Source organism: Candidatus Dormiibacterota bacterium (genome assembly GCA_035532035.1).
Taxonomy (GTDB): Bacteria; Vulcanimicrobiota; Vulcanimicrobiia; order Vulcanimicrobiales; family Vulcanimicrobiaceae; genus Tyrphobacter.
The window spans coordinates 1-57,481 of the sequence record DATKRS010000010.1 but is presented as its reverse complement, the minus strand read 5'-3'; the positions used below and the strand labels follow the sequence as shown (position 1 = coordinate 57,481).

Genomic DNA, 57,481 nt, shown 5'->3' with positions numbered 1-57,481 from the left:
GCTCGCGGAGATCCGCGCGCTGGCCGACGTCATTCCCGACGATCGCTTACGCATTCAGGCCTTGAGCTCGATCGACGCAAAAGCGTACCACGTCGCGGGAGGCTGCATCCTCGCAACGTTCTTGACGCCGTCGGCAGCCGATCGCTACGTCGAGATCGTCGCGCCGCTCGAAACGATCTACGACTACCTCGATAACCTGTGCGACCGTCATCCCGACGTCGGCATCGCAGCGTATCCGATCCTGCACCGCGCGATCGCCGATGCACTCCATCCCGACGCGGTCGCCGGCGGCTATTACGATCTCGGGCCTTCGGGTGACGACGGCGATTATCTCGTGACGCTCGTCCGCCGCGTTCAGCGCGGGCTTGCGCGCCTAGCCGGTCACGAGCAGTTGCTGCCGCTCTTTCGCGAGGCCGCGAGCCTCTACGCCGACATGCAGACCTTCGTGCATTTCCCTCCGGCCGAGCGCGAAGAGGCGTGCCGGCTCTGGTACGAGCGGCATGCCGAGCGCTACGGCGAGCTCGAATGGTTCGAGTTCGCATGCGCGGCGGGCTCGCAGCTTCACGTCTACGCGCCGCTGTTCATGCTCTTCGACACGCGCTACGGCTCCATTGCCGATGCGTACCATGCGTATTTCCCTGCGGTGAGCGCGCTGCACGTGCTGCTCGACTCGTTCATCGATCAAGAGGAAGACCGCGAGCACGACGATGTGAACTTCGTCGCGCTCTACGGAGGGAGCGAGCGCTTCTTCGAGCGCGTGGCATACCTCGCACGTCGAGCCGTCCGCGCCTTCTCGCGCCTTCCCGAGCCCCGGCGTCACCGCTTCGTGCTACGTACCATGTCGCTCTTCTATCTGACGCACCCGAAGGTCTACGCACAGCGGCTCGACGAACCGGCGCTGGAGTTGTTGAAGATCATCGATACGGCACTCGACGAGGGATCACGATGAGCCGGCGCATCGCCGTCGCCGTCCTATTGCTCTTCACGACGCAGACGCTGCCCGCGCGACCGGCCTCGCAGAGCCCGCAAGACGTCTTGCTCGCCACGCCGACCGCCGCCGGCGCGCTCGAGAGCTCGCGCCGCATCGATCGCGAGATGCATTACGCGGGCACGCCGGGAGACGAGCGGCTGGCGCAATGGATGGCCGGCCGTCTACGCGCCTACGGATTTCGCACGACGATCGAATCCTTCGCCGCGCTCGTTCCACAGCCGCGCCTGCTCGCACTCGTCATCATGACGCGTCATCCGGTCGCCCTTAATCTCCGCGAGTCCGGCGTCCCTGGCGACCGCGAAGGCACGCGGCCAGACGCAGGCATTCCGTTCAATGCGGGGAGCGCTTCGGGAACGGTTACTGCTGCGTTGGTCGACGCCGGGCAGGGGCGCGAAACGGATTATGCGGCGCTCGCAGCCGCAAATGTGCGCGTGCGCGGCAAGATCGTGCTCGTGCAATACGGTGCCGAGTTTCGCGGGTTGCTCGCGCTGCGCGCGCAGCAGCACGGCGCGGCCGCCATCATCTTTCACAACGGTCCCCATTCTCCGAGCGGCGTGGTCCAGCGTGGCAGCCTTGGCAACGCAATCAAAATCCCCGTCCTTCCGGTGAGCGCTGCGGTGGCACGCCGCCTGCTCGGCGCGAACGCCAGGATCCGCGTGACGGTACGCGAGATTTTGGTACGCCGGCGGCTCTGGAATACGATCGGGGTTCTCGCCGGAAGATCGAGCAAGGAGGTCGTGTTGGGGGGGCATCGCGACGCGTGGGTGTATGGCGTCACCGACAACGGGGACGGCATCTCCACGCTGCTCGAAACGGCAAAGGCGCTCGGCGCGCTCGCGCGTACCGGGTGGAAGCCAAGGAGATCGATCGTGATCGCCGGTTGGGACGGCGAAGAGCTGGGCGAGCTCGGCTCGATCGCATACGAGCGCGCGCACGCCGATCGCCTGCGCGCGCAGTGCGTCGCGTACGTCAACATGGACGAGGGCGAGAGCGGCCAGATATTCGGCGCCTCGGCCGCGGCAGCGTTGGCGCAGTTCGTCACGAGCGCGACCGCACGCATTATGGACCCCGCGCAGCGTACACGCTCGCTTCTCGCGCGTTGGCAGGCTCAATCGGACGGCGCGCAAGTAGGCGCTCCGGGCGGCGGCTCCGACTTCGAAGCCTTCCTCTACGATACGGGTATTCCGACGATCGATTCGGGGTTCGGCGGGCCATTCGGCGTCTACCACTCCGCGTTCGACGATCTCCATTACGCGCGGACTCAAGCCGACCCCGGATTCGTGAACCACCGTGCGATGGCGCAACTGCTCGCGGTGATGGCCTACCGGCTCGCAGACGAGCCGCTGCGCGCACTCTACCGCCTCTCGCCGTACGCAAGGGCGTTGCGCCAGGACGTCGCAACGATCGTGCCGTCAGCGCATGCCGGCGACGTCGCGCCGTTCGCCGCCGCGGTAGCGCGCTTCGCCTCCCGGGCACAAGCGGCCGACGGTCATGTCAGCGACGGTATCCTTCTCGATGCGGTGCACCGCTTGAATCTCATCTGCTACGGGCGTAACGGCTATGCCGCCGTACCGTTACCGGAGCTGAGTGCTGCTGTAGCCACCGGAGATACGAGCACGATTCGAGAGGCTGCCGTTCGGGCGGCAGCCGCACTCGATGCGATCACCGCGGAGCTGTCCGTCTAGCATGCGCGTCGCACTGCTCGGCGGCAGCGGGTTCATCGGCGACGCGCTCGCGGCAGCTCTGCGAGCGCGCGGCGATGACGTGACGGTTCTGTCGCTGCGCGACCCCGAGCATGCTGCGGACGGCGCGACCGATTGCGAGGCGATCGTGAATCTTGCCGGCGAGCCGATCGCTCAGCGCTGGACGGCTGCGGTAAAGCAGCGTCTTCACGACAGCCGCACGGTGCTTCCGCGCGCTTTTTTGCAGCATCTTGCTCGATTGCAACGACGCGCGACCGTCTACGTAAGCGCCTCGGCGATCGACTATTACGGTCCGAGCGCAACCGCGACGTTCGACGAGAGCAGCCCCGCGGGAAAGACGTTTCTGGCGGGCATATGCGCTGCGTGGGAGCGCGAAGCGCAAGGCGCTTCCGCTTTAGGGATGCGCGTCGCCTGCATCCGCACGGGCCTCGCGCTTGGCAAAGGCGGAATGCTCGCGAAGCTCGTCCCGCTCTTTCGCGCCGGGATGGGCGGGCGCATCGGCGACGGCACGTCGTGGTACTCATGGATTCACGCCGACGATCTCGCCGGAATCTACCTCAGCGCCATCGACGACCCGGACGGAGCACTCAATGCCGTCGCGCCGAACCCCGTTACCAACGCCGAGTTCGTGCGCGAGCTGGGCCGCGCGCTTCACAGGCCGGCGTTCCTTCCGGCTCCGACGTTTGCGTTGCGGGCGGCACTCGGGGAGGGGGCAAACGTGTTGCTCGAGCGTCAACGCGTGCTTCCCCGCCGCGCGCTCGAGCGCGGCTATCGCTTTAAATTCCCAGAGTTGGCCGGCGCCCTCGAAGACGTCGTGCGATGACGCAACGGCACGCGCTCTCGACGGCTCGCCTCGATCTCGTACCGGCGCAACCCGCGCACGCCGAACTGACGTGGAAGTATCTCGACGACGAGCGCATGTGGAACTTCTTTCCCGCCCTGCGACCGCCGACGATCGAGGCGCTGCGGCAGCGATACGAGCGCTGGATGCACGAGGTTCCGTACCTGGGCGCAATCGAACGGTGGGAGAACTGGATCAGCTTGCGCCGAGAAGACGGAGCTGCGATCGGTGAGGCGCAGGCGACGTATGCGGGAACGAGCGTCTACATCGCGTACGGCGTCTTTCCGCCGTTTCGCCGGCTCGGATTCGCGCGCGAAGCGATGGAAGCGGTGCTCGAGCACGCGCGCGGCGCACACGGCGCGCGTACAGGCATTGCCGAGATGGCGGCGGGCAATGCCGCGTCGGCGGGCGTCGCGCGCAGCCTGGGCTTCACGCAGGTCGCGACGCGGCGCGATCTCGATCCCGGCCTCGGTTACCGGGGCGAGACCTACGTCTACCGGCGCTCGCTCGAAGCGCCGACCGATCGCGTGAGCGGAGGCGGTGCGAACTCGAGCGCCTCGAGATAGCGCTCCGCGTCCATCGCCGCTCGGCAGCCCGATCCCGCCGCGGTGATCGCTTGCCGATACCGGTGATCGTACACGTCGCCGGCCACGAAGACGCCCTCGGCGCTCGTCATGGTGCCGTCGGGTGAGAGAATGTATCCCGCGCTGTCGAGATCGAGCTGCCCCCGGAAGATTTCGGTATTCGGCGTGTGACCGATCGCGACGAAGATCGCGTCGCAATCGAAATCGAAGAGGCTCTCGTCGAGCAGGTTGCGCAGCCGCAGACCAGTGACTCTCTCTTCTCCGAGCACCCCTTCGACGACGGTGTTCCACATGAAGTCGATCTTGCGATTGGCGTGCGCTCGCTCAGCCATGATCTTGCTCGCCCGCAGACCGTCGCGGCGATGTATGACCGTCACCCGGCGGCCGAATCGCGTCAAGAAGAGCGCCTCTTCCATGGCGGAGTCTCCTCCGCCGACGACGACGATGTGCCTCTCCTTGAAGAAGGCCCCGTCGCACGTCGCGCAGGTCGACACGCCGCGACCCCGCAAGAGATCCTCGCCGGGAACGCCGAGCCAGCGCGCGCTCGCGCCCGTTGCGACGATGACGGTCTCTGCTCGATAGGCTTCGTCGGAGGTGCTGACGACGAGCCGTCTTGTCGTGAAATCGACGCCCGTCGCATCGATGTCGAGAATGCGCGCGCCGAAGCGCTCAGCCTGCTCGCGAATCTTCGTCATCAGCTCGGGACCGAGAATCCCTTCGGGGAATCCAGGGTAGTTCTCCACGTCCGTCGTCAGCATCAGCTGTCCGCCGTACAGCCCACCGGCGAGGACCAAGGGCGCGAGATTCGCGCGCGCCGCATAGACCGCTGCGGTAAGACCTGCTGGCCCGGATCCAATAACGACGACGCGCTCCATCTTCATGCGCTTCGACCACGGCGGTGTCGCCTCCGGTTGCACCGAAGATGCGTGGATGCACCTGCCTCTCGAGGATGAATTCGGCGACGTACTCCGCAAGGCGATGCTCGGAACCCGCACCGATGCCGAGGATATGGCGCGGGCGACCGGCATCGCAGCTGCTACCATTGCCGCATGGGCCGCAGGCCGGGGAACTGTCGGCGAGGACGAAGCACGCGCCGTAGCGCGGGTCTTGAGGCTCGATCCAGGACACCTCGCCGACTCGGCTGCGGGCCGGTGGTATCCGCAGCCGGTAGAAGCGCCCGACGTGCGCCATCATCCGCAACAGCCACACCCAAGCAACGGATACGTGTTCTTCCTGGCCGGCAGCCGTCGCGCGGCCCTCGTCGATCCGGCTGGCGTGCCCGAGAATCTTCTGCGCATCCTGCGCGACGGCGACTACCATCTGCAGTACGTCCTGATCACGCACAAACACGCAGACCATTGCGACGCGACGGCCGACGTAGCGGCTGCGTTTCCCGCGGCGCAGATCGTCATGCACGAGCTCGACGTTCACGCGATCGGCCCGCTCGCCGACCGGGCGCTTCGCGTGCGCGACGGCGAGGAGCTTCCCTTCGGCGACGAGGTGCGCGTGCGCATGCTCCACACGCCGGGGCACACGGACGGTTCTTCTTCCTACCTCTTCAGGTCAACGGTGTTCACGGGCGATACGCTCTTCGCCGGCAGCGTCGGCGGCGCGTACGGCGACGTCTCTACGTATGACGACATCCTTACCTCGGTGCGCACGAAGCTCTTCACGCTCCCGGACGACACCGTCGTCATGCCCGGGCACGGACCGCCCTCCACGATCGCGCAGGAACGCGCCCACAACCCCTTCTTCAGCGGCTGACGGCTAGGGAAACCCTACGTGCGCAGTTTGACGCCGAGAGCGATCATGCGCCACGCGATGGCCAGAGTGACGACGCAGAGCAGCGCGATCGCGCCGATCGAATAGGCCGGCGCGAGAAAACTCTGGCCCGTATAGCTTCGCCGGAAGGCGTCGATCGTGTAGAAAATCGGATTCGCGAGCTCGAGCGTGCGCAGCGCAGGCGGGAGCATCGTGGCTGCCGTGAAGACGCCGCCGACGAACGTGAGTGGGGTGATGACGAACGTCGTCAGGACGGCCAGATGGTCGAACTTCTCGGCGAGCAACCCGAAGATGATTCCGAGTGCCGAGAAGAGCACCGCGACGAGTACCAGCACCACGAGGTAGGTCGTCCAGTCGCTGGGCAGCGTGTGCACGAGCAGCGCGCCGAGAATCGTGATGAGCCCGGCGATGATGAGCGCGCGGACGAGGCTCCCGAAGACGAATCCGGCGAGCACCTCCGCCGCGGACATCGGCGCGATCAGCAGCTCTTGGATGTGATTCATGAAGCGGCCTTGGAAGACCGAGCTCGAGCATTCGCCGTACGACGAATCGATCGTTTGCAGCATGATGAGCCCCGGGACGAGAAACTGCGCGTAGGTCACTCCTTGCACGTGCGGTATCCGGCTTCCGATTGCCATGCCGAAGACGTACACGTAGAGCAGCGTCGTGATAATCGGCGGCCAGATCACTTGGTTGATGATCTTCACGCTGCGGATCAGCTCGCGCTTCGTGAGCGTCCACAAGCCCACGGCGTTGACCGTCATTGCCTAACGAGCTCCAAGAACACGTCCTGAAGATTCTCGCCTTCCCGCACGAGCTGTTCCGTCGCTTGCTCCGTGATGATGCGTCCGTCGCGAATAATCGCGATGCGCTTGCAGAGCTCTTCAGCCTCTTCCAGATAGTGCGTCGTCAGGAAGATGGTCAACCCATCTGCGTTCAGCTCTCGAAGCAGCGCCCACAACTCGAGCCGCTGCTCGACGTCGACACCGGCGGTGGGCTCGTCGAGAATCAGCAGGCGCGGCTGGTGGATGAGGGCGCGAGCGAGCGTCAGGCGGCGCTTCTGCCCGCCGGAGATCTTCGTGTACTCGACGCGCGCGCGGCGCGTCAGGCCAAAGCGCTCCAGGAGCTCGTCGGCACGCGCCGCGACGGCGCGCCCGCGCAACCCGTAGTACCCCGCTTGGAAGATCAGCACATCGCGAATCGAGAGATAGCGATCGAAGTTGAACTCCTGCGGAGCGAGCCCGACGAAGCGCCGCGCCTGCCGCCATTCGCGCTCGTTGTCGAAGCCGAAGATGCGAATGGAGCCGCTGCTCCTACGGGCAAGCCCCACGATCGCGTTGATCGTCGTGGTCTTCCCCGCGCCGTTACGCCCGAGAAAACCGAAAAAGCTTCCGTCTTCGACCCGCAGAGAAATATCGTCGACCGCGACGATGTCGTCGTAGCGCTTCGTCAGCCCATCGATCTCGATTGCAGCAACGCTCACGCGCTACGGGATCGATCCTTTCAACCGTTTGTAGCGGTGCCTGCGCAGGGTCGCGATGAGCTCGGCGCTCTCCGGGATGCCGCAGTCGGCAAGCTGCGTTGCTACCTTCTTCACGTCGAAGGCTACGCGCCGGTGCTTCACCTCCCAGCCGCCTTCGCGTTCGGTGAACAGCGCATAACTCGCGCGTGGATCGCCGTCCTTCGGCAGGCCGACGGATGCGACGTCAACGAGCATCGTTCCACGCCAGTGGCGCACGTACGGCAGGTGCAAGTGACCGAACGCGATCGTAGCAGCCCGTTCCTCGCCGATCAATCTCTTCAGCGTTTCCTCGTCTGCCTCCGGCCACACGTGCTCTGTATCGTTCGTTGGATTGGCGTGAACGATCAACAACTCGTTGTGCGACTCGCCGACGCGCATCGCAAAAGGAAGCTCGCGCATCCAGGCGATCCACTTCTCACCGAGCTGCTTGCGTGTCCACGCAAGTTGCGCCGCTTCGCCGGGCGAGAACTTCTCTTCGCCGATGCCCGCGATGAACCGTTCGGTATTACCGCGTACGCATTGTGCGCCGACTTCCTCGAGGCGCTGCAGTACTTTCTTCGGGCGCGGCCCGTCCAGACAGAGATCGCCTGCGGCAACGATCGCATCGGCGCCGCCTTGCGCGACGAGATCGGCCAAGCAGGCATCGAGCGCGACGAGGTTTCCATGGATGTCGGAGAGGATCGCGACGCGCTGCACGCTCGGCGCTACTCCCGCCGAAGCGGCAGGACCAACATCGACGGTGTGATGCCGATCTTCTCGAACTCGTAGAGGTCGATGCCTTCCACGGTGATGCCGGCGCGGCGCATGCGCTGGAGCGCGGTGCGGTAGCGCACGTCGGCAATAACGTGGTTTTGACCGAGGCAGAGCACGCCGGCACCAAGCTCTTCGCCGCGCTCCAACTCGATCGTCCGAAAATCCGAGAACGCGGCGGCATCTACGCAACCCGGCGCGAGAACGATGGTCTGCGGGCCCGCCACGCCCACGACGCTCTGCAGAGACGCGACGCCCGCTGCGAGAGGAACTTCGACGACGTTGAAGCCGCTCGCGCGCGCGACCGTGGCGAATCCGTTGCGTCCGATTGCGTTGCCTCGCGTACCCGCGCCGACGAAGGCGGTGTTCTCGATCAGCAGGACGTCGGTACCGTCGAGCAAGCCGGGCGGCGCGATCCTACCCGCGAGCGGGATGTCGATCGCGCAGAGCTCCGCCGCAATGTGATCGATCTCGGCGCGGCGGCTCATCGAAGACGGGCGCATGAGCAACGCGCCGTTTTCGAAGAGCATCGCCGCGTCGGCAACGGCGCACGCATGCGAATCGTCGCCGCTCGCGTCCAGGACGCGCACGTCGACGTCGAAGTAGCGAAGCGTCCGTACGAGCACCGCATGCTGCTCCACGGCTCTTGCCAGGATCGCGCCGGGCTCGCCGTTCAACGGCTTGCCACGCTCGATCGCGAGCGTCGGACGCACGACGAGCGCGGAGCGCATCGTCGCCGTCGGCGCTACGATGAGTCGGGGCCCGTATGCCACGGCGCACTGGGTCATCACCCGGGTGTTCGCACCTCGGACGAGCGAGGCCTAGGGGAGTGCCGTGAACGGTGCCGGGTTCGGGCTCGCCGCGAAGCACGCCGCGAGGTCCGATGCGAGCAGATCGCTCGTCGCCAGAGGCGGTAAGCCCAGGATCTCCTCCTCCGTCTTCACCACGCTCGCAATCGACAGATGCTCACTATCGACGAAGCCGCGACGCGCGTACGGCGATACCACGACCGCGTAGATGCGCGAGCCGTCGACGTGATCGCGACGGGTCTCGAACGACTCCGGCACGACGAATATCGCCGTACTGCTCCATTGCGGCGAATGCGAGATCGCATCGACGACGCGCCCGAGTGCGCGATCGGCGGCTGCTTCGCCGCCGGGTGCCGTGGGCAGCCAGACGAAACTGAAATCGGGAACCTTGCCCTCCTGCGACAACACGCCGTAATCGCGCGCGAACTCGCGCGCCATGGCATCGTCGGTGCCGGGAGCCGACGTGGAATATGCCGTATCGACGCTGCCGTCGAGCGCCGCCAACACCGGTACGTCGAGCGTGTACAGCCCATTGCGATAGCCCGAGACGTCGAGGAGCGCGCCGTAGTCGCGGAAACTTTCATGCGCCCGCTGCAGTGCGTTGAAGAGAAAGCCCGCTCGCGGATAGGACTGCGGATCTGCGGGATTCGCGTCGTCCCGCTCGACGGGCAAGGTGACCGTTCCCGCCGTCGCCAATTGCAGAGCGGCCGCCGGGTCACCTGCGGCGTATACGTTGTCGGCGAGCGCAAAGTCGCGCGCGAGCGCGTGCAGGTTTGGCGTCGCGCTCTGCGGGTAGAGCGCGTACGAGGGCGCGCCATTCCCATGCGGCCTCCCGGAGGCGTCCACCAAGTCGCCGAGCATCGCATCGTAGTCGTCGATCCCTACGGAAACGTACACGACGTGACGGATCGCATTCGAGCGCTGTCCCGAACGCAGCGGCGGCACCAGCGGATTGCTCTTTGCATAAGCGGCGGTCCGGTTGTAGCGGAGCGCGGAGAGCGTCGTCGGTCCGAGCGGAAGATGGGCGAGATCGACGCGCTGCAAAAGGCCCCAGCCGTCGACTCCCTCTGCGTCGGCTATGTAGAGAAACCGGCCGTCATGCGACAGAGCGAGGGCCGACGGGTACCATCCCGTAGGAATCAAGCCGAGCCTGTGCAGCGTTGCCCCATCGTGCGCGTCGAGAACGGCGACGGCGTTGAGGCCGGCGAGCGCAACGTACAGCCGCGAACCGTCCGCGGCGAGAACTTCGGCGCTCGGCTGCGTGCCGTACGGAGCATCGGGAAACAGCCGGAGATCGAGTCCGTCCGTCACGTGCGCGGTGCCGCGCAGATCGACGATCGCGACGCGATCGACGTTCGCCAGCGCGACGTACGCATACGATCCATCCGCTCGCGTGACGAGCGCGCTCGGGACGATTCCTCCTATCTCCTGCGTCCCGTCGGGGATCGGATCCATGCGCAGAAACGCGATCGTGCTCGGGTTGTCGTTCAGCGCGCCGCGCGCGTCGAGCGGAACGATCGCGAGCGATGACGCCCTCAACGGATCGACGTTCGGCTGCGCAAACGTCGCCGCCCGGGATGGATTCGAGCGGCTGCGATAGGCGGAAAGGCCGGCGTTCGCAACGTAGACGCGCCCGTCTACCGCCGCTGCGACGGACGGGTCCAACCCGACCGGTGCACCGTTGAGAACGGTACGCGACGCAACGTCGACTGCAGCAACGACGTCTCCGACGCGTTCGACGACGTAAGCGATGCGCCCGTCGGAAGACATCGCGATGGCCGTCGGTCCGGCTCTGCGATCGCCCGCGTAACCGGGAGATGAAGCCAGGGGAAGTACGATCGGCGGCTCCGGCTTCAGCTTTCCGTCGAACGAAAGATCGAAGACGCGAAGGACGTCGTGTACGCCGTCGCACGCGAGGACGAGCGTTTGGGCCGGATTGCGCGGATCGGAAAGCACGGCAACGCCGGGAGAAAACGTAGCCGCGGCGTCGTGGTAGACGTCGGTCACGTGCATGCTTTGCGTGTCCACCACCGTGAGCGCGTACCCCGCAACGAGTGCGCTCGCAGCGGCAATCGGCCCGGCATCCGGCGCCTCTGCGTCATCGCTCACGACCGCAAAACGCCCGTCCGGCGAAAGCGCAACGCCTTGCGGATTCGTTCCGACGAAGATCGTGTCGCCGATCGGCGCGCTGATGCGACCGTCGGGGAGAACTGCGGCGGTCGGCCGCTGCGCCGACGCGCCCGCAGGCCGCGTTCCCGCTGGGGCGCCGTACACGGTCAGTGGCACGTGACGCGGTGCCGCACCGAAGAAAACGGCGGCTACCGCCGCCGTTGCGAAAGCGCGGGTTCTCATGCGATATTCGTCATCTATCTCTTGTCGAGGCGATATCCGATGCCGCGCACGCTGGAGAGATCGACCGGCGCGTCGACTTCGGCAATCTTTTTTCTGAGCGCCGCAACGTGAACGTCGACGACGCGCGTCGGAACGCCGGACGTGTCGTTCCAAACCTGTTCGAGAATTTGCGCGCGCGTGAGAAGCCTTCCTTCGGCCTCGGCGAGAAACCAAAGCAGGCGAAACTCGAGTGCCGTGAGCGCGACGCTCTTGCCGTTTCGCACCAGCGTGTGAAAGTTTCGATCGAGGTGCGCATCGCCGAACTCCAGGCTCGACTCGCCTTCCTGCTTATTGAGCAGCCGCTCGCGCCGGCGCAAGAACGACGCCACGCGCGCAACGAGCTCGTTTCCGGAGAACGGCTTCGTGATGTAATCGTCGGCGCCGAGCCCGAGCCCGAGCAGGATGTCCTGTTCGCGCGAATGTCCGCTCACCATCAACACGAACGCGCTGTTCGAGTTGGAGAGCGACGTGCACACGTCGAGCCCCGAGATGTCGGGCAGGCCGACGTCGAGGATTACGACGTCGGGCCGGAAGGACTCCGCGAGGTCCAGCCCCTCGGCCCCGGTCGCTGCATGGCGCACGTCGTACCCGGAGCGCTCGAGAACGACCCGCTCGAGCCGTGCGACGTCTTCATCATCCTCGATGACCAGAATCCGTGCTGCTGCCATCTGCCGCAGCCATGTTCAGCGCACGGCGCGCGACGCCTTCCTCGACAGCCGCGCTCGCCACCGCCTTCGCAACCGCATCCACCACGCGATGGTCGAAGACGCTCGGGATGATGTACTCCGCGCTACGCTCCTCATCGCCGACGATCGACGCGATCGCGAAGGCTGCCGCGAGCTTCATCCGGTCGGTGATCCTCGCCGCACGTACGTCGAGCGCGCCGCGAAAGATTCCCGGGAAGGCGAGCAAGTTGTTCACTTGATTCGGGAAGTCGGATCGGCCCGTCGCGACGACGGCGGCGACCGGGGCGGCGACGTCCGGCATGATCTCCGGCGTGGGGTTCGCCATCGCAAAGACGATCGGGGACGGCGCCATCGCCGCAACGTCCGCCGGCTTCAGAATGCCCGGCGCCGAGACGCCGATGAAGACGTCCGCGCCCCGCAGAACCTCCGCGAGGGTCCCGTGACGGTTCTCCCGGTTCGTATGCTCGGCGAGCCAGCGCCAATGCGAATCCTCGTATCGCTCGTCGCGATTGAGCGCGCCGTGCCGATCGACGGCGATCACGTCGCGCACGCCGGCTCCGAGCAGCATCTTGATCGTCGCGGTTCCCGCGGCGCCGCTTCCCGCGACGACGACTTGCATGTCTTCGAGGCGCTTGCCGACGACTTTCCCGGCGTTGATGAGTCCCGCGAGAATGACGACTGCGGTTCCATGCTGGTCGTCGTGCATCACCGGAATGTCCAATGCGTCGATCAGACGCTGCTCGATCTCGAAGCATCTGGGCGCCGAGATGTCCTCCAAGTTAATGCCGCCGAATACCGGCGCGATGTGACGCACGGTTTCGACGATCTCGTCGACATCGGTCGTGTCGAGGCAGATCGGGAAAGCATTGATCCCGGCGAACTGCTTGAAGAGTACCGCCTTGCCTTCCATCACGGGCAACGCTCCTAGCGGTCCGATGTTACCCAGACCGAGAACCGCCGTCCCGTCGCTGACGATCGCCACGGAGTTGCGCTTCATCGTGAGCGCAAACGCCTTGGACGCGTCGGCGGCGATCGCCATCGAAACGCGAGCGACGCCCGGCGTATAAACCGTCGAGAGATCCTGGCGCGTCTTGACGGGGATCTTCGGCTCGACGGTGATCTTCCCACCGAGATGAGCGAGAAACGTGGAGTCGGAGACGCTGATGACGTGCGCGTCAGGCAGCCCCTCCACGACGCGACGCACTTCCGCGGCGATGACGTCGGAGCTGACGTTGATCGTGACGTCTCGAACGACGCGACCTTTCGTCACGCCGTGCATGTCGACCGCGACGATCACACCGCCGGCGTCGCCCACGGCATTGGCAAGCATGCCGAACGCACCGGGTGAGTTCGGTAAATCAACTCTCATGATCAGCGTGAAGCCGATCGCAACTTGAGCCACGCGCGTATGAACCTCTACAACTCCGCTATTCTGTCGACGGCATGAACCATAGCGCCGTCGGGGTCGCCCGGCGAGCCGTCGATCATGAATGCAAATGCCACAACTCCATGATGCCGCGATACGACATATCCCGCAAGCGACGAAACCCCGGTCAGGTGCCCCGTCTTCGCCCGAACTCGGCCGAGCGCCGAGGTGAAGGCATAGCCCTCGAGGGTTCCGCTGCGCCCACCCTGCGGCAACAGGTCGTAGAAGCCGCGCTCCTGCGGCATCGCGAGAGCCCGGACGAGAATCGTCGCAATGGTCAGGGATGAGAGGCGGTCCGCCTCAGAGAGGCCGCTTCCGTCGACGAGCCGCGCTCCGGAGAGCGGCACGCCTCGCCGCGCCAGGTCCTCTCGTTCGACGGAGAGGCCGTGGGCGTCGTCACCAGTTCCGTCAGCCACGAGCCCCAGCGTGCGCAGCAGTTGCTCCGCGTAATGGTTGTCGGAGAGATAGAGCATGTGCCGCTCGAGATGGCGCAACGGAGCCGATGCATGGTCCCAAAGAACGATGCGTGACGCCGGCGCGGTCCCCACTCCCGGTGCGGCCGCCGTTGTGACGTCCTGCTCGTGCAGAAGCTGCGTGAGGACGGCGCCGGCGTAGTGCGCCATGCCGTGCACCGGAACCCATTCTCTGTCGGTTTCCCCCGCCGGCACGTCACCCGAAAGAGCGAAATGGTTCGGTGAGGCGAGCGCGGCAACGATGACGCTCGGATCGTCGGCTGCGGCGACGGTCGTGATGCCTCCCATTGCGTGCAGCGCCCCGCTCCACGGGTTCTCCCGCACCGCCGCGGGCGCGCCCGGCGTGGTGCCGCGAACGTCGAACTCGATGGTGTCGCCGTCGAGAGAGATCGCGCTTACCGGCGCCTGATAGTCTTCGTTCGCGTCTTGCGGATTCCAGAAAGGATTAATCTCCGGCCCCGTAAACGCATCGGCGTCCACGACGACGCCGCCCGCGATGTGTCGCACGTCCTGGCGTCTGAGCTGCCGTACCCCTGCAGCGAGATCGGTGCTGCGCAGCGACGGATCGCCGGAGCCGACGAGCCAGAGATCGCCCGCAAGCGTGCCGGACGCATCGGGCGACCCGCTCGAAACGAGGAACGTGTGATAGCGATACGAGCCGCCGAGCACGTCGAGAGCCGTCGTCGCGACGACGAGCTTCGTGACGGAAGCCGGCTTAACGCCGGTGCGAGCGTGCACCGCAAAGAGCACGCTACCCTGCGCGCTCATCACGCATAGCGACCAATGCGTCGCACCGGCAATCGCCGGTGCAAACGCTGCCGCGAGCGTGCCGCGCAGACGATGAACTTGCTCGAAGGTCCACGGTTTGGCCGGCGGCGTCGGCGCGGGCAACCGTGCCGGCGCGACGATCGGAGCTACGGGCGGTGCCGGAGAACGACGCTCGACGAAGACGACGAACGCGACGAGGAGCGCCGCCACGACGACGGCCAGGCGCAGCGCGCCCTTCGCCCTACGTGCGCGGCGCGAGCGCCTCGAACGATTCCCGAAGCCGTTGTTGTTGTTCACGAAGTTCGTCGAGATCTGCGCGAAGCGTGGTGACGGCGGCCGGAACGCTCCTGCTTTCGCGAATGCGCATCGCAGCCTCGCTGGCGTGCCGGCGCGCCCGCCCGTCGGAGGCGGCGTGCGCCAAACGATCGAGCGCGGGAAGGAATCGCATCTCGCCGGTGCTCGCCGCGGCATCGATGGCGACGACGGCAACCAGCAACATCGGGTCGTCGAGCATGCGATCGAGAGCGTCGAAGAGCGGAGCGCGCTCGTGCTCGAGCAGCTCGGCAGCGCGCGCCATCGCCGACGCCGCCGCGCAACGCAACGTATCGTCGCCGCTCGATGCCGAAGCTGCAACAATCAGCGGCACGGCGCGCGGGTCGGCGAGCTCAGCCAACCCGGCGACCGCACCAGCTTCCACCGTGCCGTTCCAACTCGTGCGGCGCACGGTGGCGGCGAGCACGTCGAACGCGCGTGGATCGCGCGTCCTGCCGAGCGACGCGCACGCCGCGGCGCGAACGAAATACGACGGATCCTTCTCGACGCGTTTCAACAGCGCGGCGGCCGTATCGGCGTCGCGGAAGTTTCCGAGCGCAGCCGCGCACGCGGCGCGCACTTTCGGGTGATCGTGCTCGATCGCGTGCAGTAGGATATCCCGCGCCCAGGGCGCTCGCGTTCGGCCAAGCGCCTCCGCCGCGGCTTCGAGAACGCCCCAAAATGGATCGCGCTCGAATGCGCCTGCCAACGCCTCGCGGGCGACGCGCGAGCCATCCTCTGCCAGCTCCCGTGCCGCACGGATGCGAGCGACTACGTCGGGATCGCCGTGCAACGTTGCCGCAGCCAGAGTCGTACCGAGGCGATACCGCACGTTCCCGACCAAAAACGCTCCCGGATCGACGCGCACGAGCTTCGGTTCCCATTCGAGCGCAACCGCGACGGTCTCGTGGGCACGCTCGACGTGCACGCGCACCCGTCGCTCGCCGGGAAGGCAACCGCGCAGATCGCGCGACGGCCCCTCTGGCTCATCCGGAACGAATCCGACCTCCACATCGAAGACGGCCGCCGGATGCTCGTCGTCGATCTGCTGCCGCTGATCGATCGTCACGGTCGCGAGTTTTCGCCGCTCGTCCCACGCGACGCGGTACTCGAGCTCCGGATGCCCCGATCCGAACACCCACCGGTCGAAGAACGCGCGCAGGTTACGGCCCGTCGCCTCTTCGACCGCACGAATTAGATCGATGGTCTCGACGTTGCGCTGCGCGTTCTGCGCTACGTAACGCGCGATGGAACGGAAGAATCGCGAGTCGCCGAGCTCGCCGCGCAGCATGTGAAGAACCGCCGCACCTTTTTGGTACAGGTGACGATCGAAGAGCTCGATGGGGTCGCGATAGCGGTTGTACACGATCGGGCGCCGGTAGCGCCGGCGATCTTCATCGAGGTAGCGCTCCAAGCTAACGAAGACGTCGTACAGGTACTCGTCGTATCCGAGGTCTTCCTCGCGCCAAAGACATTCGAAGTACGTCGCAAAGCCTTCGTTCAACCATGCCTGCGACCAGTCGCGACACGTCAGGAGATCGCCAAACCACTGATGCGCGAGCTCGTGCGAGACGAGCGGATCGCTCGAGAAGTCGAGATGCGCCGTCTCGTCGTGAAGCGTGCGGTCGGTTTGCGTCGTCGCCGACGTATTCTCCATTCCGCCAAAGATGAAGTCGCTCACGGCAATCTGCGAATAGCGTGCGTAGGGGTACGCCGTGCCGATCGCCCGTTCGAAGAACTCGATCATGCGCGGCGTGTTCCCGAATGCGCGCTGCCCGTCGGCTTCGCGGCCCGGAAGCACGTAGGCAAAGACGGGAACCTTGCGCGCTCCCGCCGTCCCCTGCGCGATCTCCACGAAGGGTCCCGCAACGATAGTCACGAGGTACGTGCTGTGCGGAACGTCCTGCCGGTAGCGGAAGATCGTCGCATCGCCCTCGTCTTTGCGCTCGACGAGCGCGCCGTTGGAGAGCGCGAACTCACCTTTTCGCACGACGATCGTTGCCGACGTCGTCTGCTTCTCGTGCGGATAATCGAAACACGGGAACCAGTAGCGCGCGTAGGTGTCTTGGCATTGCGTCCACACGTGCGCAACCCGCCGTCGCTGCTCCGTCGAGCGAATGAAAAATACGCCGTGCCGCGGATGGTCAACGCGGTATGTGACGACGAACGAGGCTTTCTCGCCGGGGGAAAGCGGCGGATCGAGCCGCAGCTCCAGGCGCTCGTCGCGGTGCCGCCACTCGAGCGGTCGCCCATCGCGTTCTACCGTGCGAACGTCGAGATCGACGGCGTCGAGCGCGAGCCATTCAACCGCCTCGTCGAGTGCCCGGATCGTCGTGGTACAGCGGACGTCCAACACGGCGCGCTCGATGTTCGGCGTGACGTGCAGGTCGATATGCTCGACGTCGACGACCTTGTCCGGGCCGTACCGAGACTCGGCACCGGGCAATGCAAACGGGCGCCGCCGATCCGCAGGAATCATGGAGAGGAGGCGTTTCGCTCGTCTGCCTCCCACAACCCTCCGGTGACGCCGACGACCGCACCCGTGACGAAATCGCGTTCGGGAGCGATCAGGAAGGCAACGACGTCCGCGACGTCCTCGAACGATCCCGGTCTGCCGCGCGGGTTTCTTCCCTCTCGCGCCCGCGCTTGGTCACGCGTCATCGTCTTGTCGCGAATGTCGCCGGGCTCGACGACGTTGACGGTGATTCCGAAACGCGCCTCTTCTAGTGCGAGCGTTCGCGCAAACGCGGTGACCGCGCTCTTCGCCGCCGCGTACACGGCGTGCCCTCGAGCCGGGCGCGTCTCGCTCGATCCGTTCGCGCCGAAGAACACCACGCGACCGAACCGATGGTTACGCATAGCCGGCATCACGGCGCGCGCGCACAGGATGGCGCTCTCGAGATTCCCGGCGATCATCTCGCGCGCTTCGCGCGCCGAAAGGTTCGCAAAGCGCTTGACGACGATCGGGCCGACGGCATGGATCAGCGTATCGAAGGGCCCGTGCGATGCAACGATCTCGTCAAGAGCTCCCGTCACGCTCTCCTCGTTCTCACAGAAGTCTACGCGATGTGCACTCGCTTCGGCACCGGCCGCACGAATCGCGGCAAGGGTTGCGTCGGGAGCCGTCGAGCGAAACGTAATTGCTACGTGGGCGAAAGCCTCACGCGCAATTACGTGCGCGATTCCGGCAGCCAGACCGGCGGCTGCCCCGGTAACGAGGGCCCTGCGCGAGCGCATGAGCCCAAGTCTTCGCTACGCTACGACCGTGAAACTCCAACTGTCGGAGACGGGTACGCCGTCCTGCGTCCTGGCAAAGATGCGTACGACGTGCTCTCCTGCGCGAAGCGGGAAGGCTGGGGTAAACTCGAAGCCGCGCGGCGTGATCCTGGCAATCCCCGTCACGTTGCGCCCGTCGAGCATGACGCGCACGCTACCAGGAAGCACGGGGGTGCGGAACGACGCGTTGATCAGCGGATAGGGGCGCGACGTCTGTCCCCACGGAGACGGGCGATGCACGAGCGAATGGCCCGCGTCGGCCCACGCCGGACCTGGACGCTGGTAGGAGCTTCCCGGCCGATAGGGCGGTACTTGACCGTTGGGACCCCCGTTCCCATAGCCGTTCCCATAGCCATTTCCAGAGGAACCGCCGTTGCCCATGATATAGGCGGTCAGGCGGCTCTGATCCCACGAAACGCGATCGCCGAGCGCCTGCGAGACGAAACGCAGCGGGACGAGCGTACGAGCTCCGATCTCGAACGGCGGTGAATCGAGCTGTACCTGCTGCCCGCCGACGGTAGCATACGACGATCCGATCTGGAGTTGAATCGTCCGCCCGCCGCCTGTGGCGTTGATCGTCCCGTTATTGTACACGACCATTGCGCCGAGGCGCTCGAAGATCGCGCGCATCGGAACGTAGAGCCGGCCGGCGCGCTCGACCGGCGCCTGATCCGGAAAACTCATCGGGCTCCCGTTCACCATGACGGTGAACTGCTGTTGAGCGCTCGCCAAGCCGAAAGATGCGGCGCCAGCGGCCGCAAGGGCGAGAAAAAGTATCGATAATCGTCTCATCACTCCCTCTTTCTTCCCCGCCGGCCGCACAGCTAATCAACCACCGCCCGCTCGCCTGCGATTATGGTGTCGGCGTTGGGGTAGGGCGCAGCCGCGGCGGAATGGTTCTGTACGGTATCGGACGCGGGCGAACCGTCGGTAGCTGACGCGGTGGACGAAACGTCGGATACGGCCGCGGCGTGTAGATGCGCGTCGGCGTCGGCGTCACGATCGGGTGCGGTGGACGAAACGTCGGATACGGCCGCGGACGCGGACGATACGGCGTGGGCGTCTGGCGCGGATACCGGCCGGACCCTGGATTGCGGTAGCCACCTCCTTCGCCGTGCCAGCCTTGCGGCGGAGGTCCGTAGCGTTGCAACCAGCCGCTGGGAGGCGGCCAGGCTTGCGGATACTCAGGCGGCCTGCTCTGCGGCGCGGGCGCCATCGGTGTCGTCAGGCCGACGTAGACGGTTTGCTGCTCCTGGTTCCAGTCTACGACTGCCCCGAGCGACTCGGAGATGAAGCGCAGCGGGACGAGGGTGCGACTGCCAATGATGAACGGCGCCACGTCGAGCTGCACCTCGTATCCGTTCACGTACCCGACGTTCGAGCCGATGTAAAGGGCGACCGTCGTATCTCCACGGTTCGCGAGAATCGTAGAGGCAGAGTAATCCACGGATGCACCGAGACGCTCGAAGACGCCGCGAAGCGGTACGAAGACGCGGTCCGCTTCTTTCTTTGGTTCCTTGGCCGTTGGTTACGTTCGGACCGGTTCCATCTCCGCGACGAGCGCGTGCCGGTCCGCGCGCCGTTCGAGCGCGCCCATCCAGGTATTGTAGATCATCGGCACGAGGAAGAGCGTGAGGACGAGGCTGCTGAGAAGGCCGCCAATGATCACCGTCCCGATCGCTTGGCGCCACTCGCCGCCCTCGGCGTAACCGAGCGCCAACGGCAGCATGCCGAAGATCATCGCTGCCGTCGTCATGATGATCGGCCGGAAGCGAACGGATGCCGCCTGCAGTACCGCGTCACGCACGCGCAAGCCGCGCCTGCGCATGGTGTTCGAGTAATCGACGAGCAGGATGCCGTTCTTGGCAACCAAGCCGAAGAGCATGATGACCCCGAGCACCGAGATGATGTTCAGCGACTGCCCCTGCTGCGGCTCGAGCCGCGCCATCAGCGCGAGGAGCATGAGCGCGCCGATGATGGCGAGCGGCACGGAGAACATCACGATCAGCGGCTCGAGGAACGAGCCGTAGAGGATCACCATGAGCACGTAGACGAGCGCAAAGGACGCAACCAGCGCGATGAACATGTTGAAGAACGCCTCGTCCATCAGTTGCGAGTTTCCTTGCGATACCAGCCCGACGCCGACGGGAAGGAAGCCAGGCATCTGCAGCTCCTTCTGCAACGGCCCCTCGACTTGGCCAAGCGAATATCCGGGCAGCAAGTCTCCGTAGACGTTGACGACGCGCTGGCGATTCAAACGCTCGATCTTCGTCGGCGCCAGCGTCCACGTGAAGCTCGCGACGTCTCCGATCGGTATCAGCGAGCCGTCGTTCGTGCGCACTTTAACGTTCCTCAGCTCCGCGACGGTCGTGCGATCTGCAAGCGGGAACTGAACGCGCACGTCCACGAGGCCCGTCGCCGTGCGCACGCGCGTCGCGACGGCACCGTCGACGGCGATGCGCGCGACCTGTGCGACGTCGGACGGATTGACGCCGAGAATTTCACACTTCGAGCGATCGACGTCGACGTTCAAGCGCGGCGCCCCCGTCTCGGCGCTCGTCTGCACGTTCACGGTTCCCGGAAGCGAGCGAATGAACGTGGCAATCTTCTCGGCCGCGGGGCCGATCGCCGCGTCGGGGCCGGTGATCGAGTACTGCAGGTCCGATCCGCCGTTACCGCTATCGCCCGCGACGGCCAAAACGCCGCCGGGCACGAGATAGGCCAGCCGGCGGATCTTGGCGATGGTCGCGTTGGTGTCTTTGATGCGATCGTCTTGCATCGCTGCCGAGAGCTGCGCGTAGTTCCCGCCGGTAAAGCTGCTCCACCCTGCCTGTTTGCGTCCGACCGTCGCGCTCACCGACTTGACGCCGTCGAGGCGCATGATCGCCTCTTCGAGCTGCGTCACGTACCGGTTCGTCGTCGCGATCGGGGTGCCGGGAGGGTAGGTGACGGTCATCGCCATCTCGCCGGTCTGCTGCGCCGGGAACGGGCTGAAGCTCACCCGGCCAAGCGGCAACATGATCAATCCGGCGGCAATGGGAATGGCGAACGTGGCGAGCGTGACGCGCTTGCTTGCCGTGCCGAGGCTGCGGACGAAGCGTAGCGGCGCGAGGTACCACGCACCAAGGTGCGGCGTGGGGAACGACCGGCGCAGGTATGCGCCTATGCCGTGCGCGATTGCGCACGCGCCGATCAGGAGCGCGTCGACGGCAACCGTGACGAACCCGCCGCCGGCAAGCAGCGTAAACGCGTTGAGCAAGAGGACGCTGCACACGAAGGCCACCAACGGCCCGTGAAGTAAGGCAAACGGAAGGAATCGCGTGTGATACGCGCTCACGATGCGATCGTAGCGATGCACGAACGCATTGAGCAGGAGCAATGCGAAGACGAATATCCCGATCGCGTTGAGTACGAACCAACCCGTGAACGTTCCGACCGCAAACATTCCGGCGGCCAGCAGGAGCAGAACCAAGTCGATGCGCCGGTCGTCGAGCGCGAGCAGCCAGCGCGGCGTCGCCTCCGAGCGCTTGACGACGCTCCACCTCGCCGCGAGCAGCGGTGTGAGCGTGAACGAGACCAGGAGCGAGAAGAGTGTCGCCGTCACGACCACGATGGCGTACTCGCGCAGATAGGCGCCGACGATGCCCGAGATGAAGGCGATCGGTAGGAAGACGATGACGTCCACCATGGTAATAGCGACTGCCGCGCCACCGATTTCCGTACGCCCGTTGATCGCGGCCGTCGTCGCGTCTTCACCCATGTCTCGATGTCGCGTGATGTTTTCCAGCACGACGATGGAGTCGTCGACGAGTATTCCGATGATGAGCGAAAGCCCCATCATGGACATCGAATCGATGTGGAAGCCGGCGAGCTTCATCAGAATGAACGTCGAGAGAATCGAGGTGGGGATCGCAAGGAACACCACGACCGCATTACGCCATGCATGGAGGAACAGCAGCATGACGATAGCTGTCAGCACGATGCCCTCGATCAGGGACTGGCCGACCCCGGTCAGCATCTTCGCGGTGTAGTCCGCCGGAGCGTCGATCTCGTTGAAGTGCAGCTGCGGGAACTGCGCTTCGATCTTCGTGAGGAGGGCGCGCAGACGCTGGGTCGCCTTGATTTGATCCGCGTCCAGCGTCGGATTGACGCCAACGTAGACGCGCGGCTGACCGTTGAACGAGGAGATGTTGCGCATTTCGACGTGACTATCGTACGCGTTCGCGACATCGCCAAGCTTGAGTGCCTTCACGGGGTAGCGCAACACGGTGGACGGCGAGAGCGGTATGCCGAGCAAGTCGCTTGCTTGATTGATGTACGAATGAATCGCGACCGTGCCCTCGCGCGTCGGCTGCGTCATGATGCCGCCCGGTACGTTCAGGTTGTTGCTCGCGACCGCGTTGAGGATATCTTCGAGCGTCGCGTTCGTGCCGTCCAGCTTCGTCGGGTCGGGTTCGACGTGGAACTCACGACTCGCCGCGCCGTAGACGTCGACCGACTGGACGTCGGGGTCTTGCTCGATGAGGGGCGTTACCTGCGTGTTGATGAGGTCGGCGATTTGCGGCTGCGTCAGAGATTTCGAGCTCACGGCGAGGTCGAGCAGCGGCGGCTCGGACTGCCCCGCCTTCGTGACGGTCGGCGGATTCATGTCGCTGGGCATGTAGACGCGCGCCGTGTCGACGCGGCGCTGCACGTCGACGGAGGCGAGATCCAGGTTCGTTCCCACGGTGAACTGCACGACGACGACCGCAGTGCCTTCCTGTGCCGTGGCGCTCAGCTGGTCGAGGTGCTCGATGCCGTTCATCTGATCCTCGATCGGCTTGATGACCATGCGCTCCATGTCTTGTGGCGACGCACCGGGGTAGCTGGCAACGACGGCGACGACCGGGAACTCCGTGTTCGGTGGGTTCGAGCTGCGGCCGAGCAACATGAAGGACACGACCCCGAAGATCGCCAGCGTGGCGAAAATCACGGTCGTGATGACCCAGCGTGAGATTGCGAATCGGGTTAACCACACGGGGAAACTGTGCTCTCTCTCCTTCCATCGCGACTACGCGGTGGGCCACCCGGTTGTTTCATGCGCAAGACTGGACTCGAACCAGCACGCCCTTGCGGGCGCTAGCCCCTCAAGCTAGTGCGTCTACCAATTCCGCCACTTGCGCGTAGAGGGGGCTCACCATGCTCCCCGTCCCGGGACGAGGCTTGAGTCTACCGTTACTTCATGTTGGGGTCAAGGGCGTCGCGCAGGCCGTCACCGATGAAGTTGATGGCGAGCGTCGTCACGAGGATGCACAGGCCCGGAAAGACCGCCGCCCACCACGCCGACTCGACATTTGCCTGAGCGTTGGCCAGCATGTTGCCCCACGACGCGGTGGGGGGCTGGATGCCGAAGCCGAGAAAATCCAGCGTCGACTCCAAGATGATGATGTTGGCGACGTCGAGCGTTGCCTGGACGACGATGGGTGCGACCGCGTTGGGCAAGAGGTGACGGAAGATGATCCGTGCGTCGCCGTTTCCGACGGCGCGCGCCGCCTCCGCGAACTCTCGCTCGCGCAACGTCAGGAACGACGCGCGAACGAGACGCGCGACCGAGGGCCACGAGAGAGCGCCCACGATCAGGACGATCGTGCCGAAGTTGAGCGCGGCCTTCGACGAGAACTTCTCGGTCACGATTCCGGTGAGCACGAGCAGCAGTGGCAGGATCGGAATCGAGAGAAAGACGTCGGTGATGCGCATCAAGAGGTAGTCGACGATGCCGCCGTAGTACCCGGCGAGCGCGCCGAGCAAAGTGCCGATCGTTATCTCCATGAGGACGGCGGTCACCGCGAGCGTCAGCGAGATGCGCGCGCCGAAGAGCAGCCGCGCGTACAGATCGCGTCCGACCTCGTCGGTCCCGAGGAAATGATGCGCGCAGAGGCTGACGTTTTGGAAGCACGGTGGAAGGGGATTGCCCTGCCAGTTGACTTCGTCGATCGCGTTCGGATCGGCGAAGCCGCCGAGGTGCGAGAGCGCCGGCGCAAGGACCGCACTGAGCACCATGATCGTCAATACCGCGAGCGCGACGACGGCGAGACGGTGTCGCCGGAAGCGTCGCCAAAACGTGACCTTGACGTATGCGACTTCGTCCGGTTCGGCCGAGGCGTTCATCGGAACGGCGTCCATCAGTCGTATTTCACGCGCGGGTCGAGCCAGGCATACGCAACGTCCGCCAAGAGATTACTGAAAACCACGAGCACCGATACCAAGCACAGGTAGCCCATGAGCAACGCGATGTCGCCTTGCTGGAGCGCGTTGATGAAAAGCCGCCCCATGCCGGGCCACGCGAAGATCGTCTCCGTGACGACGGCACCTGCGATCAACGACGGCAAAGAAATCGCGACGATCGTGACCACCGGGATCAGCGCGTTCTTGAGCCCGTGTTTCAAGAGGATCGTGTGGAACGGCAAACCTTTGGCGGCCGCGGTTCGGATGTAATCCGCGCTCAGCACTTCGAGCATTGACGAGCGCGTAAATCGGCTATAGAGCGCGAGCGAGAGAAAGGAGAGCGCGATCGTGGGCAAGACGAGATGATCGAGCCGGTCCCCGAGATTGAACGTATCCAAGCTCGAGATTCCGGCCGAAGGAAGCTGGATCATGTACCCGCCGGGAAGCGGAATGCCGTGCACGGCGAGGCCGAGCTGGAGCATAAGCGCAAACCAGAAGATCGGCATCGACTGTCCGAAGAACGCAAAGCCCGTGATGATGTAATCCCACACGGAGTACGGTAGCACGGCCGAAAAGATGCCGGCGGCAAGTCCGAGCGTAAGCGCGACCAAGAGCGACGCGCCCATGAGCTCGACCGTCGCGCCGAATCGCTGCATAATCGCGTCGAAAACCGGCTCCGCGTTGCTCGTCGACCACCCGAAATCGCCACGTATCGCGTGGCCGACCCAATGGAAGTACTGAACGGGCAGCGGCTGGTCCAGACCCAGATTGTGCTTGAGCCGCGCGATGTCGGCGGGCGTGATGTGCGGGTTCTGCAAATACGGCGCGAGCGCGCCACCCGGCGCGTTGTTCGTAATCCCGAAGAGGATCATCGAGATCAATATCAACAGCGGGATCGCCTGTAGCGTTCGCCGCACGACATACGTTAGCAGAGGCAGGGTCCTCCCGAATTACCGGCTGTTCGTTACGAACCGCGGGCGTCAATGCCTGCCGGGGGCGCGTGAAGCGGCTCGAGTCCGAGGATTCGCCGCGCCTCCTGCGGCTGCGCGATGGGACGTCCCGCCTCTCGCGCGACGCGCGCGACGCGCTCGACCAACTCTTCGTTTCGTGCAAGGCGCCCCTTGCTGTAAAAGATGTTGTCCTCGAGGCCTACGCGCACGTGTCCGCCCATCGCAATCGCCGCCATGGCCATCGGGAGCTGCGCGCGGCCGACGCCGGCGACCGACCATGTGCAGCCCGCGGGAAGGTCGTCGACGAGATCGCAGAGGTTTTGGACGGTGGCCTCGAGGCCGCCGGGAACGCCGAGCACGAAGTCGACGTGCTGCGGAAATGCGAGCAACCCTTCGCGCGCGAGCCGGCGGGCGTTCGCGAGATGCCCCTTGTCGAAGATTTCCAGCTCGGGCCGCACGCCGAGCTCGTTCATGCGCTGCAAGAGCGCGCGCATGAGCGGAAAGGCGTTCTCGAAGATCTCGTCGCCGAAGTTGACCGTGCCGCACGTCAGCGTCGCCATCTCGGGTCGCAGATCCAGTACGCCCGCTCGTTCGCGAGCGCTCATCCCGATCGCTCCGCCGGTCGAGAACTGCACGATGAGATCGCTCCGGGAACGAATGGCGTCGTACGCCTGGGCGAAGCGCTCGACGGCGTGCGTGTTCGTGCCGTCGTCGTTGCGGCAGTGCACGTGGACGATCGATGCTCCGGCGGCGCGAATGGCGGATGCGGTCTCACCCAGCGCCTGCGGCGTCACGGGCAGGTACGGCGTCTGGCTCGGCATGACTTCCGCGCCGACGGGCGCGCACGTGACGATCAGCGAATCCATGTCGCGGGCTTCGCGCACGTGCCCGCATAAACATCGTACGCCGGTAGTCCGGTCGCCTGCGCGACCGCGCCGAGGAAGGTACGCGGATCGAACGTCCTGCGGGCCGCCTCGGGCGCTATGGTGACGGCGATCACGTTCACGGTCTGCTCGCAGCGCAAGCGCAGTTGCGCGAAGGCGCGCTGCGCGAGTCTTCCGGATAAAGCCACCGCCGCCGGCGATCGCACCACCACTTGGCGCTGCTCCGCAGCCGCGAGCAGCGCTGCCGCGACGTCGGGAAGCAGCGCACCGCCGATGCGCAGCGCCGGCTCGCGCTCGTCGACCGGCGGAAGCTGCAAGCGGGTGACGAGCGTGCGCACGTCCTCCACTGCATCCGTCATCGTCGGTGCGGCCGCGGCTCCGCATGCGACGATGACCGCGTCCTCGCCGCCGGATATCGTTGCGAGGCGATCGATCGCTCCGTCGACGAGCACGAGCTCGCATCGCTCGCGCAGCGCCTCCACCGCGAGGCGCAATCCGGAGACCGTCGGCGGACCGACGAGCTCGTAGTAATCCGCCTCGATGACGCGTGCGAGCTGCAGCGGGCCGCACGCGGTCTCGATGACGCCGCCCGGGAGCTCGACGCGCTCGAGGAGACGCGTCGTGCGGACGGCGCTTGCGATCCAGGTTCCCGGCACGAGCCAAAGACGAGGCTTCGGATTGCGATCGATGACGTCGATCGCTTCGCCATCGCGCCCCGCGCTGACGACACCCACGTGCATTCCGCGCGCGACCGCCGCTTCGTACAGCGCGCGCATCGTGACGGTCTTCCCGACGTTCTTGCCGGTACCGACGATCGCGACCGCCGTCGCGCCGGCGGCGCGCACGTCGTCGAGCAAGGCGGCACCAACTACCACCGCGTTCTCTTTCCTATCCGGCGTGCAGTGCCTTGAGTACGGCAAAAAGCACGCCGGTGAACGCCAGGAGGATGCCGCCGACGAGCTCCGCGCGCTCTTCGATGCGACGCCCGAGCCGCTTGCCGAGCGTCAACCCGGCGCTCGTCGACGCAACCGACACGATTGCGATGACGGCAAGCGTCTCGACGAGCGGAACGCCGATGTAGAGAATCGAGAAGCCGATGCCGAGCGAATCCAGGCTGATCGAAAGCGAGGCCAGGAGGAGACCCCAGCCGCGCGACATGTCGATCGGTCGTCGTGCCGCAGCTTCGCGAAAGCTTTCGAAGACCATGTAGCTGCCGAGCGCGAACAGTGCGGCAAAGCCGAAGTAGCCGGCCACGTCGCCGATTGCATGCCCGGCCGCGATGCCGAGGCCGGCGCCGGCGAGGTTCATGCCGACCTCGGCGGCCGCAAAGGCGACACCGATGCGAATCTTGACCGGGAGCGCTACGCCGCGTACGCCGACGCCGACGCTCACGGCGAAGACGTCGAGCCCTAGGGAGACGGCAATGACCAGGACCTTGAGCGCGGCTGCGATCACGTGCCGGCTCGCGCCCTAAGGTGCGGTTCTACGTGGCGGACGAGCGCGGCGCGAGGAGCGCCGCAACTGCACCGCGCAGTTGCGAGAGCGTGAACGGCTTGTTCAGAAAGAGATCGGCGCCGGCGTGGCGAGCGCGGTCCACGGCATGCGTCGTATGCCCGCTGATCATCAAGATCGGCAGCGTGCCGTCTTCGCGTGCGCGTACGCGCTCGATGACGTCGAGGCCCGATATCCCCGGCAGCATGAAGTCGCAGATCAGCATATCGAACGGGCCCTCTCGCTCGAACGTTTGCACGGCGCTCTCGCCGTCCGCGCACGCTCTGATCTCGTACGGGCCCCTGCGCAGGACGGTCTCGATCAGCATGCAGATCGCCGGATCGTCGTCCGCGACCAGTACTCTCCAGCGACGCTCCTGGTCCACTCCGGCGCCATTCGCCGGTCGCGCTTTTCAGCCTCGCACCTCCCCTTCAGCGTGGGTAAACTTTCGGTGATGAAGCGTGAAGGGGCAGCTCTCCTCTTCCCGCTCTTCCTCGTGCTGCTCGTGGCAGCGGTTGCGCTCCCGATTCTTTCCGTGTTGCTCGCCGTTTCGCCCGGCGAGGTGATCGCGGCATTCGGCGCGCCGCACGTGCGCGATGCCGTGCGCACGTCGTTTCTTGCGTCCTTGATGGCGACCGCCGCGGCGAGCGTGCTCGGCGTGCCCGCGGGGTACGCGATCGCGCATGCCCGGGCGCGCGTTCGCATGGCGGCGCTGTTCGCTCTCGCGCTCCCGCTCGCGTTTCCGCCGGTCGCGTCGGGAGTCATGCTCCTCTCCTTCCTTCGCGCGACGCCGGTGCCGGAGACGCTCGTGGGCGTTGCGACCGCGGAGTTCTTCGTTTCGGGCTCGTTCGTCGCCATCGCCGCAGCGGCGGCATTTTCCGTCCTCGACCCGATTTACGCCGACGCGGCGCGTACGTTGGGCGCAAGCGAATGGCGCATCTTCTTGCGCGTCGCCCTTCCCGCTGCGGCCGGCAACGTCGGGGCCGGCATTGCATTCGCGTGGCTGCGCGCGATCGGAGAGTATGGCGCCACGAGCATCGTCGCATACCACCCCTCCTCGCTGCCCGTGCAGGTATACGTCACGCTTTCGGCATCGGGGGTACGCGAAGCGCTCGCGCTATGCTATGGATTCGTGGTGCTCGCGGCGATCGTACTCGTTCTCCAGTGGATTCTTCGCCGCAGCATGGTACAGTAACGACCGTGATCGAACGGCTAGTCGCCCCCGGCTCCTCGTTTCAAAAGCGCTTCTTCTTTCTCGCTCGGCGCTTCGTCGCAGGCGAGACGATCGACTCCGCGATCGCTGCCGTGCGCGGACTCAACGATGCGGGAATGGCCGCCTCGCTCGATTTTCTCGGCGAGGACGTGCTCGACCGGGCGACGGCCACGAGGACGACCTCTACGTATATCGCAATGCTCGATGCGATAGGCTCCTCCGGCGTACGCAGCAACGTCTCGGTGAAGCTCACGGCGATCGGGATACTGATCGACGAGGGATTCGCGCTGGAAAACCTCGTCCGCATCCTCGAACGCGCGAAGAGCAACGCCGACCCGTTCGTGCGGATCGACATGGAAGGCAGCGCGCTCACCGAACGCACCCTCGCGCTCTTCGAGCGTGCCTTCAGGCTGCACGACAACGTCGGCATCGTTCTTCAGGCGATGCTCAAACGCACCGCTGCCGATGTGGAGCGTGCGATCGCGCTCGGCGCGCGCGTGCGCCTGTGCAAAGGAGCGTATCGCGAGTCCTCCGCAGTTGCCTACGCCGCGATGCCGGAGATCCGCGCCGCGTACGCGCGCCTCGCCGAGATCCTTCTCGTGCGTGGGACCTATCCCGGCATCGCAACCCACGACCGCCGCTTGATCGCGGCGGTCACGGACGCCGTGCGCCGCGACGCCATCGCGACCGATCGGTTCGAGTTTCAAATGCTCTACGGCTGTCGCCCGCAGCTCCAGCGCCGGCTCGTCGCCGAGGGGTACCGCATGCGCATCTACGTGCCGTTCGGAACGCACTGGGCTGGATATTTCTATCGCCGCGTCGCCGAACGCCGCGAAAACGCGCTCTTCGCGTTCTCGTCGATCTTCAGCCGGTGATCTCGTGCGCGCGGTAGTGCAGCGCGTCTCCCGCGCCGCCGTGCGCGTCGGCGAGCGGACCGTTGGTGAGATCGCAGGCGGCCTCGCCGTCCTGCTCGGCGTCGGCGACGGCGACACGGAGCACGACGCACGCTGGATGGCGGAGAAGATCGCGAACCTGCGCATCTTTCGCGACGATGCCGGCCTCATGAATCGCTCGCTGCTGGAAACCGGCGGCGACGCGCTGCTCGTCTCGCAGTTCACGCTGTACGGCGACGCTCGCAGAGGCCGGCGGCCGTCCTTCGTTGCCGCGGCGAAGGAGCCGCTCGCGAGCGAGCTCTACCGTCGCACGGGTGCCGAGCTCGAGCGCCTGGGGGTGCGCGTGGCCTACGGCGAGTTCGGTGCCGACATGGATGTCGAGCTCGTCAACCAGGGCCCGGTGACGATCCTCCTCGATTCGAAGCCGTCCCGCACGTCACCCGACGACGTGCCGGCGTGACGCCAAGCGGGCGCTGACGTCGCCGCCGACGATCGTGAGAACGTGAATGCGCTTGCGCGTCGACGCGTCACCGGCCGATGTTTCACGGGAGCCGCTCGTCCCTGACGCGCTCGACGCGCAGGACGCGATCGGACTCCACGAGGCGGCCGAGCACGTTGAACCCGCTCGTCACCCGTCCGAAGACCGTGAAATCCCGGTCCAGGTGCAGCTGCGGTGAGAGCGTGATGTAGTACTGCGTCCCGGCCGAATCGCGAATGGCGTGCGCGTTCGGGCCGGTCGTATAGTTCATCCCCATCGAGATCACGTAGCTGCCCTGTGCGATCGGGTTCTCTTCCGCGCCGATGGCATAGCCGGCGTCGCCGTTGCCGTTGTCGTTCGGGTCGCCGGTCTGCACGACGAAATCGGGAACGATGCGAAACCAGCGATTGCGGTCGTAGTAGCCGCGGTTCGCGAGGTTCAAGAAGTTCTCGACCGTCATCGGCGCCCATTCGGGGAAGAGCGTGACGTACACGTTCCCCTTGGTCGTGACGATGCGTACGCGCGGATGCGGCCCCGGAGCCGGCCCGCCCATCGCCGCAGCGGTCGTAGGATCGAGCGCGGGCTGCAGGATCGCGCCGGACGGCTGCGGCCGCCGCGGACGGCCGCGTGCGGGCGTGCGCGCGCGAGCGGGCAAGGCCGCCAACGAATCCGGACGCGGCGCGGGAACGTGTACGTAGGCGGGGATCTCGGTCCAGTGCTGGGTCGGCGGCAGCCCGTGGAGCGCGCGAAGCGTTTCACCGGCTTGCTCTTGAACGCGCCACGACGGATCGTGCAGCAACGGCAGCACGAGCGCGAGATCGCTCGCCTCGCCGCGCTTGCCGATCGCACGCACCGCCTCGATGCGCACGACCTCGTCGCGGTCATGCAACGCGCGCGCGAGAAAAGCGTGCGGCACGAGCCGCGCATATCCGCGAAAGACCGACCACATCGCAAAGCGGCGTACCCGCCGCGAGCGATCGCCGTTGACCGCCTCTACCAGCGCCGGCGCGGCGAGCGGCGCGTAGAAGGTCGTGGTGAAAGATTCGAGCGTCGCCGCGGCCCGTGCGCGCACGGTGGCATCGCGGTCGTAGCGAAGCCGGCGGGCGACGGCTTCGAACGCGCCGAGCACGTCGGCTTTCGGAAGACGCCCGGCCGCGGCATAGCGGTCCAAGGCATCTAGCGCGGCGAAACGCACCGCTCCGTTTGCGTCGTTCATGCCGGCGAGGATCGCCGCGCTCCGGCGTCCGCTCGCGATCAATCCGATCCCGTAGAGGCTCATCGCGCGCACGGCGGCTCGCGCATCGTGGAGGTGAGCTGCCAGCAGCGGCTCCCCGGCAGCACGCTTGGTCCTGCCGATGGCCAGCGCCGCCCGGACCGCGACGATCTCGTTGGGCGAGGCGAGGGCAGCTGCCAAAACTCCTCCGCCGAGCGAGCGTGCTTGCTCGGCTTGGACGACCGGGACCAGGCTGGCGTTCCCTACTGTGGCTGCGAGCGCCGGCAAGGCCGCCAAAAGCACCAGTGGAGCGGCCTTCCCGAGTAAAGCGAGCGCGCGAACCATCAATATCTCCTCCAAAGCAAACAAACCGGCCCGAACTAGCGTTCTACATAGTGGAGCTTTCACCGACCCCCCTCCCTGGGGCGCTACGGCTTACTCATTCGCAGGTATTGGAACCCATGACACCAGAGACAACGAGCCCCAAGAACGGAGCGAGCCTTTCCGTCCGGGAAGCCGGACAGAAAGGCGGCGAGACCGTTAAGAGAAAGTACGGTCCGGAATTCTACGAGCAGATCGGCCGCAAAGGCGGTCTAGCGACGAAGAAAGCCCACGGGCATACCTTTTACGAGCAGATCGGCAAGAAAGGTGGAAAGAAGGGCGGCGAAGCGACGCGCGATCGCTACGGCCCGGATTTCTATGAACGGATCGGACAAAAAGGCGGTCAGCGCGTCAAACAGCTCATCGAAGAGGGGAAGCGCGCTGCTTTGGCCGCAGAGGCCGAGGAGAAGGCGAGCTAGAGAGCTCGCGCTTGCGGCGCTCGCCGCAGCGTCTTTTTCGCTGCCGTTGATCGGCGGATCGGCGGCAGCGCTTCCCGTTCCAAGGCCGACGCACTCGCCCGCCGTGCGCGCGAGCGCGTCTCCGGCTGGGTCGCCCGTCACGGGTCTCGCGTTCGGCTCCGAGGCGATCTTCGTTCTCGACGATCGGATCTCGTCGTCGGCCAACAAGGCCGGCGACGTCATTCGCATGCATCTGAAAAGCGACTTACGCGTCGGCGGGCGTGTCGTCGCACCGGCGGGCACGCCAGACCTCGTGCACGTCGTCGACACGTCGGCGGCCCAAATGCTCGATCGCTACGGTTTCGTCGACATCTACGTCGATCCGCTGCATCTCTCCGACGGGCGAGAGATTCCGCTCGGGGTCGCGACGACGCGCCTGTCGCCGCGCGATACGGCGGGCCATGAATCGACCGTTGCGATTGAAAACACGCTCGAAGACATCGTCGTCCCGTACGCCGTGCTCTTTCAGATCGCTCGCCACGGACGAAACTTCGTCATCGGTGCCGGCGCCGAGTTGAAAACGCGCCTCTTGGCGACGTTGAGGCAAACGCGTGCGGGAATCGCCATCGAAACGCCGCAACCCTTCGCTGCGACCGTCGAGACGCCCGGCGCGGCGTTTCAGGCGCTTCCGATCGCGCGGCCGATGCCGCACGCACCGCCCCCGCCCACGCCAGCACCACCGCCGCCCACCGCGACACCTTCGCCGACCCCGACCCCCTCGGTTTCCCCAACACCTACGTAAGGAGGACCCTCGTGCTCACCCGCATCATCGGAGCAACGCTTGCGTTCAGCATCACGGCTGCAGCCGCGCTGGCCGCGCCCACCCCAAAACCGGCCACGCTCTCTCCCAAACCACAAGCCAGCGAAGTCGCCTTCGTCACGCACATCACGCAGACGCTGACGGCAACCTATCCGACCGTCGCCGATGCCGAACGCGCCGGCTATTTCCGGTACACGAATGAAGACAACACCGGCGCGATCAGTTACGCCAATCTCCACTGGACCTCGAACGACTGGAACCATCCGAGCCAACTCTGGTACGACGTTCACGGCAATCTTCTCGGCGCGGACTTCTCCGAGCCGTACGTTGCCGGCAAGCCTCCCTCGCTCTGGGGCGTCCTCCCGGGCCGGTGGATCCACATTCCCGAGCACGTGCACTACGTGCTCGTGGGCGCGCATGGACCTCAGGGCTTCGAGCACGGCGTCGAAGCCTCGGCGTTCACTGCAGCCGGCGGAAGCCTCGCCGACCCTCAGGTGGCGACGCTCGTAAAGATGCACAAGGTCAAGTCCGCATCGCAGGTTGCGCGGATCTTCACGTTTGCGAACATTTGGGATCTCATCGTCTGGGTGAAGCGGAACCCGAACGGTGCTTTCGCCGAGAAGAATCCGCTCGTCCACCCGAGCTCCACCCCCGCGCACGACAGCATGTAGTTCTCGAAGGCGAGAGCGCACGGCGACGACAGCCTGGGGCCAAAACGCGGGTATTTGGCTTCAGGCTTAGGAGCCGAGTGGGCGAGGTTTACTACGGTAAATGAGCCCCGAGGCGACAACAGCCTGGAGCCAAAGAACCGCGTTTTTACTCATTTGACCAGTAGTCTTTGAGAGCTTTGCCGCGCGACGGGTGGCGTAGCTTGCGCAGCGCCTTTGCTTCGATCTGCCGTATGCGCTCGCGCGTAACGCCGAACTCTTGGCCGACCTCTTCGAGCGTGCGTTGATGGCCGTCTTCCAGCCCGAAGCGTAAGACGAGGACTTTGCGTTCGCGCTCGGTGAGGTTTTGCAGCACGTCCTGCATCTTCTCTTTGAGGAGCATGACCGACGCCGCTTCGGCCGGCGCGACGGCTTCCTGATCCTCGATGAAGTCGCCGAGGTGGGAGTCCTCTTCTTCGCCGATCGGCGTTTCGAGAGAGATCGGCTCCTGCGATATCTTCATGACCTCGCGCACCTTCTCGGGGCTCAAGCCCATGGCACCGGCGATCTCTTCGACGGCCGGCTCGCGACCGAGCTCCTGGAGCAGCTGGCGCGACACCTTGACGAGACGGTTGATCGTCTCGACCATGTGCACCGGTATGCGGATGGTCCGCGCTTGATCGGCGAGCGCACGCGTGATAGCCTGGCGTATCCACCAGGTCGCGTATGTCGAGAACTTGTACCCTTTGCGATAGTCGAACTTCTCTACCGCGCGGATCAGCCCGAGATTTCCCTCTTGGATGAGGTCGAGAAAGAGCATCCCGCGGCCGACGTACTTCTTTGCGATCGATACCACGAGGCGAAGATTCGCCTCCGTGAGCTGACGCTTCGCTTCATCGCCGTCGAGGATGATCGCATTGTCGGCAGTCCCGTTCTTACTCGTCTCGAGCTCGCCCGCCTCGATACGCATGGCGAAGGACTTCTCTTCTTCCATCGAAAGCAGCGGCACGCGACCGATCTCTTTGAGATACATGCGAACCGGATCGTCGAGCGAGAGACCGTCGGGAACTTGCTCCGGAGCCTCTTCCTCGACCTCGGCCTTCTCTTCTTTTTGCTCGTCGTCGATCTCGATGCCCATGCCCGAGAGCTCCTCGAAGAGCTCGTCGATCTGCTCGGGCGTGACGTCTTCCAACGTCTCGAGCGCCGAGTAGATCTCTTCCTGCGTGAGCGTACCGCGCGTCTTCCCGCGTGCGGTGAGTCGCTTCTTTGCCTCGTCGAGCGTCGCCGGCGGCGCTTCGGTGGGAGGCGCTGCGGCGGTAGCCGTGCCCTTCTTACGCTGCATAGCTCTTTCTCTCACCTCCTTTCTTTCCAATTTTTTCACGCTTTCACTTTCCTTAATTTCGACACGAGCATCTCGGATTCTTTACGAAGCTCGTCTGGAATCGGTTCCCCTGCCGTAAAGGCTTCGTCAATACGGCCTCGCAGCTCGCGGTATCGGCTCTCGGCGGCTCCCCGCTCGATACGCTGCGCGATGCGCTCCAGGTGCGCTCGCCGCTCGCCGCTGTCGCCGAAGCGGACGGTCGGGCTGCGATCGCGGCTGCCTTCCGCGGCGAGCAGGCTGAGCGCGGCGGGATCCTCCGCGAAGAGCGCCATGAGATCGGCGGCTGTCGACGCCTCGCCCGCAGAGAGCACGATCCGCTCGTAGATCCCGCGGTACCGCGGATCGCGAAAGCTCGACGGGTGAATGCGCTCCGCAAACTCTAGAGCGAGCGCCGGCTCCTCGAGAACGATGCTCATGACTTCACGTTCGAATGACAGGGGTTCCACCGCTCCCGGCGCGGAGGAACGAACCGGCGCATACCGGCTTCCCGTCGCGTCGCTTCGCGGTGAGAAGTTCGCCGTGTTCGTGAGGAATCGGCTATTTCGAAGATCGTCGGCGCTGACCTTCAGGCGATCGGCAATGTATTGCCGCCACCGATCCCACTCTTCGCGCGGCGTCATCGCGCGTATCAGCCCTTCGGCTTTGCGCGCGACGACCGCCGGCGAGGAGAACCCGTCGCGCAGCCGATCGATCTCCGGGTCGAGCCGGAACTCGATGGCCGGCTTCGCACGTTCCAGCAGAGCCTGGAAGCCTTGGCTTCCGTGCTCGCGGACGTATGAATCGGGGTCCGCGCCAGGCGGCAGGAGCACGACGCGGACACTCGAGCCCGCATGCTCCAGCACTTTAGACGCAATATCCACTGCTCTGGTTGCAGCCACCTCTCCGGCCGCATCCCCGTCGAAGCAGAGAAAGATGTTCTCGGCGTACTTGCGCAGCTCGTTTACCTGCTCCAGGGTGAACGACGTCCCGAGAGAAGCCACGGCATTCTCGAAGCCGGCTTGGTGAAGGGCGATGCAGTCGAGGTAGCCCTCGACCACGACGAACGCGCCTTCCCGCTGCGCCGCTCGCCTCGCGACGTTCAAAGCAAAGAGATGCCGCCCTTTGGTATAGACGGGCGTCGTCGCCGTGTTCAGGTACTTCGGCTCATCGTCCCCGAGCGCGCGTCCGCCGAAGGCGATCACTTCGCCCGTGGAAGCCAGCGTCGGGATCATGAGGCGGTCGCGGTAGAAATCGTAGAAACCGCCGCTCTCCTTCGGCTTCACCAACCCCGCCTTGGCCGCGATGCGCACGTCGATGGCGTTGCGCTGCAGCTCGCCGACGAGGCCGTCCCACGACGCGGGTGCGTAGCCCAGTCCAAAGCGTGAAACCGTTTCGGCGGAGAAACCCCGGCGCTCGAGATACGCGCGCGCTTTTGCCCCGGCAGCGCTTGCGAGCGTGCGGGCGAAAAACGCGGCCGCGAGTCGGTTTGCCTCGAAGATCGTCTCCCGCTCGCCGCGCATTCGCGCCGCCTGCGGGCTCTCGGGCTCGAGCTCGACACCGGCTTTCTGCGCGAGCATGCGCACGGCGTCGTTGAACGGTACGCCTTCGCGCTTCTGCACGAAGCTGATCACGTCGCCGCCCACGCCGCACCCGAAACACTTGAAGAAGCCGCGATCGGGATGGACGTGAAATGACGGCGTCTTTTCGTTGTGGAACGGGCAGAGGCCGACGAGGTCGTTTCCACGCTTGCGCAACGGCACGTACTGCGCGATGAACGTAGCGATATCGACGCGTGCGTGGATCTCTCGGAGTGCGGACTGATCGAAGCGCATGGATTGCTTTACCGGAGATTCGGTCGCCTGCACGAATCCCCCTCACCATGAAGCGGATCTTCGATCCCGTCCACCGTTTCATCGAGCTGGACGATGGCGAGGCGAATCTGCTCGATCTGTCGCAGTTCCAGCGCCTACGCCGCCTGCGCCAGCTCGGCCTCGCCTACCTTGCCTTTCCCTCGGCGGAGCATTCGCGGTTTACGCACGCGCTCGGCGCTCTCGCCGTCGGCAGCAGAGCCTTCGATTCGATCGTGCGGCACGGCGCGAGCTTCTTCTCCGACAGCCGCCAGGTTGCGTATCAGCGGCGCCTCGTTCGAGCGGCCCTTCTCCTCCACGATATCGGACACGGCCCGTTCAGTCATGCGTGCGAAGCGGTACTCGGCGTGCGCCATGAGGACCGCACGAAGGAGTTGCTCGCGCTCCCCGATCTCCGCACCGCTCTGGAAGCGCTCGACGTCGATCCGGATGACGTCCTCGGCCTCGTGCTCGGCGATCCCAAGACGCGTTACCCCGCGTTGCGCGAGCTGGTAAGCGGGCCGAATCTCGACGCCGATCGCATGGACTACCTGCAGCGGGATGCCTATTTCACCGGCGTCGTGAGCGGGCGTTTCGACGTCGAGCAGATGCTCGAGTCGCTGCGTCTCTACGAGCGAGACGGAGCGCTCGTGCTCGGCATCGATTCGCGCGGCGTCGTCGCGCTCGAATCGTTCGTCACGGCGCGCTACATGATGTTCGCGTCGGTCTACTTTCACCACACGACGCGCGTCTTCGAGCACATCCTGCACGAAGTGCTGCAGGAACTCTGGCCGAACCCGCGCGCGCTCGACGCGATCGACGAGTTCTTGCGCTGGGACGACTTCCGCGTACTCAACGAGCTCGGCAACGCGAAGAGCGAAGCCGCAAAGGCCTTGCGCGAGCGCGTGCGCGTCTACGTGCTCGCCGCCGAGTTCAATGCCGAGAGCGACCTGCGCGCGTTCGAGGCCTGCGAGCGCTCGCTGCGTGAGCGCTACGGCCCGGAGAACGTCTGGGCCGACGAGCAGGCGCAAGTCATGCACCGCCTCCCGCTCGTCGCCGACGCGTCACGGCCGACGGTATGGGTCGGCACGCCGGCGGGTCTCGTCGATGCCCGCGTCGCCTCCGACTTGATCGCGAAACTCAGCGGCAATGCGTATTGGAGAAAGCTCTTCGTACGACGAACCGCGGTCGACGTGGCCGAAGCGCGTAAGCTGTGCGCGCTGATGGTCGCGTCGCTACGCACATGAACGACTCCACCTGACGCTGCGCGTACAGGATGGAGTTTCGTGTTGCTCACGCTGATTGCGCGAGGCACCCGGTCGGTTCCCGGCCGGTGCGGGCGAACGCCCACAAAAGATTCACGCGAGCGGCGTTCCGATCGCGTGACAGAACCAAGCCGCACGAGCAAACGTGCTGGCGCTCCGAGAGCGCTTTCTTGCGCTGCGCTCCGCAGCCGCTGCACGTTTGACTCGGTTTAACTTTGCGCGAGGGAACCTCGACGTACTCGACACCAGCTTCTGCCGCTTTGTATCGGAGCATGGCGAGAAATGCGCTGGGGGCCGTCGCGAGAATCTCGCGATTGAGGCCTTTCGGGCGACGTTGCGTCACTTGCGCCGACTGCGCGTTGAGGCCGGCTACTGCACGTCGACGGCGCGCAGGTCGGTCAGATCGCGCATTTGGTCGTATGCCGACAGGCTTTTGCGTTGCAGCCGCCAGGCCGCGATCCGCTGCTCCAACGCGGCGTTATAAAGCCGCTGGTGCAAGCCGAGCATATCGAGCAGCACAGCCTCTTGCGAATGCGACGGATAGAGGCGATAGACGACCTTGCTCGAGACTGACTCCATCCTAACCGTACTTTACGCTGGTCGTATGACATACGGGTGGTATTGAGCGCCCTGCCGGGCGCTGCGGCGCTTCACCACCAGCCGACGGCGGGAGACGCCGTATGGCTGGAGCACTGCGCCGCCTTTTGGTAGCGATCCCGGCCGCTACTCCAGGATGCCCAATGCCGCTTGGGCGGCGGCGAGGCGTGCGATCGGCACGCGATACGGCGAGCACGAGACGTAGTTGAGCCCGAGCTGATCGCAAAACGCGACCGATGACGGCTCCCCACCGTGCTCGCCGCAGATGCCGATCTTCATCTCTTTGCGCGTATTTCTGCCGAGTTCGACGGCGGTACGCATCAGCGAGCCGACTCCCTTGCGGTCGAGGACCTGGAAGGGATCGTCGCTCAAGATGCGCTGCTCCAGATAGCGCGGAATGAACGAGTTCTCCGCGTCGTCGCGGCTGAAGCCGTACGTCGTTTGCGTGAGGTCGTTCGTTCCGAACGAGAAGAACTCGGCATCGCCGGCGAGTTCGTCCGCGATGATGCACGCGCGCGGAAGCTCGATCATCGTGCCGACGTGATAGGAGATGGCGCAGCCCCGCTCTTTGATGACCTCGTCCGCGATGCGACGTGCGTTTTCGCCGGTGATCTGCATCTCGCGCACGCTGCCGACGCCGGGAATCATCACCTCGGGCCGAGCGTCGACGCCGCGTTGCACGAGGTCGCACGCAGCCTCGAAGATCGCGCGCACCTGCATCGCATAGATCTCGGGGTAGAGAATCCCCAAGCGGCAGACGCGCAGGCCGAGCATCGGGTTCTGCTCGTGCATCTGCTGCACGCGCTTGAGCACGGCGTCGCGCGCTTTATACTCGGCGGAATCGACGCCCTTCGTGAGCCGCAGCTCCGTCGTCTCGACGAGCAGCGTCTCGAGCGACGGCAAAAACTCGTGCAGCGGCGGATCGAGCAGGCGAATCGTCACCGGCAGGCCGGCCATGGCCTCGAGAATGCCGACGAAGTCTTCGCGCTGAAACGGCAGCAGCCGCTCGAGCGCGGAGGCGCGCGCTTCGGGCGTGTTCGCGAGGATCATCTCCTGCACGACCGGCAGGCGGTCTTGCTGCATGAACATGTGCTCGGTGCGGCAGAGGCCGATGCCCTGCGCGCCAAGCTCGCGCGCTTTGCGCGCATCCTCGGGCGTGTCGGCGTTTGCCCAGACGTCGAGCCTCCGCTCCGCGTCCGCCCACGAGAGCAGCGTCGCGAGCCGCTCGGGCAGCTTTGCCGGCGGCGGAATCAAACGCAGTTTTCCGACCGCGACGTTTCCCGTCGACCCGTCGATCGTGATCCAGTCGCCCTCTCCGAAGCCGACGCCGTCGAGCGAGGCACGTTTGTTGCGCCGGTCGATCTGCAGCGCTTCGCATCCCGCGACGCAAGGTTTTCCCATGCCGCGCGCCACGACGGCGGCGTGCGAGGTCGCACCGCCTTTCGCGGTGAGCACGCCCTTCGCAGCGATCATACCGTGCACGTCGTCGGGCGTGGTCTCCACGCGCACGAGGACGACGTCCTCGCCGCGCTGCGCCCACGCAACGGCGTCGTCCGCGCTGAAGACGACGCGCCCCGTGGCCGCACCGGGCGAGGCGTTGAGGCCCTTTGCCGCGACCTCGAAATGCTCGCCGGGATCGATGCGGGCGTGGAAGAGCTGATCGAGCGCTCCTGCGTTGACGCGCGCGATAGCGGTACGGCGATCGATGATCCCTTCGTCGACGAGATCGAGCGCGATGCGGACTGCCGCCTCGGCGCTACGCTTCGCGGAGCGCGTCTGCAGCATGTACAGCTTGCCGCGCTCGACCGTAAACTCGAGATCCTGCACGTCGCGATAGTGGCGCTCCAGACGCTGCGCGATCTCGACGAATTGCTTGTAGATCTGCGGCTGCGTGCGCTCGAGATCCAGGATGCGCTCCGGCGTACGAATGCCGGCCACCACGTCCTCGCCTTGCGCGTTGCGCAAATACTCACCGAAGAGCACGCGCTCGCCGGTATTCGGGTCGCGCGTGAACGCAACGCCCGTTCCCGAATCGTCGCTCATGTTGCCGAAGACCATCTGCACGATATTGACGGCCGTGCCGAGGTCGTCGGAGATGCGATTGAAGCGCCGGTAGTCGATGGCGCGCTTGGAGTTCCACGAGTTGAAGACGGCTTCGACGGCGCCGACGATCTGCGCGCGGATGTCCTGTGGGAATCCCACTTTCGCGTGCCGCGCGACGAGCTGTTTGTATTCGGCAACCACGCGCTTCCACGAAGCGGCGTCCAGCTCCGGATCGCTCTTGACGCCGAGCTCCTGCTTGCGCGAGTCGAGGATCTCCTCGAAGTCGTGCTTCTCCATGCCGAAGACCGTCGTCGAGTACATCGTGATGAGGCGCCGGTACGCATCCCAGGCGAAGCGCTCGTTGTTCGTCAAGCGCGCGAGACCCTCGACCGTTTCGTCGTTGAGCCCCACGTTGAGGATCGTATCCATCATACCGGGCATAGAGAACTTCGCGCCGCTGCGTACCGAGACCAACAGCGGGTCGCGAGCATCGCCGAAGCGCTTTCCGGTTCGGCGCTCCAGCTCGCCGAGCGCGGCATTCAACTCGTCGAGCAACGGCTGGGCAATCGTCTTGCCGTCCTCGTAGTAGCTCAGGGACGCCTGCGTCACGATCGTAAAGCCGAGCGGCACCGGAAGGCCGGCGGCGGTCATGACGGCAAGCCCCGCACCTTTCCCGCCGAGAACGTCCTTCGACGTCTGGCCTTCGTCAAAAAAGTATATCTGCTTAGCCGCCGGTTGCATGCGCACGCTCACGCTCGTTCCTCCACATACTCGCGCAGCTTCTCACTGCCGATGCGCTCCTGGCGCATCGAATCGCGCTCGCGAACCGTGACGCTGCCGTCGTCGAGCGTCTCGTAGTCGACCGTAACGCAGAAGGGCGTCCCGATCTCATCCTGACGCCGGTACAGCTGGCCGATGTTGCCTTCGTCGTATTGCGTACGGAAATGCGGACGTAGGGCGCGTTCGATGCTTCTCGCGCGCTCCACGAGCTCGGGCTTGTTGCGGGCGAGAGAAAAGACCGCGAGCTGTACCGGGGCAATGTATGGATGCAACCGTAACACGGTCCTCTCGGTCTGTTTTCCGTTCGGATCGAGGCTCGTTTCCCGCTCGTACGCGTCGACGAGAAACGTCAGCATCGTCCGGTCGACGCCTGCCGAGCTCTCGATGAGCAACGGCGTCTCGTGCTGCTTCGACGCCTCGTCGAAGAAGCGCATATCCTTGCCCGAGAGACGCATGTGCGCCTCCAGGTCGTACGTACCGCGGTGCGCGATCGATTCCAACTCACCCCAGCCCCACGGAAAATGGTATTCGACGTCGACACCGGCCTTCGCGTAATGGGGCCGCTCTTCCGGTTTGAGCTCGTAGAAGCGCAGGCGGTCAAGAGCGATGCCGTAGTTCGCGTACCAGGCTTTGCGCCGCTCCACCCACTCCCGAAAGACGTCCATGTCCTTCCCATCGTCGGGCACGAAGTACTCGAGTTCGGCCTGCTCGAACTCGCGCACGCGATAGGTGAGGTTACCGGGTGTGATCTCGTTGCGAAACGCCTTGCCGATCTGCGCGATCCCGAAGGGCGGACGCTTGCGCGACGTCTGGTAGACGTTCTTGAAGTTGACGAAGATGCCCTGAGCCGTCTCCGGCCGCAGGTAGGCGAGCGCCGACGTGTCCTCCATGGGGCCGACCGACGTCTTGAGCATCAGGTTGAAGTTTCGCGGCTCGGTGAACGAGTTCGCGCTTCCGCAATCGGGGCAGCGCGTGCGATCCTTCAAGTGGTCGTAGCGAAAGCGATGCTTGCAGACGCGGCAGTCCACCATGACGTCGTGAAACGCCGCGACGTGGCCCGAGGCCTCCCACGTAGCGGGGTGCATGATGATCGACGAGTCGAACGCGACGACGTCGTCGCGAAGCTCGACCGTGTCGCGCCACCACGCGTTCTTCACGTTGCGCTTCATCACCGCGCCGAGCGGACCGTAATCCCAGAAGCCCCCAAGGCCGCCGTAGATCTCGCTCGATTGAAAGATGAAGCCGCGCCGCTTCGCGAGCGCGGTAATCTCTTCCATCGTGACAGGGATCAACTCCCGCGCAACACTCCACGGTAGCGTCGGCCCCGCCAATCGACGCCGACCGAGCCCGTGAGCCGCGCGACGGAGGTCGCGCAGATGGCAAGCAGCACGACGAAACCAGCGGGAAGCCACGCACAGGATCCCGCGGGGAATCGCATGCGCCTCATTCCGAGCTCCGCAACGAACAAGCCGGCAAGAAAGGCGACCGCGAGAACGCCGGCGAGCGCCCAACGATGGAAGAGCAGGAGCACCACTACTGCGAGCGGCGTAATCGGGGAGATGAGCGCGAGGCCGAAGAGCCCCGCAACGGCTTCGGCCGTCCGCTCGCGCATGCCGAGCGCGAAGTTCTTGACGAAACCACTCCAAATCTCCGCAAACGACCGGTACATGCGCGTGCGCACGAGATCGTTCGCGCCGAGAAGCGTGATTCGAAACCGGCCATCACGTTTGAGATGCCGCGCAAACTCGAGATCTTCGGCGATCTCGTTCGCGACGACGGCGTGGCCGTCGGTCGCTTCGTATAATGCGCGCGACAGCAGGAGATACTGGCCGTTGAACATCGCCGCTCTCTTGCGCGGGTCTCCGATGGCGGCGAGGTGCCCCGTCGCGAGCACGATCGTCCACAAGATCGCCGGGAGCAGCGCGCGCTCCGAGAACGACTTCATCTCCTGCGTCGTGAGAAGACTGAGCGCGCCGACATTGCGCTCGCGCGCGGTCTGCACGGCAGAGGATGCCGCAAGGGGATGATGCACCGTATCGGCGTCGGTGCACAACAGCCACTCGCCTCGAGCCGCGCGCTCCCCTTGAACGAGCGCCCACGATTTTCCGACCCAGCCTTGCGGGAGCGGCGCTCCGTGTATCAGGCGCAACTGCGAATGCTCTTTGGCGATGCGCGCAACGATCGATGCGGTTTCGTCGTCGGATTCGTCGTCGACGACGATCACTTCGAACGCCGGATAACGCTGGGCGAGCAGCGAGCGCACGCAACCTTCGATTTGGCGCTCCTCGTTACGTGCGGGCACGACGATGGAGAGAAATGGAAGATCGGCTTCGGGCTCCCGCACGACCATCTCGTCGCGCGAACCGAATACGAAAAGCATGCTGCGGGCGGCCAACACGACGTTGGCGAGAACGAGGAGCGCTATGGCTTCTAACAACGCGCTTGGAGTTCACGGCGCTGCTTGCTTCACCTGCCCCGGTCCCGCCCCCGAGAGCTCCTTGGACCCGCTACGCTGCGCCTTCGGCTGCGTTTCGGAGCGTAATTGCCCGCAAGCAGCGGCAATATCGCGACCCATGTTGTGGCGCACCGTGACCGGGACGCCTGCTTCGTCGAGAATTCCGGCGAAGCTCCAGATGCGTTCCTCGGCGCTGCCGGCGTAGGGCGCGTCCGGCGTCGCATTGTACGGAATGAGGTTCACGTGATAGAGGTGCCCGCGCATCAACGCGGCCAGCTCGCGCGCGCAAACATCGGAATCGTTGATACCCGCGAGCATCACGTACTCGAAGAAAACCTTGCGGTGCGTTCGCTCGACGTAGCGCGCGCACGCCGCCATGAGCTCCGCGACGCCGTGCCGGCGATTCACCGGCATGAACGAGCTGCGAAGCTCGTCGTTGGGTGCGTGCAGCGAGATCGCGAGATTGACCTGGATGCCTTCACGTGAGAACGCGTCGATACGATCGACGAGCCCGACGGTTGAGATCGTGATGTGCCGGTGACCGAGTCCGAATCCCTGCGGGTCGTTGAGCAGCGCGACGGCCTCCATCACCGCGTCGTAGTTGTGAAAGGGCTCGCCCATCCCCATGAAGACGACGTTCGTGACGCGCTTGCCGCGCTCGCGCGCCTCGCGTGCGAAGTAGCGCGCTTGGTCCACGATCTCGACGGCGCTCAGATTACGGGCGAATCCCGCCTGCCCGGTCGAGCAGAACGCACACGCGAAGGCGCAACCTGCCTGCGACGAGATGCAAATCGTCGTGCGACCCTGCCGGTGCTCCATCAGCACGGCCTCGACGTCGTTCCCGTCGCCCAGCCGGAAGAGACCTTTCGACGTATGTCCGTCGCGGGAGCGTTGAATCGTTGCCGGCTCGAGCGACGAGAGCGTGACCCCGCGCTCGGCCATCCGCGCGCGCAGCGTCTTCGGCAGCGTCGTGACTTCGCCGAGCGAGGCGCACAGCTCTTTGGCGGCTGCATGGTAGAGCTGCGTCAGCCGGTACTCGCGCAGATCAAATGCTTGCGCGAAAGCCGGCACGCCGGAGAACCCAGCACGCTTCGCCGTTGCCTCGAGCCAAATCGTCCGCGCCTCGCGATTCACGCTAGGAGCTTGTCGGGCTTGGGCCATTTCCGGATTCCGATGTCGCATTTTTCTCGAAGAGGTTCGCCTGTTCCGGCATGGGCTCGGCCGGCGCCTCGTCGAGCTTGGCGCGAACCTGCTTCAGATCGTTCCACACGAGCCGCTTGACCGCGTCGATCTCTCCGCCGGTCTGGCGCAGGATGTAGGCGGGGTGGAACGTTACCATCAACGGCGTACCTGCCGGCCCCTCGTACCAGCGCCCGCGCATCTTCGTGATCTGGAAGCCGGCGCCGAGAAACGATTTCGCGGCAGGCGCGCCAAGCGCGAGAATCACGGACGGGCGAATTAGGTCGATCTGGCGATCGAGAAACGGGCGGCAGTTCGCGATTTCTTGCGGATCGGGAGGCCGGTTGCGCAACCCACCGGGCGTGCCAAGCGTCGGGCGGCATTTAACGACGTTGCAGATGTAGACATCTTCGCGAGCGAGGTCGATCGCGGCCAGCATCTTGTCGAGCAACGCTCCGGCACGGCCGACGAACGGCCGCCCGAGCCGATCTTCGGTCTCGCCCGGGCCCTCTCCGATCACCATCAGCGCGGCGTACGGGTCGCCTTCGCCGTAGACATTGCGCTGTCGCTGCGCGCCGATCGCGCACTTTCGGCAGGCATCCGCGAGCGCCGCAGCATCGGCAAGATCGCGCGTGCGTCGCTCGCGCTCGCTCGCGTTCACTCGCGCTCGAGATCCAGCGCGCGCCCATACGCCGTGACCGTGCAGGCTCCATCTTCTTCGGCGACGTGGAACTGCACGCCGACAACGGCGTTTGCTCCCATCGCGTCGGCGTTTCGGCTCAACGCCGCAAGCGCTTCGCCACGCAGCTCGTCTGCCTCCGAGAGCGATTCGATGGGCGCGAGACCGATCAGCATGCCAAGGCTGCGAAACGTAGAGCGCAGCACGTTGCGCGGACGCGACGCGTTTGCGCAGACGTATCCCAGGTCTCGGCGTCTCCTATAGCCCGCGACCTCCTCGAAGGTTACGACGTTCTCAATCACGCAAGCCTCGCCCGAGCATGCCGCAGGATTCACCGCCCGTGCTGATCATCCGCCTCGACGGCATCGGCGACGCACTGGCGCTCACGCCGTTGCTCGCCGCGCTCCGTTCCGCGGGCCGGCCCGTCGACCTCGTGCTGCGGGAGGACAACGCGTCCGCCTTCTCCCGCGCGGCCGTGCGGGACGTCGCGATCGCGCCCTTCGAGCTGCGGACGAACAGTGCGGAGAACGCCGCGGCGATCGCGCGTTTCGGCGTCGCGCTCGCGTCGCGCGGTTACGCAGCCGCGCTCGTCGCCACCGAAGATCCCGCCGGCTATCGCCTGGCGGTCGCAACGGCTGCCCCGCGACGCGCGGGCTTTGCGAACGGCTGGGGGAAGCCGCTCAAGACGCTCTGGGTTCGCTCGCTGCTCACGACGACGCTGTATCGCCCGGCGGGGCTCGACCGGCGCCGACGGCACGAATGCGAGGTACTCTTCGAGCTCGGGCGCGGGCTCGTGGAAGAGCGGGTGCCGACGCGCGAGCTCGCGCGTCTGCGCCCGCTCGTCCTCGAGCGCGACGTCGTTCGCCACGCAAGCGTGGCCGTGCAAGTGACGCACAAGTGGGAGCGCTTCGGCGCCGACGCTGGAGCCGTCGCGCAGCTGCTGCGCGAGCTCGCGCACCAACATCCCGTGCGCGCAATCGCTTCCTCGAGCGAGGGCGCCTTTGCGGACGCGGTGGAGCGCGCAGGCGGCGCGGCCGTCGAGCGCTTCGAGGCGCTCGAGCCATGGAAAGAAGCAATCGCTGCCGCAGCGATGCTCGTCGCTCCGGACTCGGGCGCCGTTCACGTGGCGGGCATGGTCGGTACGCCGACGGTTGCGCTCTTTGCGCGCCGGCGCGATCTCGCATACCAAGTCGCGCGGTGGCATCCGTGGGCCGCGCCGTTCTTCGTCGTTCAGATCGCAGACGACTGGATTGCGCGCACCGTTGCGGCCGTAGAAGAGCACGCCGCGGCGCGGTAGAGCGCGATCGCGCCGTCGCGCCGCACCAGCACGTAACGCCGCTCGCGCACGAGGCGCCGAAGCGTGGCGCCATACTCCTCGAGGCGAGGAGAGTCCGGATAGTCAGCGTCGACGAGCGCGAAGCACGCGGCAAGCGGCTGCGACGCACGCTCCGGAAGCACGCCGGCGTGCGGATCTCCGAGCGCAAGATGCGTGTACGCTTCCTCTTGCGTCGCGACGTCGAGACCCGCGGGCAGCGTCGCGAGGAAGAGATCGAGCCGCGCGTCCCGCGCGCGCGGCGCGTGCAGGTTCAGGCCGGGATGCAGCGGATCGGCAACGGCGAACTCGACGACGCAGAGCAGCGCTGCGGCAGCGAGCAGATGCTGCGCGCGCAGCGGCGAGATGCGCCGCACGGCGAAACCGAACGGAACGAGCACGTAGCCGATCCACGCGCCGGCGTAGTGCGTGCCCATCGTGAACGTCGTCGGCATGCGCGAGAGCAACACTTCCGCAAGCGGCGCGGCGGCCAGCCACATCATGCGCGAGCGGAACGGCAAGAAGAGCAGCGGAACGAACGCCAGCAGCAGAAAGCCGGCGCGCGCGAGAATGCCGCCGGGGAAGAGCTCCCGAACGTCTGCGGCGCTCCACGCGTAGAATCGCTCCGGCGACCAATGCGTTGCGGCGACGCTCGCCGCAGGCTGAATGCCGTGGTAGAACCATACGAGCGTGACGACGCTCGCGCCACAGATCAGCAACGCCGCGCGCCCGATGGTGGTTCCACGAAGGCGCCACCAGCCGAGCAGCCCCGCGACGGCGAGGAATATCGCTTGGTCTTCCTTGACCGCGAGCGCGAGCGCCGCAAAGGCAAGCATGAGACGCCATCGGCCGGCATCGGAGGCCCAGATCGCCCACGCCACGGCGGCCGGTGCAAAGACGTTTTCGTGAAAATCCCCGAACGCGAGCCCGGCGAGCGGCGGATAGAGCCAGACCACCAGCGCCGCGAGCCGTGCGATACGGACGGGGGCGCGCGCTCCGACGAGCGCGGCAATCGGCGGAGCGACGAGCGCGCACGCAGCCGATTGCAGCGCGACGAGAGCGATCGGCGAGTGCACGACGGCAACGACGGCGCCCGCGAGATAGAGAACCGGCGAAAAGTGAAACGCCCAATGGCTGCCTTCGACCGTGTTGCAAAAGCAGCCGAACGCGCTTGCGGCAGTCTGCGCAAATATGCCGAAGTCGACGAGGTTACGGTGCGCCGCATACTTCGCCGCGCCGAGCGCGGTAAAGATTGCCGCATAGAGCAGCGCACCGAGCCAGATCAGGCGGTCACGAAGCACGTCTGCGCTGCTGCAAGTAGGACCAAACGAAGAGGTCGATCTCGCCGTCGAGCACCGCCTGTGCGTTGCCGGTCTCGATGCCGGTGCGATGGTCTTTGACGAGCTGATACGGATGTAAGACGTACGAGCGGATCTGCGAGCCCCATTCGTTCGCTTGTCGCTCCCCGCGCAAGTCGGAGAGCTGCCGGTCGCGCTCCTGGGCGGCGCGCTGGACGAGCCGCGCCCGCAGGATGCCGAGCGCGACCTCGCGGTTCTGCGCCTGCGAGCGCTCCTGCTGCGACGCGACGACGATGCCCGTCGGCAGATGCACGATGCGCACCGCGGACTCCGTCTTGTTCACGTACTGGCCGCCGGCGCCACCCGACTTGAAGGTTTCGACCCGCAGGTCGTCCGGCTTGATATCGACGTCACTTTCGCTCGCCTCGATCTCCGGCACGACGTCGACCGCGGCAAACGACGTATGGCGGCGATGCGCGGCGTCGAACGGCGAGATGCGAACGAGACGGTGCACGCCGCGCTCGCTCTCGAGCATGCCGTACGCGTTCTTTCCGCGAACGAAGAACGTGATCGATTTCAGCCCCGCCTCTTCCGCCGGCGACTCGTCGACGACGCGCGTCTCGAAGCTCTTGCTCTCGGCCCACCGCAGATACATACGCGCGAGCATCTGCGTCCAGTCCGCTGCGTCGACGCCGCCGGCGCCCGCGTTGATGCTGAGGATTGCCCCGTGCGCGTCGAACTCGCCGCTGAAGCTCGCCGCCATCTGCATCTCCTCCAGCCGTTGTCGCGCCGTCGCGAGCATCGCGTCGGCCTCCCCTTCCGCTACAGCGTCACCCGAGAAGAGGTCGAGCATCTCGCGCGCTTCCGAAAGGAGCTTGGCGATTGCGTCGAGAGCGCCGAGCTCCTCGCGCAACTCGGCGGAGTCCTTCATGACGCGCTGCGCGCCTTCGGGGTCGTTCCAGAAGCCGGACGTGCCCGCGCGGGCCTCGAGCTCGCTTAACCGGCGCTTTCTACCGGCATAGTCAAAGCCGCTCCTTGACGGCATTCAACTGCTCGTCGAGCCGGCCGATCGCCGTGCGCTGCGATTCGCTCATATCGGCGGCGCGCTTCTGGAAATTTTCCCGCGCCCCCTTGTTGGCCGAGAAGTCCGTCGTGATGGAGCACCAACGATGGAGGTAAGTCATGTACATTCAACCTTACGAGCCACAGGAGATGCCCTTGGGATCCTCACCGCTCACCGGATACGCTCCGCAAACGTGCGCACCCGAGCAAGCGCCGTTCCAAGGTGACGGGGTCTCCTCGATGATGCCCTGGAGCTCGAGCATGCCGGGAGTCGGCGATGCCGTCAGTGCGCTCAACGACGCTCCGCTCGGAATGGGCCTCGGCGGCGTGCTTTCGAATCTCACCGGCATGATGCAGCAGCTCGTGCAGATGATGCAATCGCTGCTCGGCCGCATGGGTAGCGAGTTCGGCGGCAGCGGGATGGAGCGCGGACGCTACGGCGGCTGCACGCAAGGGCCGATCCGGCGTTTCCCTCTCGACCCCGAGCAGCGCCTTTAGCGGAGACGATCGCACGCAACGCGAAACGCACGCCTCACGTGGAGGCACGAGTATGACGCCTGAATGGTTGACGGCTATCGGCACGCTCGGAACGTTCTTCGTCATCGCCGCATCGGCGGGGGCGGCGCTCGTGCAGCTCAAGCATCTTCGCAGCAGCAACCAGATCGTAGCCTTGACGGAATGCCGCGAGACGCTCGAAGCGCCGGACTTTCGCGAGGCGCAGCGTTTCGTCAGCTACGAACTTCCACGGCGCCTCGCCGACCCGAAGGAAGTGCTGCGCATCGCCCAACCGCAATCGCAGTTCGAGGGCGAGTATCAGGCGATCGACACGGTCGCGAATTTCTTCGAGAACATGGGCGTCTTCGTAAAGACCGGCATCATCGATCGCTCCCTCGCCTGCGATATGTGGGCGCACGTGGTCGTGCGTAACTGGAACGCCCTCCTACCGATCGTGACGTTCGTTCGCGAGGACCTGGGCGAGCCCGCGCTTTGGGAGAACTTCGAGTACCTCGCACACATCTGCCAACGCTTTTGCGAGACTTATAGCGGTAGCGGTTACCCGCGCCGTGCGGCGCGCATGCCGGCCGATCGTTCATTCGTCGCCGCTGTCAGCGAAGCCAGAAATCGCGCACGGGAGCTCGAAGTAGCTAACGCCGGCGCGGTGAGCGCCGAGTTGCGCGTAGATATCGTTTAGCGCGCGATCTCATTTCACGCTGTGACAGAAGTCGCATTCACAAGTCGTTCATAATGCGTTCTTCGCCGTCGTATACGATCGCAGCATGAAACGCTATCTTTCCGCCCTTTTCGCAGCGTCACTTGGCCTTTCGCTGAGCGCCGCTCTCCCGGTCGCGGCGTCAGCCGCCCCGGCTCCCCACGTCGTAACGATCACCGCGTCCGCTACCACGTTATTCAGCCCGTCGGAAATCACCGTCCACGTCGGACAGCCCGTCGAGTTGAAGATCGTCGGGCAGAGCGGCGTGCACGGGATTCAGTCCAGCGAGCTTGGAATTCCGGCAACGACGATTACGCCGGGATCTACGCAAACCATCACCTTCACCCCGGCGAAGACCGGCACGTACACGCTACACTGCACGATTCCATGCGGCATGAGTCACGGCAAGATGGCGATCGTCGTCAAGGTGGTGTAGTCGGTGATCCCCTACGCATGCTTGCTGACGTCGCTCGGCCGTAGCAGGATGCGATACCAGAAGCCCGGGTAGCCGGAGTCGTTCCACACCTTCAGGAGGACCTTCGTCGGCGGCGAGCCCGTCCAGTCGCTGATCACCCAGCTAAACTGGACGTGCTGTTTTGGGTGCAGGCTCGTCGGTGCGGCGGCTCTCGTCCCCGGCAGGTTCATCAAGTCCGGCGCGCTTTCGTTCATTTGCGATCCGTCCTTGAGCTCGAAGCCGACCTCCATGTGAGGTATCGCTATCTCCTGTGAGCTCGGGTTCTGCGCCGTCGCCGTAACGACGACGAAGCCGGAGCCGCTCAGCCCCTGCCCTTCGAGCATGGGAACGCTCGACACCGCGGACCCGGGATAGGTTTCGATCTTGTCGATGCGCAGGCGAACCGCACCGGCCATGAAGTACCGGTGGAGCGGCGCGTTCGTGATCGTTTGCGAATACGCCACAGTCGGAACGACGTACGCGGCGATACACGCGAAGGAAGCAAAAGCGCGGAGCAGTCTCACGATATACCTCTCTTTTGGGGAAAGCATTTATCTGTTCAAGGTGCGACGATCGACACCGGTGCGTTGAAACGCGAATAGCGGAGGGTCACCGGACAGTGCGGCGTTCTCGCAACCGCTTGCAGCGGCAGATCGTTCATTCCAATCCATGGGTTGCGGCGGCGGTAAGCATCGTAGAGGGAAGAGCGAGTACGAGCATGAGCGATGCAAGAAGTTTCATGATTGGGTCCGTCCTTGCGGTGACCTGCCTGCGGATAGTTGCAGCAGCGCCTCGGCTGAGTCCTACACTGCGCATGCCATCTCGCTGACATAACGCCTGTTCCTTTCGCTCGTGGCTAGTTCGCGACGAGCAGCGAAGCCTTACCACCGTTGAAGAACACGTCAGCGCCGTGCGGCGGCGTGAGAATCTGGGGCGCCCCGAGGAGGTAGCCCTGGAAGGCACCGACGCCGGCGCTCGGTGCCCGCGCCGTCAGATGCAGTTTCGCCGCAAACTCGAGGAGCGCCGGCGTTTCGATCCCCTCGGCGATCAGGATCGCGCCCATCGCCTCGGCAATCGCCAAAATCCCAGCCAGAACGGCGCGGGCCTTCGGGCTCGTCCCGTCGAGCAACAGCGTGCGATCGATTTTCACGAAGTCAAACGTCAGCGCGCTAAGCAAACTCAAGCCGGAGCTGCCGGTTCCGACGTCATCGAGAGCGACGCGTATCCCGAGCTCTTGGAGCGCTTGCGCGCTGCGAACGACTGCGTCCATGTCCTTGATCGACCGCTCGGTGATTTCGATGACGACGCGCGCGGGATCGATCTCGTGCTCGGCGAGCAACGAGCCGACCGACTCGGCTCGAAAGAGTGGGTGTTCGAGGGTGGCAGGCGTCAGATTCAAGAATATCTGCTTGCGCAAATCATTTGCTCGGACGGCTGCGAGCGCTGATTGCAAGCACAAGCGATCCAGCTCGACAACGCGACCGATGCGTTGCGCCGTATCAAATGCTTCCTGCGGACCGGCGAAGCCATATTCAAGAGGCGGACGTGCAAGCGCTTCGAACGCGAGGATATCGCCGGTCACGCTGTCCCAGATGGGTTGGAAAGCCGTCCGCATCCCGCCCTCTGTCAGCAGCTGGCGGAGCCTCGAGATGGCTTGCGCGCTCACAAAACGCGTCTGTGCCTCCATGCTCTCGAAGAGCGCGGCGGTATTCCCGCCACGTCGTTTGGCTTCGTACAGCGCGATGTCGGCCCGTTCACGCCAGTCGTTCAATGCCTCGCCGGGACGGAGCTGCGCGATGCCGACGCTTAGCGTGGCCGCGGCACGCTCGTAGGCGATCGGCGTGAGCAGACGCCGTGCTACAACCTCGGCGCCCCGCCCGCTCGTGCCCGGCAAGATGATTGCGAACTCGTCACCACCCAAGCGATACGCACCGTCGGCTTCACGCAAGCCGGTTAGGCGTTCAGCGACGTATTTGAGAACCTCGTCGCCCACGGCGTGACCAAAATGATCGTTGGTCTCTTTGAATCCGTCCAAATCGAGCACGACGAGCGAGATCACGTGGTTGCATCGCTGCGCAAGTGCCGCCGCGCTCGGCAGATCGCCCTCGAAGGCTCGCAGGTTCCGCAGCCCGGTAAGCGCGTCCCTCATGGCTGCCTTCGCCAAGAATGCGATACGCTCTTGGGCAGAGCGTTGCAAACGAGCTCGGTACACCTGCGAGAGCGCGAGGAGCAGCAACGTCGCGGCTGCTACCACCAGCGATAGCACCAGCGTTGATTTTCGCGTTCGGTCCCGGAACGCATAGTAACGATCCTGCTGTGCGTACGCCCGGTCGTACGCTCGCATCGTCTGCGTGAAGACGTACTCTTCCATCTGCGTGTAATCGCGCGCGAGGAGTGCGGGAGGGCGCGCGGCGCCGACGAGCCCCGCCATCAATGTCGCATGCACGTAACGATCGTACAGCAAGCGAATGTGCTGGGCCGCCGCCGGATTAGTCCACGCGACATGGGTCAGGTGCGCTTCGAACCAGCGGCGAGCTTGCGTGTAGGCAGCAGTCGATGCCGGCCCGCGATCGAGCCAAAGCGCGTCTTGCGCTACGAGCAAGTGCTCGGTGTACAAGCGAAGGGTCTGCAGCGACGAGGCTTCGCTGAATTTTACTTCGACTTTCGCTGCCTGCGAGGCGTCTACAGTCGGGCGGCTCGCGGCAATTGCAATAAAGGTTAGCACGACAGCGAAGGTCGCGAGTGCAAACAAAATGCTTTCGACTGAGGCATGCCGAGTAGGCATCGGCTCCACATTCATATCCTACGGTACCGCGGAGGCTACACGTTTCATCGTGTGTTAAGGTTGCGTGCAGTTTTGGGCAAGAACGCAGCATCGCTCGTGCCCGACCCTCGCGTGTCGCGCTATTGGGGCGGCAGCAACGATCTCGGAACGGCGTACGAGCATCTTCTTCCGGTTGCCGGTGGCCCGGCCTGGGACGTCTACATGTTCTACGCACCCGGCGTTGCATGGGATGGAGCAACTCCCCCGAAACCATCGTTCCGGATGCATCAACTGCGACCACAAACGCTCCACGGCTCGATGCGGCGGTATTCGCGGCCCGTGCTCGCCGAATGCTTGCAAACGCTGGGAAGGGTAGCAATCGAGTATCATGCGCGTTGAAGTACTGACGTTTGAAGGGTGCCCGAACGCGGAGGCTACGCGAGATCTCGTGCGACAGGCGGTGCGCCTCGAAGGGGTGGATGCCGCGATCGACTGCGTCGAGGTGAACAGTCTGGAAGCGGCACGCGGCGCGCGCTTTCTCGGCTCACCCTCGGTGCGCGTCGAGGGCGAGGATGTCGAGCCGTCGGCGAGCGAACGCACCGCGTACGGACTCATGTGCCGGACCTATCATTGCGCCACGGGCGTTTCCGGAACGCCGTCAATCGAGACGATCCGCGCAGCCATTCGCCGGCACGCCCCTGCCTGCGAATCCCGCGACATTCTGCGCAATCGGTGGGTCGCAGGCCCGGTATTTTTGCTGCCCTCCCTTGCGCTCGTCGCAAGCGGACTCTTCGATCTCAGTCAAGAGTGGCGAACGACCGTATGGGTGGGTGCTTTGACGACGATGGGCCTCGGGTGCGTCGCGAATGCGCTTCGGTGCAAACGCGTGCATTGCTATCTCACGGGACCGTTTTTCCTCGCCATGGCCGCGCTCTCGCTGTTGTACGGGCTCGGCGTTTTGCCGCTCGGCAAGGCCGCCTGGAACGCGATCGGTCTCACGACTCTCGTCGGCGCTCTGGCGCTATGTTGCATTCCCGAAGCGCTCTTCGGACGGTATCGGCAAGCGCGTAGCTCCGATCGCGCTTGATGTCTAATACGAGCGCGACTCCAGAAGCATTTGGATAAGGGGCAGCCGGCGTGCGGCTGCCTCGCAGGCGCAAGCGGGTATCGAAAACCCGGCTCGCGAACGAGCGCCCTCAAATGAGACGCTACGCCGCCCTCGCTCTTCTGCTCGCCCTGACTTCGCCTGCGAATGCATTTGCATGGGGGATGCAGGGGCATACGATGATCAGCCGCTTGGCGGCGCAGAACTTTCCGGCGGACATGCCCGCGTTCGTGCGCACCGCTACGGCGGCCAACGAGATTGCAACGCTCGGACCGGAGGAAGATCGGCTGAAGGGCTCGGGAGCGTCGTGGGACGCGGACAACGATCCGGGCCATTACCTCAACGTCGCAGACGACGGCACGATTGATGGCGTGAGCCTGCACGCGTTGCCGGAGAGCATGAAAGCGTACGCGCTGGCGCTCGAGCAGCGGCACGCGACTCCGTGGAGCGTGGGCTACTTGCCGTACTCGATTCTCGACGGCTTCGAGCAGCTACGTCAGGACTTCGCGCTGTGGCGTGTCTACAACTATGGCGCGCAACACGCGAGCACGGCGGCGATGCGGGCGCAGTTTGGCGTGGCGCGGCGCTTGCGCGAAATTTTGACGCTCCGGGACCTCGGCGTTTGGAGCCACTTCATCGCCGACGGCTCGCAGCCGCTTCACGTCACCGTTCACTTCAACGGTTGGGGCCGCTATCCGGATCCGCAGGCGTATACGCAGGCGCCGATTCATAGCGTTTTCGAAAGTGATTTCGTGGATCGGTATGTCTCGGCGCGCGACGTGCGCGCGCAGATGCGCCCGGAGCAGATTGCATCGCCGGCGCGGTTGCTTTCACAGAGCGATCTCGACGCGCTGGTAGCGACGTATCTCGAAGGCACTGCGTCGGCAATGGTACCACTCTATCGCATCGCCGGCCCGACCGGCGCCGGCTTCAAAGCGTATTCCGCGCAAGCCGCCGATTTTGCGGCGCGGCAACTGGCACGAGGTGCTGACGAGCTTCGCGACCTCAGCGATCTCGCGTGGCGAGACAGCCCCTACGTTTCCGTCGGCTATCCGTACCACCCGGTGCTGGATATTCTACGCGGTAAGGTTCCGTTGTCGACCCTCGCGAATTAGTCCGTACGCTGAGAAGCCCGCAACGACCGTTCGTTGCGGGCTTCTTCTCATGCTGGTTCTTTAGCGCTGCTTAGGTGCGCGTGCAGACCTCGTGCGATGTGACCGTGTGACCGTGCGCATCAGGGCCGCTCGAATCCACGGTAAACTGCTTCGAGCTGCTCATGCGCGTCGTCGCCGAGCCGTGATTGGCCGGGTAGCCGTCGAGCCAGTGCGCGCCGTTGAACGTGTGCGACGTGCTGTAACTGATGCCGTAGTCCCCGCTCGTGTCGAGGGATGTGACGATCCAGCGAGCGTGTTTGGAATCATACCCGAAGAATCCGACCCCGGTCCCTGCGTGCTCGCCGTTTTGCGCCGGATACGTCGACGTCATGCGCAGCCAGGAGCCGTACATCGCGTCGACGTCGGTCTCACGCCAGGTCTTGTGCGTGCTGTCGTGCGTCACGCAGCTCCACGTGCCGACCATGTTGTGGATCGTCTGCTGTGGCGTCATTGCCGCAGCGAGCGCAACTGCGGTCACAGCCGCGAATGCAAAAACCAACACAATAATAACATGCGGAAATCTAACCACGGGAAGTCCTTTCTGCACCGAACGGCGCACGACGGTATGTGGCTGTCGCGGCGTTTCGGCTATACCATTTTCTTTCCTCCGCTCTTGCGTAGGGGTGGCCGGGTCCTCGAACGAGCTGACAGGCTAGTGCCGCAGCCTCGACACCAAGGATCGGCCATCATGCAGAGTCCCCCGTCGGCCCTTCGCAGAGGTGCTGCCTTCGCGTAGGCGCAACAGCTGTGCTTTGCGCGCTTCGCGCTCTCCAGCGTCGACAGTGAGGAGATGGTTCGTGCGCGATGCATTTGCAGCAACGAGCGTGAAAATGGCGCTAGCGCCTCTGCTCGCGCTCGCCGTGGCGTGCTCCAGCAATGCACCAGCGCCCGGCAACTTGAGGTTTATCGACGTCGAGTTAACCGGCAAATGCTGCGGTCAGAACTCTGTCATCGCGCTCTCGCCGGACAACACATTCCGCTTCATGAATGCTTCCACGGGAGAGTCCGTCTCCGGTTCTCTCAACTACGCG

Annotated in this window: 56 protein-coding genes, 1 tRNA gene and 1 pseudogene (1 of these 58 cut by a window edge); 20 read left to right on the top strand and 38 right to left on the bottom strand. The window is 65.2% G+C overall.

Features of this window, described 5'->3' with window-relative positions; translation table 11 throughout:
• The 4 genes in view from VMV82_03605 to VMV82_03590 are tightly spaced (at most 1 nt apart) and all read left to right on the top strand, a layout consistent with a single transcriptional unit that may run on beyond the window.
• Positions 1-949, top strand: the 3' portion of a protein-coding gene (locus VMV82_03605; protein HUY40633.1) for a DUF2600 family protein. 140 nt of this gene lie to the left of the window's left edge; only the last 949 of its 1,089 coding nucleotides appear in the window; its start codon lies off the left edge, out of view; its stop codon occupies positions 947-949.
• Positions 946-2,676, top strand: coding sequence for a M28 family peptidase (locus VMV82_03600; GenBank protein HUY40632.1), 1,731 nt, complete (start codon positions 946-948; stop codon positions 2,674-2,676). Before VMV82_03605 ends, VMV82_03600 begins: the two co-directional genes overlap by 4 nt.
• Before the next feature lies 1 nt (position 2,677).
• Entirely contained in the window at positions 2,678-3,517 is an 840-nt protein-coding gene (locus VMV82_03595) for a TIGR01777 family oxidoreductase (GenBank protein HUY40631.1), read from the top strand.
• Complete coding sequence (locus VMV82_03590) at positions 3,514-4,101, top strand: GNAT family N-acetyltransferase (GenBank protein HUY40630.1); 588 nt, start codon at positions 3,514-3,516, stop codon at positions 4,099-4,101. The genes VMV82_03595 and VMV82_03590 overlap by 4 nt, the downstream gene beginning before the upstream one ends.
• On the opposite strand, the gene trxB is transcribed toward VMV82_03590, so the two are convergent.
• The gene (trxB, locus tag VMV82_03585) at positions 4,029-5,000 is read right to left on the bottom strand and encodes a thioredoxin-disulfide reductase (GenBank protein HUY40629.1); all 972 of its coding nucleotides are present in this window, start codon (positions 4,998-5,000) and stop codon (positions 4,029-4,031) included. The two genes, VMV82_03590 and trxB, sit on opposite strands and share 73 nt — an antisense overlap.
• Positions 5,001-5,049: 49 nt before the next feature.
• Here trxB and VMV82_03580 point away from each other — a divergent pair, with 49 nt between their 5' ends.
• Positions 5,050-5,883, top strand: coding sequence for an MBL fold metallo-hydrolase (locus VMV82_03580; protein HUY40628.1), 834 nt, complete (start codon positions 5,050-5,052; stop codon positions 5,881-5,883).
• 14 nt (positions 5,884-5,897) lie between these two features.
• Here the strand turns inward: VMV82_03580 and VMV82_03575 are convergent, their stop codons facing one another.
• From VMV82_03575 to VMV82_03480, 20 genes and pseudogenes are all read right to left on the bottom strand, one after another.
• Entirely contained in the window at positions 5,898-6,665 is a 768-nt protein-coding gene (locus tag VMV82_03575) for an ABC transporter permease (GenBank protein ID HUY40627.1), read from the bottom strand.
• Complete coding sequence (locus VMV82_03570; GenBank protein ID HUY40626.1) at positions 6,662-7,384, bottom strand: ABC transporter ATP-binding protein; 723 nt, start codon at positions 7,382-7,384, stop codon at positions 6,662-6,664. The genes VMV82_03575 and VMV82_03570 overlap by 4 nt, the downstream gene beginning before the upstream one ends.
• 3 nt (positions 7,385-7,387) lie before the next feature.
• The gene (locus VMV82_03565; protein ID HUY40625.1) at positions 7,388-8,119 is read right to left on the bottom strand and encodes a metallophosphoesterase family protein; all 732 of its coding nucleotides are present in this window, start codon (positions 8,117-8,119) and stop codon (positions 7,388-7,390) included.
• Between the two features lie 8 nt (positions 8,120-8,127).
• On the bottom strand, positions 8,128-8,961 hold the full coding sequence (locus VMV82_03560; protein ID HUY40624.1) for a hypothetical protein: 834 nt from the start codon (positions 8,959-8,961) through the stop codon (positions 8,128-8,130).
• A gap of 33 nt (positions 8,962-8,994) precedes the next feature.
• Positions 8,995-11,334, bottom strand: coding sequence for a beta-propeller fold lactonase family protein (locus VMV82_03555; protein HUY40623.1), 2,340 nt, complete (start codon positions 11,332-11,334; stop codon positions 8,995-8,997).
• Positions 11,335-11,348: 14 nt separating this feature from the next.
• Positions 11,349-12,041, bottom strand: coding sequence for a response regulator transcription factor (locus VMV82_03550; protein ID HUY40622.1), 693 nt, complete (start codon positions 12,039-12,041; stop codon positions 11,349-11,351).
• Positions 12,007-13,428, bottom strand: a complete 1,422-nt coding sequence (locus VMV82_03545; protein ID HUY40621.1) for an NAD-dependent malic enzyme — start codon at positions 13,426-13,428, stop codon at positions 12,007-12,009. Before VMV82_03545 ends, VMV82_03550 begins: the two co-directional genes overlap by 35 nt.
• A gap of 47 nt (positions 13,429-13,475) precedes the next feature.
• Positions 13,476-15,023: a D-alanyl-D-alanine carboxypeptidase/D-alanyl-D-alanine-endopeptidase gene (dacB, locus tag VMV82_03540; protein HUY40620.1), complete on the bottom strand. Its 1,548-nt coding sequence runs from the start codon at positions 15,021-15,023 to the stop codon at positions 13,476-13,478.
• Positions 14,968-17,517: a M1 family metallopeptidase gene (locus tag VMV82_03535; protein ID HUY40619.1), complete on the bottom strand. Its 2,550-nt coding sequence runs from the start codon at positions 17,515-17,517 to the stop codon at positions 14,968-14,970. Before VMV82_03535 ends, dacB begins: the two co-directional genes overlap by 56 nt.
• The gene (locus tag VMV82_03530; protein HUY40618.1) at positions 17,514-18,275 is read right to left on the bottom strand and encodes an SDR family oxidoreductase; all 762 of its coding nucleotides are present in this window, start codon (positions 18,273-18,275) and stop codon (positions 17,514-17,516) included. Before VMV82_03530 ends, VMV82_03535 begins: the two co-directional genes overlap by 4 nt.
• 15 nt (positions 18,276-18,290) lie before the next feature.
• Positions 18,291-19,106, bottom strand: coding sequence for a copper amine oxidase N-terminal domain-containing protein (locus VMV82_03525; GenBank protein HUY40617.1), 816 nt, complete (start codon positions 19,104-19,106; stop codon positions 18,291-18,293).
• A 61-nt stretch (positions 19,107-19,167) separates the two neighbouring features.
• Positions 19,168-19,803 (bottom strand): annotated as a pseudogene (locus VMV82_03520) (copper amine oxidase N-terminal domain-containing protein).
• Between the two features lie 39 nt (positions 19,804-19,842).
• Positions 19,843-23,331, bottom strand: coding sequence for an efflux RND transporter permease subunit (locus tag VMV82_03515; protein HUY40616.1), 3,489 nt, complete (start codon positions 23,329-23,331; stop codon positions 19,843-19,845).
• A gap of 61 nt (positions 23,332-23,392) precedes the next feature.
• A tRNA-Leu gene (locus tag VMV82_03510) sits at positions 23,393-23,476 on the bottom strand.
• A 52-nt stretch (positions 23,477-23,528) separates the two neighbouring features.
• Entirely contained in the window at positions 23,529-24,476 is a 948-nt protein-coding gene (locus tag VMV82_03505) for an ABC transporter permease (GenBank protein ID HUY40615.1), read from the bottom strand.
• Positions 24,476-25,435: an ABC transporter permease gene (locus VMV82_03500; GenBank protein ID HUY40614.1), complete on the bottom strand. Its 960-nt coding sequence runs from the start codon at positions 25,433-25,435 to the stop codon at positions 24,476-24,478. Before VMV82_03500 ends, VMV82_03505 begins: the two co-directional genes overlap by 1 nt.
• A 47-nt stretch (positions 25,436-25,482) precedes the next feature.
• Positions 25,483-26,334: a 3-keto-5-aminohexanoate cleavage protein gene (locus VMV82_03495; protein HUY40613.1), complete on the bottom strand. Its 852-nt coding sequence runs from the start codon at positions 26,332-26,334 to the stop codon at positions 25,483-25,485.
• Positions 26,322-27,227: a DUF1611 domain-containing protein gene (locus VMV82_03490; GenBank protein ID HUY40612.1), complete on the bottom strand. Its 906-nt coding sequence runs from the start codon at positions 27,225-27,227 to the stop codon at positions 26,322-26,324. The genes VMV82_03495 and VMV82_03490 overlap by 13 nt, the downstream gene beginning before the upstream one ends.
• Positions 27,228-27,240: 13 nt before the next feature.
• Entirely contained in the window at positions 27,241-27,807 is a 567-nt protein-coding gene (locus tag VMV82_03485; protein HUY40611.1) for a manganese efflux pump, read from the bottom strand.
• A gap of 28 nt (positions 27,808-27,835) precedes the next feature.
• Positions 27,836-28,228: a response regulator gene (locus VMV82_03480; GenBank protein ID HUY40610.1), complete on the bottom strand. Its 393-nt coding sequence runs from the start codon at positions 28,226-28,228 to the stop codon at positions 27,836-27,838.
• Positions 28,229-28,297: 69 nt separating this feature from the next.
• On the opposite strand from VMV82_03480, the gene VMV82_03475 reads away from it, so the two are divergent.
• The 3 genes from VMV82_03475 to dtd are packed head-to-tail and all read left to right on the top strand — an operon-like array spanning position 28,298 to position 30,409.
• On the top strand, positions 28,298-29,038 hold the full coding sequence (locus VMV82_03475; GenBank protein ID HUY40609.1) for an ABC transporter permease subunit: 741 nt from the start codon (positions 28,298-28,300) through the stop codon (positions 29,036-29,038).
• A 5-nt stretch (positions 29,039-29,043) separates the two neighbouring features.
• Entirely contained in the window at positions 29,044-29,931 is an 888-nt protein-coding gene (locus VMV82_03470) for a proline dehydrogenase family protein (GenBank protein ID HUY40608.1), read from the top strand.
• Positions 29,932-29,935: 4 nt separating this feature from the next.
• Positions 29,936-30,409, top strand: coding sequence for a D-aminoacyl-tRNA deacylase (dtd, locus tag VMV82_03465; protein HUY40607.1), 474 nt, complete (start codon positions 29,936-29,938; stop codon positions 30,407-30,409).
• A gap of 82 nt (positions 30,410-30,491) precedes the next feature.
• Here the strand turns inward: dtd and VMV82_03460 are convergent, their stop codons facing one another.
• Positions 30,492-32,009 carry a peptidylprolyl isomerase gene (locus VMV82_03460; protein HUY40606.1) on the bottom strand — a complete coding sequence of 506 codons (1,518 nt, stop codon included), beginning with the start codon at positions 32,007-32,009 and terminating at the stop codon, positions 30,492-30,494.
• A gap of 26 nt (positions 32,010-32,035) precedes the next feature.
• On the opposite strand from VMV82_03460, the gene VMV82_03455 reads away from it, so the two are divergent.
• From VMV82_03455 to VMV82_03445, 3 genes are all read left to right on the top strand, one after another.
• The gene (locus VMV82_03455) at positions 32,036-32,440 is read left to right on the top strand and encodes a hypothetical protein (GenBank protein HUY40605.1); all 405 of its coding nucleotides are present in this window, start codon (positions 32,036-32,038) and stop codon (positions 32,438-32,440) included.
• A 103-nt stretch (positions 32,441-32,543) separates the two neighbouring features.
• The gene (locus VMV82_03450; GenBank protein HUY40604.1) at positions 32,544-33,221 is read left to right on the top strand and encodes a hypothetical protein; all 678 of its coding nucleotides are present in this window, start codon (positions 32,544-32,546) and stop codon (positions 33,219-33,221) included.
• Positions 33,222-33,232: 11 nt separating this feature from the next.
• Entirely contained in the window at positions 33,233-33,910 is a 678-nt protein-coding gene (locus VMV82_03445) for a hypothetical protein (GenBank protein HUY40603.1), read from the top strand.
• A 145-nt stretch (positions 33,911-34,055) separates the two neighbouring features.
• Here VMV82_03445 and rpoD read toward each other — a convergent pair whose 3' ends face one another.
• Both rpoD and dnaG read right to left on the bottom strand, forming a co-directional pair.
• Positions 34,056-35,228 (bottom strand): RNA polymerase sigma factor RpoD, encoded by a 1,173-nt coding sequence (gene rpoD, locus VMV82_03440; protein HUY40602.1) that lies wholly within the window; start codon positions 35,226-35,228, stop codon positions 34,056-34,058.
• 35 nt (positions 35,229-35,263) lie between these two features.
• The gene (gene dnaG / locus VMV82_03435) at positions 35,264-37,078 is read right to left on the bottom strand and encodes a DNA primase (GenBank protein ID HUY40601.1); all 1,815 of its coding nucleotides are present in this window, start codon (positions 37,076-37,078) and stop codon (positions 35,264-35,266) included.
• Between the two features lie 47 nt (positions 37,079-37,125).
• Between dnaG and VMV82_03430 the strand changes: the two genes are divergently transcribed.
• A complete protein-coding gene (locus VMV82_03430; protein ID HUY40600.1) occupies positions 37,126-38,340 on the top strand; it encodes an HD domain-containing protein in 1,215 nt (404 codons plus the stop codon).
• Positions 38,341-38,386: 46 nt separating this feature from the next.
• Here the strand turns inward: VMV82_03430 and VMV82_03425 are convergent, their stop codons facing one another.
• The 8 genes from VMV82_03425 to VMV82_03390 form a co-directional block, all read right to left on the bottom strand.
• A complete protein-coding gene (locus tag VMV82_03425) occupies positions 38,387-38,632 on the bottom strand; it encodes a zinc ribbon domain-containing protein (protein HUY40599.1) in 246 nt (81 codons plus the stop codon).
• 95 nt (positions 38,633-38,727) lie between these two features.
• Positions 38,728-38,937, bottom strand: a complete 210-nt coding sequence (locus VMV82_03420; protein HUY40598.1) for a helix-turn-helix domain-containing protein — start codon at positions 38,935-38,937, stop codon at positions 38,728-38,730.
• A 144-nt stretch (positions 38,938-39,081) separates the two neighbouring features.
• The gene (gene ppdK / locus VMV82_03415) at positions 39,082-41,739 is read right to left on the bottom strand and encodes a pyruvate, phosphate dikinase (GenBank protein HUY40597.1); all 2,658 of its coding nucleotides are present in this window, start codon (positions 41,737-41,739) and stop codon (positions 39,082-39,084) included.
• An 8-nt stretch (positions 41,740-41,747) separates the two neighbouring features.
• A complete protein-coding gene (locus tag VMV82_03410) occupies positions 41,748-43,055 on the bottom strand; it encodes a glycine--tRNA ligase (GenBank protein HUY40596.1) in 1,308 nt (435 codons plus the stop codon).
• Positions 43,056-43,066: 11 nt separating this feature from the next.
• On the bottom strand, positions 43,067-44,215 hold the full coding sequence (locus VMV82_03405; protein ID HUY40595.1) for a glycosyltransferase: 1,149 nt from the start codon (positions 44,213-44,215) through the stop codon (positions 43,067-43,069).
• 12 nt (positions 44,216-44,227) lie between these two features.
• Positions 44,228-45,367, bottom strand: a complete 1,140-nt coding sequence (gene rlmN, locus VMV82_03400; GenBank protein HUY40594.1) for a 23S rRNA (adenine(2503)-C(2))-methyltransferase RlmN — start codon at positions 45,365-45,367, stop codon at positions 44,228-44,230.
• Position 45,368: 1 nt separating this feature from the next.
• A complete protein-coding gene (locus VMV82_03395) occupies positions 45,369-46,073 on the bottom strand; it encodes a uracil-DNA glycosylase (GenBank protein ID HUY40593.1) in 705 nt (234 codons plus the stop codon).
• Positions 46,070-46,393, bottom strand: coding sequence for a heavy metal-binding domain-containing protein (locus VMV82_03390; protein ID HUY40592.1), 324 nt, complete (start codon positions 46,391-46,393; stop codon positions 46,070-46,072). The genes VMV82_03395 and VMV82_03390 overlap by 4 nt, the downstream gene beginning before the upstream one ends.
• Positions 46,394-46,410: 17 nt before the next feature.
• On the opposite strand from VMV82_03390, the gene VMV82_03385 reads away from it, so the two are divergent.
• Complete coding sequence (locus VMV82_03385; protein ID HUY40591.1) at positions 46,411-47,388, top strand: glycosyltransferase family 9 protein; 978 nt, start codon at positions 46,411-46,413, stop codon at positions 47,386-47,388.
• Here VMV82_03385 and VMV82_03380 read toward each other — a convergent pair.
• The 3 genes from VMV82_03380 to VMV82_03370 all read right to left on the bottom strand — a co-directional run bounded on the left by VMV82_03380 (position 47,322) and on the right by VMV82_03370 (position 49,885).
• Positions 47,322-48,704: a DUF2079 domain-containing protein gene (locus VMV82_03380; protein ID HUY40590.1), complete on the bottom strand. Its 1,383-nt coding sequence runs from the start codon at positions 48,702-48,704 to the stop codon at positions 47,322-47,324. The genes VMV82_03385 and VMV82_03380 overlap by 67 nt on opposite strands.
• A protein-coding gene (gene prfB, locus VMV82_03375) for a peptide chain release factor 2 (GenBank protein ID HUY40589.1) occupies positions 48,694-49,795 on the bottom strand; the annotation gives its coding sequence in 2 pieces (ribosomal slippage) (positions 48,694-49,737 and positions 49,739-49,795; 1,101 coding nt in all). Before prfB ends, VMV82_03380 begins: the two co-directional genes overlap by 11 nt.
• Positions 49,724-49,885 carry a hypothetical protein gene (locus tag VMV82_03370; GenBank protein HUY40588.1) on the bottom strand — a complete coding sequence of 54 codons (162 nt, stop codon included), beginning with the start codon at positions 49,883-49,885 and terminating at the stop codon, positions 49,724-49,726. The genes prfB and VMV82_03370 overlap by 72 nt, the downstream gene beginning before the upstream one ends.
• Here VMV82_03370 and VMV82_03365 point away from each other — a divergent pair.
• The 3 genes from VMV82_03365 to VMV82_03355 all read left to right on the top strand — a co-directional run bounded on the left by VMV82_03365 (position 49,884) and on the right by VMV82_03355 (position 51,409).
• Positions 49,884-50,261 carry a hypothetical protein gene (locus VMV82_03365; protein ID HUY40587.1) on the top strand — a complete coding sequence of 126 codons (378 nt, stop codon included), beginning with the start codon at positions 49,884-49,886 and terminating at the stop codon, positions 50,259-50,261. The two genes, VMV82_03370 and VMV82_03365, sit on opposite strands and share 2 nt — an antisense overlap.
• A 52-nt stretch (positions 50,262-50,313) precedes the next feature.
• Entirely contained in the window at positions 50,314-50,955 is a 642-nt protein-coding gene (locus tag VMV82_03360; GenBank protein ID HUY40586.1) for a DUF4760 domain-containing protein, read from the top strand.
• Between the two features lie 85 nt (positions 50,956-51,040).
• Complete coding sequence (locus VMV82_03355; GenBank protein ID HUY40585.1) at positions 51,041-51,409, top strand: cupredoxin domain-containing protein; 369 nt, start codon at positions 51,041-51,043, stop codon at positions 51,407-51,409.
• Positions 51,410-51,420: 11 nt separating this feature from the next.
• Here the strand turns inward: VMV82_03355 and VMV82_03350 are convergent, their stop codons facing one another.
• Together VMV82_03350 and VMV82_03345 are read right to left on the bottom strand one after the other, a co-directional pair.
• A complete protein-coding gene (locus tag VMV82_03350) occupies positions 51,421-51,951 on the bottom strand; it encodes a hypothetical protein (GenBank protein HUY40584.1) in 531 nt (176 codons plus the stop codon).
• 332 nt (positions 51,952-52,283) lie between these two features.
• Entirely contained in the window at positions 52,284-54,179 is a 1,896-nt protein-coding gene (locus tag VMV82_03345) for an EAL domain-containing protein (GenBank protein ID HUY40583.1), read from the bottom strand.
• Between the two features lie 129 nt (positions 54,180-54,308).
• Between VMV82_03345 and VMV82_03340 the strand changes: the two genes are divergently transcribed.
• The 3 genes from VMV82_03340 (at position 54,309) to VMV82_03330 (ending at position 56,411) form a co-directional block, all read left to right on the top strand.
• On the top strand, positions 54,309-54,590 hold the full coding sequence (locus VMV82_03340) for a hypothetical protein (GenBank protein HUY40582.1): 282 nt from the start codon (positions 54,309-54,311) through the stop codon (positions 54,588-54,590).
• Positions 54,580-55,278: a hypothetical protein gene (locus VMV82_03335; protein ID HUY40581.1), complete on the top strand. Its 699-nt coding sequence runs from the start codon at positions 54,580-54,582 to the stop codon at positions 55,276-55,278. The genes VMV82_03340 and VMV82_03335 overlap by 11 nt, the downstream gene beginning before the upstream one ends.
• A gap of 113 nt (positions 55,279-55,391) precedes the next feature.
• Positions 55,392-56,411 carry a S1/P1 Nuclease gene (locus VMV82_03330; protein HUY40580.1) on the top strand — a complete coding sequence of 340 codons (1,020 nt, stop codon included), beginning with the start codon at positions 55,392-55,394 and terminating at the stop codon, positions 56,409-56,411.
• A gap of 70 nt (positions 56,412-56,481) precedes the next feature.
• Here VMV82_03330 and VMV82_03325 read toward each other — a convergent pair whose 3' ends face one another.
• Positions 56,482-56,952 (bottom strand): hypothetical protein, encoded by a 471-nt coding sequence (locus VMV82_03325; GenBank protein ID HUY40579.1) that lies wholly within the window; start codon positions 56,950-56,952, stop codon positions 56,482-56,484.
• A 295-nt stretch (positions 56,953-57,247) separates the two neighbouring features.
• On the opposite strand from VMV82_03325, the gene VMV82_03320 reads away from it, so the two are divergent.
• On the top strand, positions 57,248-57,481 hold a 234-nt coding region (locus VMV82_03320), incomplete at its 3' end, for a hypothetical protein (protein HUY40578.1).

Coding starts and splice junctions, on each gene's coding strand:
- VMV82_03600 (HUY40632.1), top strand. CDS start 946: ATGAGCCGGCGCATCGCCGTCGCCGTCCTATTGCTCTTCACGACGCAG.
- VMV82_03595 (HUY40631.1), top strand. CDS start 2,678: ATGCGCGTCGCACTGCTCGGCGGCAGCGGGTTCATCGGCGACGCGCTC.
- VMV82_03590 (HUY40630.1), top strand. CDS start 3,514: ATGACGCAACGGCACGCGCTCTCGACGGCTCGCCTCGATCTCGTACCG.
- trxB (HUY40629.1), bottom strand. CDS start 5,000: ATGAAGATGGAGCGCGTCGTCGTTATTGGATCCGGGCCAGCAGGTCTT.
- VMV82_03580 (HUY40628.1), top strand. CDS start 5,050: ATGCACCTGCCTCTCGAGGATGAATTCGGCGACGTACTCCGCAAGGCG.
- VMV82_03575 (HUY40627.1), bottom strand. CDS start 6,665: ATGACGGTCAACGCCGTGGGCTTGTGGACGCTCACGAAGCGCGAGCTG.
- VMV82_03560 (HUY40624.1), bottom strand. CDS start 8,961: ATGACCCAGTGCGCCGTGGCATACGGGCCCCGACTCATCGTAGCGCCG.
- VMV82_03555 (HUY40623.1), bottom strand. CDS start 11,334: ATGAGAACCCGCGCTTTCGCAACGGCGGCGGTAGCCGCCGTTTTCTTC.
- VMV82_03550 (HUY40622.1), bottom strand. CDS start 12,041: ATGGCAGCAGCACGGATTCTGGTCATCGAGGATGATGAAGACGTCGCA.
- VMV82_03545 (HUY40621.1), bottom strand. CDS start 13,428: ATGAGAGTTGATTTACCGAACTCACCCGGTGCGTTCGGCATGCTTGCC.
- VMV82_03535 (HUY40619.1), bottom strand. CDS start 17,517: ATGATTCCTGCGGATCGGCGGCGCCCGTTTGCATTGCCCGGTGCCGAG.
- VMV82_03530 (HUY40618.1), bottom strand. CDS start 18,275: ATGCGCTCGCGCAGGGCCCTCGTTACCGGGGCAGCCGCCGGTCTGGCT.
- VMV82_03525 (HUY40617.1), bottom strand. CDS start 19,106: ATGAGACGATTATCGATACTTTTTCTCGCCCTTGCGGCCGCTGGCGCC.
- VMV82_03505 (HUY40615.1), bottom strand. CDS start 24,476: ATGGACGCCGTTCCGATGAACGCCTCGGCCGAACCGGACGAAGTCGCA.
- VMV82_03495 (HUY40613.1), bottom strand. CDS start 26,334: ATGGATTCGCTGATCGTCACGTGCGCGCCCGTCGGCGCGGAAGTCATG.
- VMV82_03475 (HUY40609.1), top strand. CDS start 28,298: ATGAAGCGTGAAGGGGCAGCTCTCCTCTTCCCGCTCTTCCTCGTGCTG.
- rpoD (HUY40602.1), bottom strand. CDS start 35,228: ATGCAGCGTAAGAAGGGCACGGCTACCGCCGCAGCGCCTCCCACCGAA.
- dnaG (HUY40601.1), bottom strand. CDS start 37,078: ATGCGCTTCGATCAGTCCGCACTCCGAGAGATCCACGCACGCGTCGAT.
- VMV82_03430 (HUY40600.1), top strand. CDS start 37,126: ATGAAGCGGATCTTCGATCCCGTCCACCGTTTCATCGAGCTGGACGAT.
- VMV82_03425 (HUY40599.1), bottom strand. CDS start 38,632: ATGCTCCGATACAAAGCGGCAGAAGCTGGTGTCGAGTACGTCGAGGTT.
- VMV82_03420 (HUY40598.1), bottom strand. CDS start 38,937: ATGGAGTCAGTCTCGAGCAAGGTCGTCTATCGCCTCTATCCGTCGCAT.
- ppdK (HUY40597.1), bottom strand. CDS start 41,739: ATGCAACCGGCGGCTAAGCAGATATACTTTTTTGACGAAGGCCAGACG.
- VMV82_03410 (HUY40596.1), bottom strand. CDS start 43,055: ATGGAAGAGATTACCGCGCTCGCGAAGCGGCGCGGCTTCATCTTTCAA.
- VMV82_03385 (HUY40591.1), top strand. CDS start 46,411: ATGCCGCAGGATTCACCGCCCGTGCTGATCATCCGCCTCGACGGCATC.
- VMV82_03365 (HUY40587.1), top strand. CDS start 49,884: ATGTACATTCAACCTTACGAGCCACAGGAGATGCCCTTGGGATCCTCA.
- VMV82_03370 (HUY40588.1), bottom strand. CDS start 49,885: ATGACTTACCTCCATCGTTGGTGCTCCATCACGACGGACTTCTCGGCC.
- VMV82_03360 (HUY40586.1), top strand. CDS start 50,314: ATGACGCCTGAATGGTTGACGGCTATCGGCACGCTCGGAACGTTCTTC.
- VMV82_03355 (HUY40585.1), top strand. CDS start 51,041: ATGAAACGCTATCTTTCCGCCCTTTTCGCAGCGTCACTTGGCCTTTCG.
- VMV82_03335 (HUY40581.1), top strand. CDS start 54,580: ATGCGCGTTGAAGTACTGACGTTTGAAGGGTGCCCGAACGCGGAGGCT.
- VMV82_03330 (HUY40580.1), top strand. CDS start 55,392: ATGAGACGCTACGCCGCCCTCGCTCTTCTGCTCGCCCTGACTTCGCCT.